At 28.2% G+C, this 57671-nt stretch carries 53 protein-coding genes, 1 tRNA gene, 1 other RNA gene, 3 riboswitches and 1 other annotated feature (2 of these 59 running past the window's edge); of the genes, 42 read left to right on the top strand and 13 right to left on the bottom strand.

Annotation, left to right across the window (positions count from 1 at the left end):
* Both ACQPUY_RS05210 and ppdK read left to right on the top strand, forming a co-directional pair.
* On the top strand, window positions 1–347 hold the 3' portion of the coding sequence (locus ACQPUY_RS05210; RefSeq protein WP_430839951.1) for a helix-turn-helix transcriptional regulator. The gene continues 292 nt to the left of window position 1, outside the view; only the last 347 of its 639 coding nucleotides appear in the window; its start codon lies off the left edge, out of view; it ends in the stop codon at window positions 345–347.
* Window positions 348–436: 89 nt separating this feature from the next.
* Window positions 437–3067 carry a pyruvate, phosphate dikinase gene (gene ppdK, locus ACQPUY_RS05215; protein ID WP_430839953.1) on the top strand — a complete coding sequence of 877 codons (2631 nt, stop codon included), beginning with the start codon at window positions 437–439 and terminating at the stop codon, window positions 3065–3067.
* Window positions 3068–3238: 171 nt separating this feature from the next.
* Here ppdK and ACQPUY_RS05220 read toward each other — a convergent pair whose 3' ends face one another.
* A complete protein-coding gene (locus ACQPUY_RS05220) occupies window positions 3239–4300 on the bottom strand; it encodes a CotS family spore coat protein (RefSeq protein WP_430839955.1) in 1062 nt (353 codons plus the stop codon).
* 144 nt (window positions 4301–4444) lie between these two features.
* Here ACQPUY_RS05220 and ACQPUY_RS05225 point away from each other — a divergent pair, with 144 nt between their 5' ends.
* The 24 genes from ACQPUY_RS05225 to ACQPUY_RS05340 all read left to right on the top strand — a co-directional run bounded on the left by ACQPUY_RS05225 (window position 4445) and on the right by ACQPUY_RS05340 (window position 27886).
* Window positions 4445–5476 (top strand): deoxyguanosinetriphosphate triphosphohydrolase, encoded by a 1032-nt coding sequence (locus tag ACQPUY_RS05225; RefSeq protein ID WP_430839956.1) that lies wholly within the window; start codon window positions 4445–4447, stop codon window positions 5474–5476.
* A 175-nt stretch (window positions 5477–5651) separates the two neighbouring features.
* On the top strand, window positions 5652–7409 hold the full coding sequence (gene dnaG, locus ACQPUY_RS05230; protein WP_430839958.1) for a DNA primase: 1758 nt from the start codon (window positions 5652–5654) through the stop codon (window positions 7407–7409).
* Window positions 7410–7454: 45 nt separating this feature from the next.
* Window positions 7455–8561 (top strand): RNA polymerase sigma factor RpoD, encoded by a 1107-nt coding sequence (gene rpoD / locus ACQPUY_RS05235; RefSeq protein ID WP_430839960.1) that lies wholly within the window; start codon window positions 7455–7457, stop codon window positions 8559–8561.
* Between the two features lie 43 nt (window positions 8562–8604).
* Window positions 8605–9297, top strand: coding sequence for a tRNA (adenine(22)-N(1))-methyltransferase (locus ACQPUY_RS05240; RefSeq protein WP_430839962.1), 693 nt, complete (start codon window positions 8605–8607; stop codon window positions 9295–9297).
* A 12-nt stretch (window positions 9298–9309) separates the two neighbouring features.
* Window positions 9310–10101: a Nif3-like dinuclear metal center hexameric protein gene (locus ACQPUY_RS05245; RefSeq protein WP_430839964.1), complete on the top strand. Its 792-nt coding sequence runs from the start codon at window positions 9310–9312 to the stop codon at window positions 10099–10101.
* 98 nt (window positions 10102–10199) lie between these two features.
* Window positions 10200–10451: a hypothetical protein gene (locus ACQPUY_RS05250; protein ID WP_430840264.1), complete on the top strand. Its 252-nt coding sequence runs from the start codon at window positions 10200–10202 to the stop codon at window positions 10449–10451.
* 54 nt (window positions 10452–10505) lie between these two features.
* An RNA gene (rnpB, locus tag ACQPUY_RS05255) (RNase P RNA component class A) lies at window positions 10506–10916 on the top strand.
* 400 nt (window positions 10917–11316) lie between these two features.
* Window positions 11317–11601, top strand: a complete 285-nt coding sequence (locus tag ACQPUY_RS05260) for a hypothetical protein (protein WP_430839966.1) — start codon at window positions 11317–11319, stop codon at window positions 11599–11601.
* A gap of 329 nt (window positions 11602–11930) precedes the next feature.
* Window positions 11931–12428: an RNA polymerase sigma factor gene (locus ACQPUY_RS05265; RefSeq protein WP_430839968.1), complete on the top strand. Its 498-nt coding sequence runs from the start codon at window positions 11931–11933 to the stop codon at window positions 12426–12428.
* Between the two features lie 18 nt (window positions 12429–12446).
* On the top strand, window positions 12447–13349 hold the full coding sequence (locus tag ACQPUY_RS05270; RefSeq protein WP_430839970.1) for an RsiV family protein: 903 nt from the start codon (window positions 12447–12449) through the stop codon (window positions 13347–13349).
* Between the two features lie 168 nt (window positions 13350–13517).
* The gene (locus ACQPUY_RS05275; protein ID WP_430839972.1) at window positions 13518–15353 is read left to right on the top strand and encodes an acyltransferase family protein; all 1836 of its coding nucleotides are present in this window, start codon (window positions 13518–13520) and stop codon (window positions 15351–15353) included.
* A gap of 147 nt (window positions 15354–15500) precedes the next feature.
* Window positions 15501–15632 (top strand): hypothetical protein, encoded by a 132-nt coding sequence (locus tag ACQPUY_RS05280; RefSeq protein ID WP_430839974.1) that lies wholly within the window; start codon window positions 15501–15503, stop codon window positions 15630–15632.
* A gap of 82 nt (window positions 15633–15714) precedes the next feature.
* Window positions 15715–15999: a hypothetical protein gene (locus ACQPUY_RS05285; protein WP_430839976.1), complete on the top strand. Its 285-nt coding sequence runs from the start codon at window positions 15715–15717 to the stop codon at window positions 15997–15999.
* Window positions 16000–16258: 259 nt separating this feature from the next.
* Window positions 16259–17293 carry an NADH:flavin oxidoreductase/NADH oxidase gene (locus ACQPUY_RS05290; protein WP_430839978.1) on the top strand — a complete coding sequence of 345 codons (1035 nt, stop codon included), beginning with the start codon at window positions 16259–16261 and terminating at the stop codon, window positions 17291–17293.
* A 27-nt stretch (window positions 17294–17320) separates the two neighbouring features.
* Window positions 17321–17656 (top strand): DUF1653 domain-containing protein, encoded by a 336-nt coding sequence (locus ACQPUY_RS05295; RefSeq protein ID WP_430839980.1) that lies wholly within the window; start codon window positions 17321–17323, stop codon window positions 17654–17656.
* 195 nt (window positions 17657–17851) lie between these two features.
* Window positions 17852–18895: an aldose epimerase family protein gene (locus ACQPUY_RS05300; RefSeq protein WP_430839982.1), complete on the top strand. Its 1044-nt coding sequence runs from the start codon at window positions 17852–17854 to the stop codon at window positions 18893–18895.
* A gap of 159 nt (window positions 18896–19054) precedes the next feature.
* Window positions 19055–19165: riboswitch (TPP riboswitch) on the top strand.
* Window positions 19166–19339: 174 nt separating this feature from the next.
* Complete coding sequence (gene cytX, locus ACQPUY_RS05305; RefSeq protein ID WP_430839984.1) at window positions 19340–20515, top strand: putative hydroxymethylpyrimidine transporter CytX; 1176 nt, start codon at window positions 19340–19342, stop codon at window positions 20513–20515.
* Window positions 20516–20525: 10 nt separating this feature from the next.
* A complete protein-coding gene (gene thiD / locus ACQPUY_RS05310) occupies window positions 20526–21305 on the top strand; it encodes a bifunctional hydroxymethylpyrimidine kinase/phosphomethylpyrimidine kinase (protein ID WP_430840256.1) in 780 nt (259 codons plus the stop codon).
* A 277-nt stretch (window positions 21306–21582) separates the two neighbouring features.
* A complete protein-coding gene (gene thiW / locus ACQPUY_RS05315; protein WP_430839985.1) occupies window positions 21583–22125 on the top strand; it encodes an energy coupling factor transporter S component ThiW in 543 nt (180 codons plus the stop codon).
* 4 nt (window positions 22126–22129) lie between these two features.
* Complete coding sequence (gene thiM / locus ACQPUY_RS05320; RefSeq protein WP_430840257.1) at window positions 22130–22930, top strand: hydroxyethylthiazole kinase; 801 nt, start codon at window positions 22130–22132, stop codon at window positions 22928–22930.
* A 1-nt stretch (window position 22931) separates the two neighbouring features.
* Window positions 22932–23558, top strand: a complete 627-nt coding sequence (thiE, locus tag ACQPUY_RS05325; RefSeq protein ID WP_430839987.1) for a thiamine phosphate synthase — start codon at window positions 22932–22934, stop codon at window positions 23556–23558.
* A 143-nt stretch (window positions 23559–23701) separates the two neighbouring features.
* Entirely contained in the window at window positions 23702–24484 is a 783-nt protein-coding gene (locus ACQPUY_RS05330) for a potassium channel family protein (protein WP_430839989.1), read from the top strand.
* A gap of 17 nt (window positions 24485–24501) precedes the next feature.
* Entirely contained in the window at window positions 24502–25632 is a 1131-nt protein-coding gene (locus tag ACQPUY_RS05335; protein WP_430839990.1) for a glycosyl hydrolase family 8, read from the top strand.
* Window positions 25633–25732: 100 nt separating this feature from the next.
* Window positions 25733–27886, top strand: a complete 2154-nt coding sequence (locus tag ACQPUY_RS05340; RefSeq protein ID WP_430839992.1) for a YhgE/Pip family protein — start codon at window positions 25733–25735, stop codon at window positions 27884–27886.
* A 257-nt stretch (window positions 27887–28143) separates the two neighbouring features.
* Here ACQPUY_RS05340 and treR read toward each other — a convergent pair whose 3' ends face one another.
* Entirely contained in the window at window positions 28144–28857 is a 714-nt protein-coding gene (treR, locus tag ACQPUY_RS05345; protein WP_430839994.1) for a trehalose operon repressor, read from the bottom strand.
* A gap of 177 nt (window positions 28858–29034) precedes the next feature.
* Between treR and treP the strand changes: the two genes are divergently transcribed.
* On the top strand, window positions 29035–30471 hold the full coding sequence (treP, locus tag ACQPUY_RS05350) for a PTS system trehalose-specific EIIBC component (protein ID WP_430839996.1): 1437 nt from the start codon (window positions 29035–29037) through the stop codon (window positions 30469–30471).
* Between the two features lie 50 nt (window positions 30472–30521).
* Entirely contained in the window at window positions 30522–32192 is a 1671-nt protein-coding gene (gene treC, locus ACQPUY_RS05355; protein WP_430839998.1) for an alpha,alpha-phosphotrehalase, read from the top strand.
* Between the two features lie 114 nt (window positions 32193–32306).
* Here the strand turns inward: treC and ACQPUY_RS05360 are convergent, their stop codons facing one another.
* Window positions 32307–32828, bottom strand: a complete 522-nt coding sequence (locus ACQPUY_RS05360) for a hypothetical protein (RefSeq protein ID WP_430840000.1) — start codon at window positions 32826–32828, stop codon at window positions 32307–32309.
* 116 nt (window positions 32829–32944) lie between these two features.
* Between ACQPUY_RS05360 and ACQPUY_RS05365 the strand changes: the two genes are divergently transcribed.
* Window positions 32945–33029: transfer RNA gene (locus tag ACQPUY_RS05365), tRNA-Leu, on the top strand.
* A gap of 112 nt (window positions 33030–33141) precedes the next feature.
* Here ACQPUY_RS05365 and ACQPUY_RS05370 read toward each other — a convergent pair.
* Complete coding sequence (locus tag ACQPUY_RS05370) at window positions 33142–34218, bottom strand: serine hydrolase domain-containing protein (protein ID WP_430840001.1); 1077 nt, start codon at window positions 34216–34218, stop codon at window positions 33142–33144.
* A 466-nt stretch (window positions 34219–34684) separates the two neighbouring features.
* Here ACQPUY_RS05370 and ACQPUY_RS05375 point away from each other — a divergent pair, with 466 nt between their 5' ends.
* From ACQPUY_RS05375 to leuA, 7 genes are all read left to right on the top strand, one after another.
* Window positions 34685–35170: a hypothetical protein gene (locus tag ACQPUY_RS05375; protein WP_430840003.1), complete on the top strand. Its 486-nt coding sequence runs from the start codon at window positions 34685–34687 to the stop codon at window positions 35168–35170.
* Between the two features lie 176 nt (window positions 35171–35346).
* A complete protein-coding gene (locus ACQPUY_RS05380) occupies window positions 35347–36243 on the top strand; it encodes a helix-turn-helix transcriptional regulator (protein ID WP_430840005.1) in 897 nt (298 codons plus the stop codon).
* A 152-nt stretch (window positions 36244–36395) separates the two neighbouring features.
* The gene (locus tag ACQPUY_RS05385; RefSeq protein WP_430840007.1) at window positions 36396–37049 is read left to right on the top strand and encodes a GyrI-like domain-containing protein; all 654 of its coding nucleotides are present in this window, start codon (window positions 36396–36398) and stop codon (window positions 37047–37049) included.
* Window positions 37050–37149: 100 nt separating this feature from the next.
* The gene (locus ACQPUY_RS05390; protein WP_430840009.1) at window positions 37150–38040 is read left to right on the top strand and encodes a radical SAM protein; all 891 of its coding nucleotides are present in this window, start codon (window positions 37150–37152) and stop codon (window positions 38038–38040) included.
* Window positions 38041–38169: 129 nt separating this feature from the next.
* Window positions 38170–38802 carry a pyrophosphatase PpaX gene (gene ppaX / locus ACQPUY_RS05395; protein ID WP_430840010.1) on the top strand — a complete coding sequence of 211 codons (633 nt, stop codon included), beginning with the start codon at window positions 38170–38172 and terminating at the stop codon, window positions 38800–38802.
* 19 nt (window positions 38803–38821) lie between these two features.
* The gene (locus tag ACQPUY_RS05400) at window positions 38822–39781 is read left to right on the top strand and encodes a D-2-hydroxyacid dehydrogenase (protein WP_430840012.1); all 960 of its coding nucleotides are present in this window, start codon (window positions 38822–38824) and stop codon (window positions 39779–39781) included.
* 73 nt (window positions 39782–39854) lie between these two features.
* Window positions 39855–40054: a binding site (T-box leader), on the top strand.
* A 70-nt stretch (window positions 40055–40124) separates the two neighbouring features.
* Window positions 40125–41792: a 2-isopropylmalate synthase gene (gene leuA / locus ACQPUY_RS05405; protein WP_430840014.1), complete on the top strand. Its 1668-nt coding sequence runs from the start codon at window positions 40125–40127 to the stop codon at window positions 41790–41792.
* 258 nt (window positions 41793–42050) lie between these two features.
* On the opposite strand, the gene aspD is transcribed toward leuA, so the two are convergent.
* On the bottom strand, window positions 42051–43709 hold the full coding sequence (gene aspD, locus ACQPUY_RS05410) for an aspartate 4-decarboxylase (protein WP_430840016.1): 1659 nt from the start codon (window positions 43707–43709) through the stop codon (window positions 42051–42053).
* 254 nt (window positions 43710–43963) lie between these two features.
* Window positions 43964–44040: riboswitch (glycine riboswitch) on the top strand.
* Window positions 44041–44042: 2 nt separating this feature from the next.
* Window positions 44043–44208, top strand: a riboswitch (glycine riboswitch).
* Between the two features lie 178 nt (window positions 44209–44386).
* On the opposite strand from aspD, the gene ACQPUY_RS05415 reads away from it, so the two are divergent.
* On the top strand, window positions 44387–45769 hold the full coding sequence (locus ACQPUY_RS05415; RefSeq protein WP_430840018.1) for an alanine/glycine:cation symporter family protein: 1383 nt from the start codon (window positions 44387–44389) through the stop codon (window positions 45767–45769).
* A gap of 278 nt (window positions 45770–46047) precedes the next feature.
* Window positions 46048–47010 carry a glycoside hydrolase family 73 protein gene (locus ACQPUY_RS05420; protein WP_430840020.1) on the top strand — a complete coding sequence of 321 codons (963 nt, stop codon included), beginning with the start codon at window positions 46048–46050 and terminating at the stop codon, window positions 47008–47010.
* A gap of 162 nt (window positions 47011–47172) precedes the next feature.
* Here ACQPUY_RS05420 and ACQPUY_RS05425 read toward each other — a convergent pair whose 3' ends face one another.
* The gene (locus ACQPUY_RS05425) at window positions 47173–47442 is read right to left on the bottom strand and encodes an acylphosphatase (RefSeq protein ID WP_430840022.1); all 270 of its coding nucleotides are present in this window, start codon (window positions 47440–47442) and stop codon (window positions 47173–47175) included.
* 141 nt (window positions 47443–47583) lie between these two features.
* On the opposite strand from ACQPUY_RS05425, the gene ndk reads away from it, so the two are divergent.
* Window positions 47584–47985, top strand: coding sequence for a nucleoside-diphosphate kinase (ndk, locus tag ACQPUY_RS05430; RefSeq protein WP_430840024.1), 402 nt, complete (start codon window positions 47584–47586; stop codon window positions 47983–47985).
* A 26-nt stretch (window positions 47986–48011) separates the two neighbouring features.
* Here ndk and ACQPUY_RS05435 read toward each other — a convergent pair whose 3' ends face one another.
* The 5 genes from ACQPUY_RS05435 to ACQPUY_RS05455 are packed head-to-tail and all read right to left on the bottom strand — an operon-like array spanning window position 48012 to window position 52322.
* A complete protein-coding gene (locus ACQPUY_RS05435; RefSeq protein WP_430840025.1) occupies window positions 48012–49073 on the bottom strand; it encodes an ABC transporter substrate-binding protein in 1062 nt (353 codons plus the stop codon).
* A complete protein-coding gene (locus ACQPUY_RS05440) occupies window positions 49060–49869 on the bottom strand; it encodes an ABC transporter permease (RefSeq protein WP_430840027.1) in 810 nt (269 codons plus the stop codon). Before ACQPUY_RS05440 ends, ACQPUY_RS05435 begins: the two co-directional genes overlap by 14 nt.
* Window positions 49863–50717: an ABC transporter permease gene (locus ACQPUY_RS05445; protein ID WP_430840029.1), complete on the bottom strand. Its 855-nt coding sequence runs from the start codon at window positions 50715–50717 to the stop codon at window positions 49863–49865. Before ACQPUY_RS05445 ends, ACQPUY_RS05440 begins: the two co-directional genes overlap by 7 nt.
* Window positions 50710–51759 (bottom strand): spermidine/putrescine ABC transporter ATP-binding protein, encoded by a 1050-nt coding sequence (potA, locus tag ACQPUY_RS05450; RefSeq protein ID WP_430840031.1) that lies wholly within the window; start codon window positions 51757–51759, stop codon window positions 50710–50712. Before potA ends, ACQPUY_RS05445 begins: the two co-directional genes overlap by 8 nt.
* A gap of 23 nt (window positions 51760–51782) precedes the next feature.
* Window positions 51783–52322: a helix-turn-helix domain-containing protein gene (locus ACQPUY_RS05455; protein WP_430840033.1), complete on the bottom strand. Its 540-nt coding sequence runs from the start codon at window positions 52320–52322 to the stop codon at window positions 51783–51785.
* A gap of 455 nt (window positions 52323–52777) precedes the next feature.
* On the opposite strand from ACQPUY_RS05455, the gene ACQPUY_RS05460 reads away from it, so the two are divergent.
* Together ACQPUY_RS05460 and pflA are read left to right on the top strand one after the other, a co-directional pair.
* Window positions 52778–53851, top strand: a complete 1074-nt coding sequence (locus ACQPUY_RS05460) for a GNAT family N-acetyltransferase (protein WP_430840035.1) — start codon at window positions 52778–52780, stop codon at window positions 53849–53851.
* 101 nt (window positions 53852–53952) lie between these two features.
* On the top strand, window positions 53953–54666 hold the full coding sequence (gene pflA / locus ACQPUY_RS05465; RefSeq protein ID WP_430840037.1) for a pyruvate formate-lyase-activating protein: 714 nt from the start codon (window positions 53953–53955) through the stop codon (window positions 54664–54666).
* A gap of 254 nt (window positions 54667–54920) precedes the next feature.
* On the opposite strand, the gene ACQPUY_RS05470 is transcribed toward pflA, so the two are convergent.
* Both ACQPUY_RS05470 and rocF read right to left on the bottom strand, forming a co-directional pair.
* On the bottom strand, window positions 54921–55550 hold the full coding sequence (locus tag ACQPUY_RS05470) for a 3'-5' exonuclease (protein WP_430840039.1): 630 nt from the start codon (window positions 55548–55550) through the stop codon (window positions 54921–54923).
* A gap of 206 nt (window positions 55551–55756) precedes the next feature.
* Entirely contained in the window at window positions 55757–56662 is a 906-nt protein-coding gene (gene rocF / locus ACQPUY_RS05475) for an arginase (RefSeq protein ID WP_430840041.1), read from the bottom strand.
* Window positions 56663–56964: 302 nt separating this feature from the next.
* Here rocF and ACQPUY_RS05480 point away from each other — a divergent pair, with 302 nt between their 5' ends.
* Window positions 56965–57671, top strand: the 5' portion of a protein-coding gene (locus ACQPUY_RS05480) for an alpha/beta family hydrolase (RefSeq protein WP_430840043.1). The gene runs 19 nt beyond the window's last position; only the first 707 of its 726 coding nucleotides appear in the window; its start codon is at window positions 56965–56967; its stop codon lies off the right edge, out of view.

Below are 57671 nucleotides of genomic sequence, written 5' to 3' on the forward strand. Positions count from 1 at the left end.
TATTCTTGTTTTTAAATGATGTGGGGACATTATTTATAGAAAACAATGGAGTTTTGGTTGGAGCTGTTTCAAGAAAAGATTTCTTGAAAAATGCCATTGGAGGAACTGATATACATAAGGTACCGGTGGGTGTTATTATGACAAGAATGCCAAATATAATTTGCGGATATGCAGAAGATAGTGCATATGATTTAGCAAAGAAAATAATTGAGCATGAAATAGACAGCATTCCAATAGTTGAAAAAGTAGAAACTGATCCAAAGGAAAAGCCTCAATTTAGAATTATTGGAAAGATATCAAAGACTAATATAACTAAACTTTTTGTTAAGTTAGGTGAGGGTAATTAAAAAACTATGGGTATCATTTTTTAGGGTAGCTACAGTATAAAAGTACTGTTAGTATATATATCAATTCTATTGAACGGAGGAGTATTGAGATGGAGAAAAAGAAGTATGTTTACCTTTTTAATGAAGGAAATGGGTCAATGAAAAACCTTCTAGGAGGTAAAGGGGCAAATTTATCAGAAATGATTCTACTAGGAATCCCTGTACCACAAGGATTCACAGTTACTACAGAAGCTTGTAATAAATATTATGAGGATGGAAAAGTAATTGCACCAGAAATTATTGAAGAAATTCATCAAAAAATAACTGAGTTAGAAAAGTTAACAGGTAAAGAGTTTGGCAGCTTAACTAAGCCACTTTTAGTGTCTGTAAGATCAGGTGCTAGAGTTTCAATGCCAGGTATGATGGATACAGTTCTAAATCTTGGTTTAAATGATGAATCAGTAGTTGCTATGGCAAACTTAACAAGTAATCCAAGATTTGCATATGATTCATATAGAAGATTTATTCAAATGTTCTCTGATGTTGTTATGGGTATTGAAAAGAGATTATTTGAAAATCTAATAGATGAAATTAAAGAAGAAAAAGGTGTTGAATTTGACACTGAATTAACTGCTGATGATTTAAAGGTGCTAGTTGGAAGATATAAGAACCTTTATAAGAAGGAAAGAGGAGAAGAGTTTCCACAAGACCCTAAGACTCAATTAATTGAAGCTATAACAGCTGTATTTAGATCATGGAATAATCCAAGAGCTATAGTTTATAGAAGATTAAATGATATTCCTGGAGAATGGGGAACAGCAGTTAACGTTCAAGAAATGGTATTTGGTAATAAGGGTGAAACTTCAGGAACAGGAGTTGTATTCTCAAGAGATCCTGCAACTGGAGAAAATAAAATATATGGTGAATATTTAATGAATGCTCAAGGTGAGGATGTTGTTGCTGGTATTAGAACACCACTTCCAATTTCAAAATTAGAAGAACAAAATCCTGAAATATATAAGCAATTTACTGATATAGTTCATACATTAGAAAATCACTATAAAGACATGCAAGATATGGAAATAACTATTGAAGAAGGAAAATTATACTTCTTACAAACAAGAAATGGTAAGAGAACTGCTCAAGCAGCATTAAAAATAGCTGTTGACTTAGTTGAAGAAAAAATGTTAACTAAGGAACAAGCAATATTAAAAGTTGAACCAAATCAATTAGATTCATTACTTCATCCAGCTTTCCATACTGAGTATTTAAAGAAAGCTGTGCCAATAGCGAAAGGACTTCCAGCATCTCCAGGAGCTGCTTGTGGTAAGATAGCATTTACTGCTGAAGAAGCTAAGGAAAGACATGAAAGAGGAGAAAGTGTAGTTTTAGTAAGACTTGAAACTTCACCAGAAGACATCGAAGGTATGATAGCAGCAGAAGGTATTTTAACTGTAAGAGGTGGTATGACATCTCACGCAGCAGTTGTTGCAAGAGGCATGGGAACTTGCTGTGTAGCAGGGTGTGGATCATTAAGAGTTGATGAAAATGCTAAAACAGTAGAAGTAAATGGAAAAGTTTATAATGCTGATGATTATATTTCTATAGATGGATCAACAGGTAATGTTTATGGGGAAGCTGTTAATACAGTAACACCAGAAATATCAGGATATTTTGCTACATTTATGGCATGGGCAGATGAAATAAGAAAATTAAAGGTTAGAACTAATGCTGATTCTCCAAGAGATACTAAGCAAGCAGTAGAATTTGGGGCAGAAGGTATTGGGTTATGTAGAACTGAGCATATGTTCTTCGCTGAAGATAGAATTATGGCAGTTAGAGAAATGATAGTTGCTAAGAGTGAAGAGCAAAGAAGAAAGGCTCTTGATAAATTACTACCAATGCAAAGAGAAGACTTTGTTGGAATTTATGAGGCCTTAGAAGGAATGCCAGCAACTATAAGATTCTTAGATCCACCACTACATGAGTTCTTACCACATAATGATGAGGATATTCATGCTTTAGCTAACGATTTAGATATAACTTTTGAAGAGTTAAAGGCTACTGTTAATGAATTACATGAATTCAATCCAATGATGGGTCACAGAGGTTGTAGATTAGCAGTTTCTTATCCAGAAATAGCTGAAATGCAAACTAGAGCAGTTATAGAAGCGGCTATAGAAGTTAAAAATAGTAAAGGCTATGATATAGTTCCAGAAATTATGATTCCACTTATTGGAGAAATAAAAGAATTAAAATATGTAAAAGATGTAGTAGTTAAGACTGCAGAAGCTGTAATGGAAGAAAAGGGAGTTAAGTTAGACTATAAGATAGGTACTATGATAGAAATTCCAAGAGCTGCATTAACAGCTGATGAAATTGCTAAGGAAGCAGATTTCTTCTCATTTGGTACAAATGATTTAACTCAAATGACATTTGGATTCTCAAGAGATGATGCTGCTAAGTTCTTAGGTAGCTACTATGATAAGAAGATATACGAACAAGATCCATTTGCTAAGATAGACCAAACAGGAGTTGGTGCTTTAGTTAAGATAGCAGTTGAAAAGGGAAGATCAGTTAAGGGTGATCTTAAACTTGGAATATGTGGAGAGCATGGTGGAGATCCATCATCAGTAGAATTCTTCCATAACATTGGATTAGACTACGTTTCATGCTCGCCATTTAGAGTTCCACTTGCTAGATTAGCAGCTGCACAAGCTCAAGTTAGAAATAAAAGATAAATAAAAAAAAGGCTGCTGAAAGGCAGCCTTTTTTTATGGAAAATGAAGAATTAAAAATGAAGAATTATTGATGCAATTTGTTCCAAATTACTAAAAATAATTTTATTTTAAAACTCCTAAGGGAGTTTTTACCTCAATTCTACATTCTTAATTTATTATACATTTTACATTCTAAATTTTTATATTGTAGTGCTTTCTAAAGGTATTTATGATTTCATAAGTGAATTCTAGTTGATTTTTACTTTTATTAAGCCCCTTTTCCATAAGAGAAATAAAAGAATTTTTATTACATTTACGTATGTTTTTATAGTAATCTCGCGATAGCTTCCAGAATTTTTGAGGAAAAGCAATATATGCTACTATATATCTTAAATCTGATTCGGTTAATTCGTTTTCTTCTATATAAGTATCTAATATATTTAAGGTTAGATTAATTTGCCAATTAGTATTCTCCCTTTTTAATAACCTTCTTAAAAAGTAAGAAATATCTCTTGAGCAAAAGTCCATGGCACATTTATCGAAATCTATTAATGATACTTTATTGTTAATAATTAAGATGTTTTTATTTACATAATCTCCATGGCAAAGAGATCTAGATAAATTATTTAAATCTATTGAAGAGGATACTTCAAAAGAGATTTTAGCTAGCTCTAAGTTTTCATCTATATTGTCTAAAAATAGCTTGGAAAATCTATCATTATATTTATGAGCATTGTTTATACTTAATAGTAGTTGATTAAAGTGCTTAGCTATAGATTCACTATAATTATCAAATCCTTCTCTGTTAGCACTGCCATCTATAGGTTTGAAGTTCTTAGAGGATTTATGTAATCTACCAAGGGTATTAGAAGATAATAATACGTGAGTTAAATTATCAAAATCACATTTTTCTCCATTGAGCCAAGGGGTAAGTATAAAAAGCATGTTTTTATACTTAACATACCTACTTCCAGTAATAGTAGGAAGGAGTTTTGGAACATCTATTTCATTTCTAAAGCACCATTCCATAGCAGAATAAACGTATAAAAGGTCTTCTTCATCATAATATACTTTCTTTAAGCAATAACTTCTTTTATTAAAGTCTATTCTATAAACTGCTCTTTGCTTTTCAGTATCCTTAAATTTTATATTAACAATAGAGGCATGTTCTAAATTATAATATCTTAAAATATTATGCTTTATTTCATCTATAGGAAGCAACTCATCTTTTTTATTTGATAATAAGTTTCCCATTATTCTCTCCTTTATAATTACTTATTATTAAGATATTAGTAAAAAAAAGAAAATATACTTGGTATTAAATATATTATTATAAAATATGTTTAAATAGAGGAAAATAGAGAAAAATATAGAATATGTAATATAGAGGTGAGATATATGAATGTAAGAGAAAAAATGGAAGGTTTTGAAAGGTTGACATTAGTTTCTCAAGCTAAATTTAGCAGCGAAACCTTAGGAAGAAAAAGAGAAGAAGAAAATGATTCAATGAGAACATGTTTTATGGTAGATAGGGATAGAATAATTCATAGTAAATCTTTTAGACGTTTAAAGCACAAAACGCAAGTTTATATAAAAACTTTTGGTGATCATTATAGAACAAGATTAACACATACATTGGAAGTATCTCAAATAGCAAGAACTATAGGACTAGGAATTGGTTTAAATGAACAATTAATAGAAGCAATAGCAGTAGGACATGACTTAGGGCATGCAGCCTTTGCACATAATGGTGAAGAGGTATTAAATAAATTTTTAGATGAAGGGTTTAGGCATAATGAGCAAAGTGTTAGAGTAGTTGAAAAGCTAGAAAAAAACGGTAAAGGTCTAAATTTAACTGAAGAGGTTATAGATGGAATTTTACATCATAGCGGATTAAGTAATAATAGCAATAATAAAGCAAAGACTTTAGAAGGAAGAGTGGTTAGAGTGAGTGATAAGATAGCTTATTTAAATCATGATATAGACGATTCTATAAGAGCTGGACTTTTAAGTGAAGATTTACTTCCAAAAGAAGTAATAAAAGTACTTGGAAAAACTCATTCACAAAGAATAGATACGTTAGTTAAAGATGTAGTTATTAATACTACTAAGACTTTAAACAATAATGAATTTGATATTGCCTTTAGTCAAGAGGTTTGGGAAGCTATGACAGAGCTTAGGAGATTTATGTTTAAAAATGTATATCTAGGGGATATTTTAAAGGTAGAAAGAAATAAGGCAAAATTTGTCTTAGAAAACTTGATAGAATACTACTATACTCATGAAGATGAGCTTCCTGGAATATATAAAGAAATAGCAAAAGAAGAAGGATTAAAAAGAGCTGTAGCAGACTATATATCAGGAATGAGCGATGATTATTGTTTAAATACTTTTAATTCTATATTTGTTCCGAAATTGGTAATATATTAATATTTTGGGTAAAATAAAATTTGAAGAAATGAAGGAATTTGAACCTTGATAAAGAATATAAATAAAGAAGAATTAATAAAAAAATATAAAAATTTTTATTTAAAGAAGGATTTTTATATAAAATGTCGAAATAAATATAAGTTGACGAAAATTTATAGTAAGGAGGTGAATCTCCTTGCAGATTTCTGAAGAGATTCTAGAAAAAATTAAAGAAGAAAATGACATAGTAGATATAATATCTGAGTCAGTAAGGCTTAAAAAGGCTGGAAGAAGCTTTTCAGGATTATGTCCATTTCACAATGAAAAATCTCCTTCATTTTCTGTTTCACAAGAAAAACAAATATATAAATGCTTTGGTTGTGGGGAATCAGGAAATGTAATTACTTTTGTTATGAAAAATAAAAATATGAATTTTGTAGATGCCGTTAAGTATTTAGCAGACAGAGCAAATATTTTATTAGAGGATGAAAATAGAGTAAATCCCACTGCAAAAAAGAAGGAATTACTTTATAAAGTAAATGTAGAAGCAGGTAGGTTTTTTTATTCAAATTTAAAATCTAATAAAATGGCGTTAGAATACTTTTTAAATAGAGGTATAAGACAAGATACTATAAAAAGATTTGGATTAGGATATGCAAAGGATAGTTGGAATAGTTTATTATTTCATTTAAGAAAGCTAGGTTTTAATGATAATACATTATTAGAAGCTGGTCTAGTTTTAACCTCAGAAAAAACAGGAAATAAATATGACAGATTTAGAAATAGAGTCATGTTTCCAGTTTTTGATTATAGGGGTAAGGTAATAGGTTTTGGTGGTAGAGTATTAGATGATTCTAAGCCAAAGTACTTAAACTCTCCAGAAACATTAGTATTTCAAAAGGGAACTAATTTGTATGGCTTAAACTTTGCAATTAAAAGTAATATGAAGGAAAGATACTTCATTATGGTGGAAGGATATATGGATTTAATATCTTTGCATCAATATGGAATTACAAATGTTGTAGCATCTTTAGGTACTGCACTTACAGTTAATCAAGCAAGACTCTTAAAAAGGTATGCAGATAAAGTAATAATATCATACGATGCAGACGTAGCAGGTCAAACAGCTACTATGAGAGGGTTAGAAATATTAAAAAATGCAGGCTTTGACGTTAGAGTTTTAAGTATTCCACAGGGAAAAGATCCTGATGAGTATGTAAGAAGCAACGGAAAAGAAGCTTTTATGAAGTTGATTAATGAAGCAGAAGGCTTAGTAGAATACAGAATAAAAAAAGCAGGGGAAAATATAAACTTTAAAGATAGCAATGATTTGGTTAAGTATGGTAAAAGGGTAACAGAAATTTTAGCAAATGTTAATCCAATAGAAAAAGATATTTATATAAAAAAGATATCTGAGAATACAGGTATAAGAGAACAAGCATTATATGATTTATTATCAAAAGAAATGACAAAAAATATTAAAAATCAAGAATTTATGAATAATAAGGAAGAAAATGGAACAAAATTATATAATGAGCCTGCTTTTATAAAGGCAGAAAGATCTTTATTAAAATTATGTTTAGAAGAAGAATACTTTGATTATATTTCTCAGCTAATAAGTCAAGATGAGTTAATTCTTCCAGAACATAAAGAGATATTTTCTATTATTAAAGAAGCTAAAAAGGGAAACATAAATAATATAGTAACTTTTTTAGAGTCAAAGAGTGAAAATGTAAAGACTATTGAAGAAATAGTTAAAATTAAAGAGCAACAAGTTCTTAATGGAAAAGATAATAAGAAATTAATTCAAGATTTAATAAAACAGATAGAGAATTATAAATTAAACCAAAGATTAAAAGAACTAAAGCAAAAACAAAAAGTATTGGAAGCACAAGGAAAGATTGAAGAATCTATACAGATTGCAATTGAATTAAAAAAATTAATGAGTAGCTAAAGAGAGGTGTAGGTGCGGTTGGCAATAACGGAAGGAGGTAAAAATATGTTAGATGAAAAAACAAAAGCTAAGCAGGTTAAAAAGGAAAATGATGATAGAAGTAATAAAATGAATATAGTTAGGAATCTGCTTGATAAAGGAAAGAAAAATGGAACTTTAACATATAAAGATATAATGGATGAAGTTGAACATATCGACTTAAGTCCAGAACAAATAGAAAAGATTTATGAAGTGTTAGAATCTATGGGAATAGAGGTAATTGGTGAACCAAGTGCTGAAGAAGAAATAGAAGAAGAATTAGATTTAACTATTCCAGAAGGTATTGCAATTGATGACCCTGTTAGAATGTACTTAAAAGAAATAGGTAAAGTTCCTCTATTATCATCAGAAGAAGAAATAGAGTTAGCAAATAGAATAGAACAAGGGGATCAAAGAGCTAAAAAGAAATTAGCAGAAGCGAATTTAAGACTTGTTGTAAGTATTGCTAAAAGATACGTTGGAAGAGGAATGCTATTTTTAGACCTTATTCAAGAAGGAAATTTAGGACTTATTAAGGCTGTCGAAAAGTTCGATTATAGAAAAGGCTTTAAATTCTCAACATATGCTACATGGTGGATAAGACAGGCGATTACAAGAGCTATTGCTGACCAAGCAAGAACTATTAGAATACCAGTTCACATGGTAGAAACTATAAATAAGTTAATAAGAGTTCAAAGACAATTATTACAAGAGCTTGGAAGAGATCCATTCCCAGAAGAAATCTCAAAGGTTATGGATTTACCAGTAGATAAGGTTAGAGAAATTCAAAAAATAGCTCAAGAACCTGTATCTCTAGAAACACCTATCGGTGAAGAAGAAGATTCACATTTAGGAGATTTTATACCAGATGATGATGCTTTAGCACCAGCAGAGGCAGCTGCATTTACAATGCTTAAAGAACAATTGATTAATGTTTTAGATACTTTAACTCCAAGAGAAGAAAAGGTATTAAGACTTAGATTTGGTTTAGATGATGGTAGAGCAAGAACTCTTGAAGAAGTTGGTAAAGAGTTTAATGTTACTAGAGAAAGAATAAGACAAATTGAAGCAAAGGCCCTTAGAAAATTAAGACACCCTTCAAGAAGTAAAAAATTAAAGGATTATTTAGATTAGCACCAAAAGGTGCTAATTTTAATTTAGCAAGGAGAAGAAATTTATGGAACTAAGCAAAAGATTAAATTTTATAATTGATAACATTGATAATACATCTGTTTTAGCAGATATAGGAACAGACCATGGTTATATTCCTTTATATGCTGTTCAAAATGGATTATGTAGTAAAGCTATTGCAATTGATGTAAATAAAGACCCATTAGATAAGGCTAGACTTAATGCAATCTTAGAAGGAGTGGGAGATGAATTAGAATTTAGATTAGGTAATGGACTTAAGCCTTTAGAAAAAGATGAGGTGGAAGTAGCAATTATTGCTGGTATGGGAGGAAACTTAATAAGAGATATACTTGAAGAAAGTATTGATAAAGTGAGTTCAATAGGTTATTTAATACTTGTACCTGCTCAAAACCCTGAAGTATTAAGAGAATATCTTTATAACAATGATTATGAAATAATATGTGAAGATCTTTGTGAAGAAGATGGAATATATTATGAATTATTTAAAGTAAGAAAAAAATCAGGGGAATCAATGAAACTAGATTCAATTTATTATGAGATTAGTCCTAAATTATTAATGCAAAAGCATCCGTTAATGAAGGATTTCTTAAATGCAAAAGTAGATAATTATAAAAAAATACTTAGTTTTATAACAGAAAGTACAATCACTGCTAAAGAAAGAAAAGCAACTATAGAAGAAAAAATAAATATAATTTCAAATATGATTAATTTTTTATAAGGAAGTATAATTATGAAAAAAGTTAAAGATATTATTGAAATAATTGAAGATTTTGCTCCATTAAATTTGAAAGAAGATTTTGATAATGTTGGATTAATGGTTGGAGATAGAGAAAAAGAAGTAAAGAAAATACTTTTATCTCTAGATTGTACATTAGAAGTAATTGAAGAAGCAAAGGAAAAAGGGGCTAATTTGATAATTACCCATCATCCACTACTATTTATAAAGCCAAGCAGTATAACAACAGATACATTAGTAGGTAAAAAAATAATAGAGCTTATAAAAAATGACATAAACCTTTATTCTAGCCATACTAATTTAGATTCTGCTAGTGGTGGATTAAATGAAACAATAGTAAATATATTAGGTTATGATTCAAAAGAACTTATAGAAGTGAACAAAAATGCTAGAAATTCAAATGAAGGTCTTGGAAGAATTATTAGATTAGACAAGGAAATAGCCTTGGAAGATTTAGTGAAAGAAGTTAAAGAAAAGCTTAATATAGATGGATTGAAAGTAGTAAAAGCTTCGGAAAAAGTTAAAAATATTGCTGTTATTAATGGCAGCGGAAGTGACTTTTTCGATATAGCATATAAAAAAGGTGCTGATTGTATAATAACAGGAGATACTACATATCATTTTGCAAGTGATTATAAGGAAATGGGAGTATCAATAATAGATACTGGACACTTCTTATCAGAATGGATAGTATTTATAGAAGTAATAAATAAATTGCAAGATAAACTGAAGGATGTGGAAATAATTATTTCAGAATATAGCAAGGATCCATATACATTTGCATAAAATTAAAATAGGCATCATTTTTTGATGCCTATTTATTTTAACTATTTATAAGTATATAGCATAAACTAAATATAGGATAATAATTTGGGAGATGTGCTATGGGTAAATCTTATTATAAAAAAAAGAAAGGATCCTGGACTAAAGTATTCCAAGAAGGAATTAAGGATATATTTGATGGTATAGGGAAAAAAATTGGTGATGGAGGACCTATATTTTTAAAAAATTGCATTAATCCTGGAGCAAGATTAGTTATATTCGTACTTATAGTATTAACTCTTTTGCTTTCTGGTATAGGATTTTATTCTTGGGTAATACTACTAATGTTAGTTTTAATACTTCAATTTGTTTAAAATGTAAAAATTTTCATTTGTGTTATTTATAAAGTTATGATAATATAAGTTTTGCGAGTAAGACATGCAATCGCTGCTAGACTTAGATCTAGGAGAGGAAAGTCGGAGCTCCATAGGGCAGGGTGCTGGATAACGTCCAGTCAAGGCGACTTGAAGGAAAGTGCAACAGAGAGATACCGCCTAAGTTAAGTGACACTCCAAATCTATGATTTGGTTAGTGAAACTTATACATTCTAATTTATTAGAATGTATTCCTTAGGTAAGGGTGGAAAGGCGAGGTAAGAGCTCACCAGCATCGTGGTGACATGATGGCTATGTAAACCCCACCTGGAGCAAGGTCGAATAGGGAAACATTTAGGGGTTGCCCGCCCCGTTTCCGGGTGTACCGCTTGAGCTTATTGGCAACAGTAAGCCTAGATAGATGATTGCTTAATACAGAACTCCGCTTACGGCTTATCTCGTACATGAAGAACACTAGGCTAACGTCTAGTGTTTTTCTTATAATATAAATTAAAAAAAGAATTTTTTTCTATTAATGAGGAATAATAATAGCATTCAAAAAAATAGAGGTGAAATAAATGCTAATTATTATTTTACTAGCATGGTTAATAGGAATAGCTTTAATGATAATATTCTTTAGAGGTGCTACTAAAAAAGAAAAAGAAATGGAAGAAAATAAGCTGATAGCAGATTAAATAAAACGTAATATTAAGTAGAAATTAAGAGCTCTAGAAATAGAGTTCTTTTTATTTTTATGAATATATTAGATACTAAAACAAAGGTTTATATAAAGAAAAGTTATAAGTGAATACTAAGATAAATATGATGTAATAAAGGAAATTAAAGAAAATGGGGAGAGGATATTGTGGAAAAATTATTTATCATATTTATTTTAGCATTAATATCTGAAAGTGTTTGGGAAACGTTGAAGATGACATGGCAACAAGGGAAAGTATCTATGGATAGGATAGGAGCTTTAATAGTTTCTTTAGTTATATGCATAGATGTTAGACTAGATATTTTAAGTTTACTTGAAATTAACACTACTATACCTTTTTTAGGTGTAATATTAACAGCTATTTTAATATCTAGAGGTTCTAATTTTGTACATGATTTAATAGTTAAATTAGGACAGGCTAAAAGTAATTGAATGAAAATCATAGAAATTCAACTAAATAAAATTAAAAAAGCATTTAGTATTAGGCTAAATGCTTTTTATTATTAATAGTGAACGTATAATGGGTTGTGATGACTTGAGCGTAGCGAGGTCATAAGCAAACTTATATGTGTCCACTTTTTTTATAGGTTTGAATAATCAATTTACATAAAGTTTATTATAAAGAATAGAAGAAATTTTATATAAATAATTTAAAATATGAAATTTATTTATTAAAAATAAAACTTTTTACTATTTATATACGTTTATATAGTATAAAGCAAGAAAGATATGTACTTAAAGCAAAGGAGAATTTAGCACTAATGCATAAAGAAAATTTAAAAAAGCAAATAGCAGAGTATATCATTAGTAATAAGGAAAAATACTATAGAGTAGCGTATAGTTATGTTAAAAATGCTGATGATGCTTTGGATATTATGCAAGAATCAATATATAAAGCAGTTTCACATGTTGATTCTCTTCAAGGTATCAGTTATATAAATACTTGGTTTTATAGGATTATAGTAAATACATCTATTGACTTTCTGCGAAAACAAAAGAAAGTAATTCCGGTTGATAATGAAGTTTTAGCAAGTTTTGTTTCAGAAATAGATGACAAGTATGAAAACTTTGATTTGCAAAGAGCAATGGGTAATTTACCAGAAAAATATAGGACTGTGGTAATATTGAGATATTTTGAAGACTTAAAAATAGAGGAGATTGCAGAAATTCTTAATGAGAATACCAATACAATAAAAACACGATTATATAAGTCACTTAAATTATTGCGGATAAAAATGAATGATTATGAGGAGATTTAAATTATTAGGAGGTTTAATATGGCAGATAAAAACTTACAGGAATTGAAGAAAGAATATAATGAAATACCTATTCCAGAGGAACTAGATTTGGTAGTAAAAAATGCTTTTAGGGATTCTGGGGTGTATAACACTAGAATAAAAACTATATATAAAAGATCAGGAGTTGCAGTTGCTTCTTTAGCTATATCTACAGGAATACTTACAGTGGGAGTAAATAGTAGTCCGGCATTTGCAGATAAATTATCTAAAATACCAGTAGTAAGCAGTATAGTAAAAGTAATAACTTTTAAAGAATATAATATAAATGAAGATAAATATAAAGCCAATATAGAAGTACCTTCTATAGAAGGTTTAGAAAATAAAGCTTTAGAAGATAGCTTAAATGAAAAATATATTTCTGAAAATAAAAAGCTATATGAAGATTTTATAACTGATATGGAAGGATTGAAGAAAATAGATGATGGACATCTAGGTATAGAAAGTGGATACGTAGTTAAAACAGATAATGAAAATATACTTTCCATAGGACGTTATGTAGTGAATACTGTAGGAACTTCATCTACAACATTTGAATATGATACCATAGATAAGAAAAATGAGATTTTAATTACTCTTCCTAGTTTATTTAAAGACAATAAATATATAGAAATAATAAGCGAAAATATTAAAGAACAGATGAGAGGGCAAATGAAGTCAGATTCAAAAAAGGTTTATTGGATTGATGATGAAAGTGGAAATGGTAATATGGATATATTTAAAGAAATATCTGAGAATCAGAATTTTTATATTAATGATCAATCACAGTTAGTAATTTCCTTTAATAAATATGAGGTAGCTCCTGGGTATATGGGAATTGTAGAATTTACAATTTCAACAGATATATTATCTGATGTATTGGTTAGTAATGAGTATATCAAATAAATTTTTTAATAAAGGATTTTAGTATTACAGCTAGAGTCCTCGTATATTAATATTTTAAGGGGAATATTTACAAAAAATTTTAGATAAAAAAGAAAATTTAATTAAAAAATTTTCATCTATTTAGCTCCTATTATATAGATAAAGGGATGTACGCAGGAGGAAATCGATATGTTGAAAAAGATAAATAATAATGGATATATAAATGGGTTAGATGGATTAAGAGCTGTTGCTGTATTAATAGTAATTGCCTATCATTTTAGCTTTAGCTGGGCTGGAGGAGGCTTTTTAGGGGTTGATATATTTTTTGTTATATCAGGTTATCTAATAACCTCTAAAGTTTTATCTGTACAAGAAAATAAACAAAGTTTTAAATTTAAGGAATTTTGGCGTAGTCGTATTAGGCGTTTATTTCCAGCAGCCTTCGTAATGATAATAACTACTTTTATTTTGGTAATTCTATTTAAGCCAAATTTGTTAATTAATATTCTAGGAGATGGAGTTTCATCTATTTTTTATGTAAGTAACTGGTGGTTTATTTTTCATAAGCTTTCTTATTTTGATAGTTTTGGGTCTCCATCACCTTTTAAGAATTTATGGTCTTTATCAATAGAGGTACAATTCTATATTTTATGGCCTAGTATACTTATAATAGGACATAAGATTTTTAAAAAAAGAGACAAGCTAGCTAAGATGATTTTTGTCTTAGCATTACTTTCAGCGATGTTAATGGGGATATTATATAAGCCAGGTATAGATCCGAGTCGTATATATTATGGTACTGATACTAGGGCATTTGAATTATTAATAGGAAGTTGGTTAGCTATTATTTGTCCAATGAAAACATTCATTGTTAGAAGATCTTTTTCAAGAAAAAATTCTAATAAGCAAAAAAAGATGCTAAATATAACAGGTAGAGTTAGTTTAACAATCTTCATACTTTGTGTAGTTTTTGTTAATGAGTATAATACATTTCTTTACAGAGGGGGATTATTTTTAATTAGTTTAAATGCAGCTATACTTATAGCTTGTGTTTGTAATCCTGATAGTTATTTACGACATATATTTTCATGGAAACCCCTGACTTGGATTGGAAAAAGATCTTATGGAATTTATCTTTGGCATTATCCTATTATTGTTTTAAGTACTCCTATTTATGAAATAGGAAATCCATCATATTTGCGTGTAGGGTTACAGCTTATAATTATATTTATTGTTGCAAATCTTTCATATAATTATATAGAAATACCTATACAAAAATATGGATTCCAAGAGTTTATTAAGAATATACGATTTAAAAATATTACTAACCGTAAAAAAAGATATTTAGTTAGAAGGGCTTCAGTTGCTGTAATTATTTTAATTACTATGATTATGACTATTAACATTAATAATGTGTTAAAAGTCAAAGAAAAAACAGAAATATCTGAAACTACTCAAACAGAAGTAGTTTTGACTAATAAAGAGAAAAGTTCTGTTACAGATAATAAAGAGGAAAGTTCTGTTACATATGATTTAGAAATAAATTCTTCAACTGAGAATAATTCTTACCAGGAAATATTAGCTATTGGGGATTCTATTATGCTAGATATTAGCTCAGCCTTAAGTGATAAATACGACAATATTACAATTGATGGAAAAGTTGGAAGGCAAATGAGTCAAGCTAATGAACTTGTAAATACTTATGCAGAATTTAATAACCCTAATAAAGCAGTAATTATTGAATTAGGATCAAATGGTTATTTTACTGATAAAGAAATTGATAATTTACTTGATTCTTTCTCTGCAGCACAGGTTTATTTAGTAAACGTCCGTGTACCGAGGTCATGGGAAGGTGATGTAAATAAAACATTGAGGAGAAAAGCAGAAGAAAGAGATAATGTAACATTAATAAATTGGTATTCTACTGCAATTGATCATTCAGAATTTTTTACAGAAGATGGTGTTCATTTAGAACCTGAAGGAATTGAAGCTTTAGTTTCTATTATAGATACTGCGATTAAATAAAATAGTAGTAAATAAGTAATCTAATATAAAATGATAATAAAAAGATGTCCAAGACTTTAATGTTTGAACATCTTTTTTATTATTAAAAATAGAATTTTTTTTGATTAATGGAGAATACTAATAGCATTTATAGGAGAGGTGAAATAAATGCTATTTTTTATTGCAACAATATGGCTAATAAGTATTACTTTAATATTAATATTCTTTAAGGGAGCAACTAGAAAAGAAAAGAATATGGAAATAAGAATGAGATTATTAGGTAATGAAGAAGATAAATAATAAAAAATTATAATGAATAAGTGTATACTAAGATAAATATGATTTAATAAAGGAATTTGAAGAAAATATGGGAGAGGATATTGTGGAAAAATTATTTATCATATTTATTTTAGCATTAATATCTGAAAGTGTTTGGGAAACGTTGAAGATGACATGGCAACAAGGAAAAGTATCTATGGATAGGATAGGAGCTTTAATAGTTTCTTTAGTTATATGCATAGATGTTAGAGTAGATATTTTAAGTTTACTTGAAATTAATACTACTATACCTTTTTTAGGTGTAATATTAACAGCTATTTTAATATCTAGAGGATCTAATTTTATGCATGATTTAATAGTCAAATTAGGACAGGCTAAAAGTAGATAATAGGAAGATATATAATAAGAGTTTTAATTATTAAGAATGCCAGATAGAAAAGCAGTATGTAATAAAATCTACCTGGCAAAATAATTAACTACTGAATATATAATAATTTAAAGACAAGTTTTATGTCAAATACATATTTTGGTTACTTTTATAGGTTTAAAATAATAATAATTCTTAAATAAAAATTAATGCTACTTGATTTATAAAAGTAGTATATTTATACTAAGATTAAGGAATAATATAGAAAGGTGGTTTTTTAATGGAAAATTTATTTACTCCCTATGAATTTAAGGGACTTAAATTAAAAAATAGAATAGTTTTACCACCAATGTGTCAATACTCAGTAGATAAGAAGGATGGAATAGCAAATGATTGGCATTTTGTTCACTACGTAAGTAGAGCAGTTGGCGGAACTGGCTTAATAATTATTGAGATGACAGATGTGGAGCCAGATGGACGCATTAGTGATTATGATTTAGGGTTATGGTGCGATGAGCAAATAGAACCATTAGAAAGAATAGTAAATGAATGTCATAAATATGGAGCAAAGGTAGCAATACAAATTGCTCATGCTGGTAGAAAGGCTGAGGATGCAAAGGTACCAGTAGCCCCTTCACCAATAGCTTTTGATGAAAACAGTAAAACTCCAAGAGAATTAACTACAGGTGAAGTTAAGGAAATAGTTGAAAAGTTTAGAATGGCAGTTAGACGTGCTGTTAAGGCTGGATTTGATGCCATAGAAATACATGGAGCTCATGGTTATTTAATACATCAATTTCATTCACCATTAACTAATAAAAGAGATGATGAATATGGAAAAGACTTAACTAAGTTTGGCTCAGAAGTTTTAAAAGTAGCTAAAAGTGAAATGCCAGAAGATATGCCACTAATTATGAGGCTTTCTGCTATTGAATATGTAGAAGGTGGATATGGAATTGAAACTGGTATAGAACTTGCAAAGGCATATAAGAAGGCTGGAGCTGATATATTCCACATTAGTGCTGGAGGAGAGGGACCGATTGCAGCAGCAGGTAGACCAGGAACTCATGCTGGATATCAAGTTCCATTTGCAAGAGCTATAAAAGAAAATGTAAATACTGATGTTATAGCTGTTGGAAGATTAGATGAACCTGATCTTGCAAATTCAGTTATAGGAAATGGAGATGCTGATTTAGTAGCCATAGGTAGGGCGATGTTTAGAAATCCTTATTGGGCTTTTGATGCTGCTACTAAGCTAGGTAAAAAGATAAAAGTACCTAAACAATATATAAATGGCTTTCCAAGAAATATATAAGAGGTAAGTAAAGGAATAGGTGATAAAATGAGAAGTATAAAGTATCCTGCTATTTATAAACATTTTAAAAATAAATATTATGCTGTAATGGCAGTAAGTAAGCCAAAGGAAGACAAATCTATTATAGATAATAGTACTAAGCTACAAGGATACCACACAGAATTAAATAAGTTTATAGATATTTATAAAAGAGGGGACTTATATTATCATGACATAGAAATGGAAGATGTTTTAGTTTTATATAAAGCACTTTATGACGACAAAGGAATATACGCTAGACCTATAAATATGTTTCTAAGTGATGTAGACAAAAATAAATATCCAGATGTAGAACAAAAATATAGATTTGAATTATTTAACTAATAAAAATAGAGCTGCTAATAATTTATTGGCAGCTTTTAATATTATGATAATAACTAGTTATTTTAATAAAATTTTAGTAAAATATTAAAAATTACATTGAAGTAATTGACTCTTTTACTATGAAAGTATATATTAGGAATATAATGATAACGGTTTATATTTTATAAATATAATAAGAGTTTTGGGAGTGCAACTATGGAGATATTAAAGTTTTTGGTTGGAGAATTTAATGGAAAAAAGGTTGAAAGCTACAACTTGAGAAATTCAAAAGGTTTCGGAATAAATGCTTTAAATTATGGAGGAATAATAACAGATGTATTAGTTCCAGATAAAGATGGAGTTATAGAAAACGTTGTTATGAAATATAAGGATATTAATTCTTATAAAGAAAACCCATCTTATTATGGCGCTCTAATAGGAAGAACTTCAGGAAGAATTGCTGAAGGAAAAGTTACAATAAATGATAATGTTTTGGAGCTTAATAAAAACTATGGAGTAAATCAAGGACATGGAGGAGCTATTGGCTTTAGTAAAAAGTTTTTAGATGTAATAACTAATGCTAATGAAGAAGAAGCCTATATTGAATTTAATTATTTAAGCCCTTGTGGGGAAGAAGGGTATCCAGGAAATCTAAATCTTAAAGTAAGATATACTATCACAGAAAATAACGAACTAAAATTATCATATAAGGCTACTTGTGATGAAAATACATTGGTAAATTTAACTAATCATAGTTATTTTAATTTAAGTGGAAATTGTAAAGAAAATATTTTAAGCCATTATTTATATCTTGATAGTGATTTTTTAGTAGAGCTTAACGAAAATGAAGTTCCTACTGGAGAAATTATAGAGATAGAAGGAACGCCATTTGATTTTACAAATCCTAAGACAATAGGTAGAGATATTGAAGAAGATGATTATCAATTAAAAATTGGACAAGGATATGATCATTGTTGGATCTTAAATGGTGGGAACGATGTTAAGATGAGACTTTATCATAAGGAATCAGGAAGAAAAATGGATGTATATACTAATCAAAATAGTGTTGTTTTATATTCTCTTAATTTCCCAGATGAGGAGATTTTAGAATGTAATAAGAAGCCGAGTAGAAGAGATGCTTTAGCAATAGAAACTCAGAGTCCACCAATAGGAAGAGATAATATATTTGCAAAGTATTCATTTCTAAAAAAAGGTGAGGAATATAATAAAGAAACTATATATAAATTTACAACAATATAGTTTTATATGACGATAGGATGTATTAGCATAGTTTTTTGATGCTTAATTATATTTGGAGAAAAATTATAATTTTATACTTGTAAAATTTAATCTTTAATAGACTAAGAATAAATATTTATTTTACAAAATATTCATCTTTTGATATAATAAAGTAAAAATAGATGTAATCAGGGGAGCTTGTGGTAGCAGGCTGAGAGGAAGTAATCAAACTTCGACCCTTACACCTGATTTGGGTAATGCCAACGTAGGAAGTGATATAGTTTGCTTATTATGAGGGAATACCGTAGGGTGTTTCCTTTTTTTATTTATATTTGAATGTTTTGGGATTAGTTAAATCTATCAGATAGTGAAGTAAATTTAAGCTAAAAATATAAATACATATTAATAAAAGTAAATTTATATCTACTCACCTTTTTGACATGATTATAAAAAGGAGATGTATTTATGAAAGAATCTAAAATATCAACATTTGGACAAGGATTAATTTGGTTTGGGGCAGCGGTGTCTCTTGCAGAAATTTTAACAGGAACTCTTATTGCTCCTCTTGGTTTTAAAAAGGGCTTATTAGCTATATTGCTTGGACATTTAATTGGTTGTACTCTTTTCTATTTTTCAGGATTTATAGGGGCTAAAACAAGGCTTAGTGCAATGGAGACAGTTAAGTTATCTTTTGGTAAAAAAGGAGCAATATTATTTTCAAGCCTTAATGCATTACAATTAGTGGGTTGGACAGCTGTAATGATAGTTAGTGGAGCAGTAGCAGCAAATTCTATTTATAGTTTTGGTGGAAATGCAATATGGGCAATAATAATATCAATTTTTATAATATTATGGGTATTAATTGATATTGATAAATTAAGTAAGCTAAATACATTAGCTATGATTATGCTTTTTATACTTACATTAATTTTAAGTTTTATTGTTTTTAAAGGAAATAATATAAGTTCCTTTACTGAATCTATAAGTTTTGGAGCGGCAGTAGAATTAAGTGTAGCAATGCCTCTTTCTTGGTTACCACTTGTATCAGATTATATTCGTAATGCTAAAAAGCCAAAGTCATCTATATTAGTTAGTACAATAGTATATTTTATAACTAGTTCATGGATGTATATTATAGGAATGGGAGCAGCAATTTACACAGGAGAATCTGATATAGCTAAAATTATGGTTACTGCAGGTCTTGGAATGGCAGGGCTTATAATAATAATTTTTTCAACAGTTACTACAACATTTTTAGATGTTTATTCAGCTGGAGTAAGTTTAAATAGCATTTCAAAAGCATTTAATGAAAAGTGGACAGCTATAGCAGTTTGTGTTATAGGAATGCTTCTTGCTATATTTACACCAATCACACAATATGAAAATTTCTTATATCTTATAGGATCAGTATTTGCACCTATGATAGCTATACAAATTGCAGATAATTTTATTTTAAAGAAAGATAGCACAAATAAAAATTTTGATATAGAAAATTTAATTTTATGGGCTGTAGGATTTGCTATATATCGTATGTTTATGAAAATTGATACACCTATAGGAAATACTATGCCAGTTATGATTATTACTATTTTACTTACAACTATTATTGGAAAGGTTAAGGGGACAAATAAAAATGAGTAACAGAGGTATAATGAAAAAAGTTTTAACTATAGCAGGATCGGATTGCAGTGGAGGAGCTGGAATACAAGCAGATATAAAAACAATAACTGTTCATAAAATGTATGCAATGAGTGTTATAACAGCTTTAACAGCTCAAAATACAACAGGAGTTTATGGAATAGAAGATGCTTCTAAAGAATTTGTTTGTAAACAAATAGATTGTGTATTTAAAGATATAGAGCCAGATGCAGTAAAAATAGGAATGGTTTCTAACTCAAAAATAATAGAAGCAATAGCAGAAAAGCTTTCCTATTATAATGCTAGAAATATAGTTTTAGATCCAGTTATGGTATCAACAAGTGGAAGCAAATTAATTTGTGATGAAGCTATAAATACACTTGTAAAAAAGCTTATGCCTTTAGCAAGAGTTATAACTCCAAATACAAGGGAAGCAGAAGTTTTATGTGGATTTAAAGTAGAAAATAAAGAAGATATGATAAAGGCAGCAAAGGAAATATCTAAAAATTTAAATGTTTCAGTGTTAGTAAAAGGTGGACATCTAAGTGATGATGCAATAGATATATTATATGAAAATGGGAAAATATCATATTTTACAAGTGAAAGAATAGATAATCCTAATACTCATGGGACAGGTTGTACATTATCTTCAGCAATTGCTTGCAACTTAGCAAGGGGTGAAAGTTTAGAGGATAGTATTAGAAATGCAAAAGAATATTTAACGGGAGCTATAAAAGCAAAGTTAGATATAGGAGAGGGAAGAGGTCCTCTTGAACACACTTATATTTTATAAAATAGCCTATAAAGTTTTCTTTAACAAACTGAAGGGGAGCGCCTTGAGTTTGGATAGGTAAGACAATTAAATAGCGAGGGAGCTCGTGTTTCGAGATGAGAGGTAGCTAATAAGTTACGACCGATTTTAAAAGGGGATTATGTCCTTTCTTTTACATGCTATTTAATTATTATTTATATTCTTTTAGCAATATCTATTTTAAGAAAGGACAAGCTTTATATTTAGTAGTTTTTAATTAAATTTTTAAAATAGATATTTGTTGAAAGGAAGATGAAAAATGGCAAATCAAAACAAAGTACTAAAAACTGTATTTTTATCTATTATGGTAGCAATAGGGGTAGTTATATCTCCCATACTACGTATTGAAGGGATGTGTCCTACAGCTCATTTAATAAATATTGTATGTGCTGTATTTATGGGGCCAGGCTATTCGCTTTTATGTGCAACACTTATAGGAATTATTAGAATGATGTTTATGGGAATACCACCACTTGCTTTAACAGGAGCAGTTTTTGGAGCCTTTTTATCAGGTGTGTTATATAAGCTATCACATGGAAAGATTATATTTGCAGTATTAGGTGAAATTTTTGGAACAGGAGTTATAGGAGCAATAGTTTCATATCCAGTAATGACTTTTTTAGTTGGAAAAGGGGGATTAACAGTCTTTTATTATGTTCCAATGTTTATAACTGCCACTATTATGGGTGGATGTGTAGCTTATATTTTCTTAATTTCACTAAAGAAAACAGGAATGCTTACTAAAATTCAAGATAGATTAGGATGTGAAGTATATGAAGGAAAAAGAAATTCTTCTAAATAACATAATAGAAATAAAAAATAAAGTAATGATAAATAATCCACTAATACATTGCATAACTAATCATATAACAATTAATGATTGCGCAAATGTTGTACTTTCAGCTTATGGTAAGCCTATTATGGCAGAACATTACAAAGAAGTTTCAGATATTACAGCTTCATCTAATGCCTTAGCTATTAATATTGGAAATATAACTGATGACAGGATGAAATCAATAATGATATCTGCTAAAACAGCTTATGAAAAGAAAATACCATCAATTATAGATATTGTAGGAGTTAGTTGTAGTGATTTAAGGTTAAACTTTGCTATAGATTTTATAGATAAATGTAAACCAAGAGTAATTAAAGGTAATATGTCAGAAATAAAAGCTATATTTGGACTTAATACAAAATCAAAAGGTATTGATGTAAATGAAGAAGATATTACTACTTATGATACTCTTAAGAATAATATTTATATAGTAAAAGAGCTTGCTTTAAAAACAAACTCTACTGTAGTTGCAACAGGAGCTATAGATATAATAAGTGATGGAAATAAGACATATACAATTGAAAATGGATGTGAAGAGCTTTCAAGAATAACAGGAACAGGTTGTATGTTAAATGTTTTAATAGCTACATATATAAGTAGTAAAGATATTATTAATAGTGCTATTTTAGGAACTGTAATAATGGGGATTTGTGGAGAATTATCTAGGGATGCTAAAGGTACAGCATCCTTTAAAATAGAATTATTAGATAATATATCAACTATTAAAGATGAAGATATATTAGAAAGAATAAAGATAAGGGTGGTGGAATAAAATGAAATTTGATTGTAGTTTATATTTAGTAACTGATAGTACAGGTCTAGAGGAAAAGGAATTTTTAAATAAAATAGAGGAAGCCTGCAAAGCTGGTGTTACTCTAGTACAGTTAAGAGAAAAAGATAAGTCAGGAAGAGAATATCTTAGCTTAGCTTTTAAGGTTAAAGAAATAACTGATAAATATAATATTCCATTGATTATTGATGATAGAATAGATATTGCAATGGTAGTAGATGCAGCAGGAGTGCATCTTGGCCAAAGTGATATAAACATAAAATATGCAAGAAAGATTTTAGGGAAGGATAAGATAATAGGAGCTACTACAAAGACTGTTAATCAAGCAAAGGAGGCAGTTGAAGAAGGGGCTGATTATCTAGGCGTTGGCGCAATTTATCCAACAACAACAAAAGTTAAAACTGTACTAACAGATATTAAAACCTTAAATGAAATATGCCATACAGTAGATATACCAGTTGTAGCTATTGGAGGATTAAATGAAGAAAACTGTAATATCCTAAATGGAAGTAAAATAAGTGGGATAGCTGTAGTATCAGCAATTATGAAGGCCAAGGATATTAAAAAAGCAGTAGAAAATTTAATAAGTTGGATTAGCTCAGAAAAATAAAGAGTTATTATAAAATTAAAGTTGGATGTCCTAAAAATATTAAAAATATTTTGAGATATTCAACTTTAATTTTATTTTTTATTATCATTTTTATTAAAGTTACTTTATAAAATATAAGTAGATGACTAATTGAGAGGTATTTTATGAAGGCTAAAATTCTATATGAATTATTTATTGGTTTACTATCTTTAATGGCTGCAATTATGATAATTTTAGATTTAATGTATGAGCTTCCATTAATGGTAGTAGAAAGCTTTTATTTTATTAATTTAATTATCTGTATAATTTTTTTTATAGATTATTTAATTAATTTTTTTATTTCAGGAAATAAGTTTTACTTTATAATTAATAATGTTGTAGATTTTCTTTCTATTTTTCCTCTTATATTAATTGGAAGAATGATATTTGATTTAAATTTAGGAAGTTTTATAGATATTAATGTAGAGTTTAAAATTTCTAAGGTAATAGTTTTAGTTATTTTGATAATAAAATTTAAAGATAAAATTAGAGAATCGGTTAAGTTAAATAAATTTAATTATTTGTTAATCGTAACAACCATTATAATAGTATTGGGAGCAGTTATAATTGCTTTATTAGAAGATATGTCTTTTGGAGATGCAATTTGGTGGAGCTTTGTTACCTTTACTACTGTTGGATATGGTGATATATTATTAACAACTAAGCTAGGTCGAATAGTTGCAATACTATTAATGATTTTTGGAATAGGATTTATAGGAGTTACAACTAGTACAATAGCTGCTTATATAATAAATAATGATATTAGAAAAAGAAGAAATAGAAATTTTAAAGATGAAACAATAGAATTTATTAAATATCGTATAGATGATTTAGAAAATGTTTCAGATGAAGAACTTGAAAATATATATAAGACTTTAAGGGTTTTAAAAGAAAATAAGAAAGAGTAAGAGAGGTAATAAACGTAATGAAGAAAAAGTTTAAAGCTTTAATAATTATTTTAGTTTTAATATTAATGGGTTCATACATAAGCTACATATATCTATATAAATATGTAAAGAAAGTTGAAATACCTTCAGTAATATCTAATGAAGAGGTTTTAAAAGAAGAAGAGCTATTAGAGAATTTTATTAATGAGGAATTAATGAACGAAAGTGGTGGAATATACACTAATTATAGTAATAATAAAAGTGAAGGAGACTTAACAAAAGGGCATGATATCTTATCTGAATCTCAAGGAATGATATTAAATTATTATTTATACAAGAATAATGAAGAAGCCTATAAAAATATATTTAATTATATTAAAGATAATATGATGTTAAATGATGGATTAATTAGCTGGAGAATAGAAAATAATATTCCTTCAGAGGTATCAGCTGCAATTGATGATTTAAGAATAGCAAGATCATTAATAATAGCAGGGGAAGAATTTAATGATTTAAAATATAGATATTATGGTTTGAAAATTGCAAATAGTATAAAGAAAAAATTAGTTATAGATAATAGATTAATAGATTTTAATGATGGGTACGGAAAAAGTAATGTTACTACATTATGCTACTTGGATTTATATGGAATGAAATTATTATCTTTATTTGATGACAGTTGGAATGATATTTATATTAAGTCTTTAGAAATAATAGATAATGGTTTTATTAGTAATGACTTACCTTTATATAAGAAATCTTATGATGGAAGTACTGTAAGTTACGATAGTGAAGAAAATGTGGATACATTACTATCAGTTTTAGTTATTTTAAATAAAGCTGAAGTAAAGGAGGATGTAAGTTTAAGTGTTAATTGGTTAAAAAATAGGTTAAAAGAGTATGGATATATTTCAACTACCTATGATATTAATACATTAGAAGAAAGTAAAGTAGAATCAACATCTATTTATGCTAATTTAGTTCAAATAGCAAAGGTAATTAATGATAAGGAGCTTTATGAAATGGCAATGAGAAAAATGAAGAATTTTCAAGTTCTAAATGAAAAAAGTAAAATTTACGGTTCCTTTGGATTTGAGGGAGCTAATGAAGTTTATTCTTATGATAATTTAAATGTATTATTAGCACTTAGAAGAAAATTTAATAATTAGAACCTCTATTGTAAGGCTATTTTAAAATCTTTTAATAATTTTATTATTTTTAGCAAAAAATAAAGTTATTACTAAAGATAAGCCTTAGATGGAGGATAGAATGAAAAATATATTTAAAATATTTATAAGGGATTTAAAAAGTATAGTAAAGAATTGGGTGGCATTAATAATTATAGTTGGACTTATGATATTACCCTCTTTATATGCATGGTTTAACATAAGAGCAAGTTGGGATCCTTATGGAAATACAGGAGGAATAAAGGTTGCTATTGTTAATAATGATAAGGGAGGTAACCTACAAGATAAGTTTATAAGCGTAGGTGATGAGCTTGTAAATAAGCTTAAAGATAATACTAATTTAGGGTGGGAGTTTGTTTCAGAGGAGGAAGGTAACACAGGAGTTGAGAGAGGAATATACTATGCAACTATAATAATTCCGGAGGGATTCACAGAGGAAACATTATCTATAATGAATAGACCTATTAAAAGGCCAACATTAATATATAAGGTGAATGAAAAAAGTAATGCTATTGCACCTAAAATAACAGATAAGGGTATTACAACAATAAAATCTCAAGTTGATACTAACATAATAGAAACTGTAGATGGATTAATATTTAAGGTATTAAATGAGATGGGTGTAAGTATTGAAGGATCAAAGGATAAAATATTAAAACTAATGAATGGAATTATTGAGTTAAACAATAAGGTTCCTGAAATAGAGAATATAATAAATGAAATATATAATGGAAGTTCCAAGGCAGAGGACTTAGTTGCTAAGGCTAAGGAGAATCTACCATTATTGCAGGATACATTAACTTCTAGTGATAATTTATTGGTTGATACTAAAAATGCATTAGAAAAATCAAAAGAAGCATTAGGTGAAATAACTCCAGTTGTTAAGTCAGATTTAGAGTTAATAAATACAGAACTTAGCAATTTAGATGGACTTATTGATACTGTTATAAATATAAATATAGATAAAAATTCAATTTTAAATGGTCTTGATAATATTAACGTTAAACTTGGTGATATAAATGATAAAATCAATGGAATAATAAAGGCTCTAGAACCTTTATCTAAGTTTAATGATAATTTAAAAGAAATAGTAAATGAATTAAATTTAGCAAGCTCTAAATTAAGTTCAGCTATGGCTGTGATAAATCAGGTAGGTGATGCAGTTAATAATGCAAAGCCTATAGATAAGAGTAAGCTTAAAGAGATTAAGGAATTAATAGCAGTTAATAGGAATATTATTTTAAATATTTTAAATAACTATGATTCTAAATATATTCCGGCAATAAATAATGCTATAAGCGAATTAACTAAGATATCAGATAATAGCATTAAGCTTTTAGAGGAAGCAAAATCAGCAATTCCAGATATAGATAGCTTGTTAGATACTTTAAATAATGCATTAAAGCTTGGTAAAGGAGATATAGAAAAATTAAATAGTGAAATGCCAACTATTAAAGCTAGTTTAAGTGAAATTGCTTCAAAATTATCCTCTATAAATAAAGAAGAGGAAGTAGATAAGTTATTATCTTTACTAAAAAATGATTGGGAAGCTGTAAGTAAATTTTTAGGAAGCCCTGTCGAAATTAAAGAAGAAATTTTATTTTCTATTCCTAATTATGGATCAGCAATGTCTCCATTTTATTCAACACTTGCTTTATGGGTAGGAGCATTAATTTTAGTTTCTTTATTAACTACAGAGCCACATGGATTTAAAGAAAAAATAAAATTTAAATCTTATGAAAAGTATTTTGGAAAGTTTTTAACCTTTGCTTCCATAGGAATATGTCAGGCTTTAATCTTAACCTTAGGAGATATATACTTATTGAAGTGCTATGTATTAAATAAATGGTTATTTATAGGAGTAAGCCTTCTAAGTAGCATAATATTTATTATAATAGTGTATACCTTAGTTTCTATATTTGGTAATGTGGGTAAGGCTATTTCTGTAATATTATTGGTTATACAAGTAGCAGGAGCTGGTGGAACCTTCCCTGTGGAAGTAATGCCAAGTTTCTTTAAAAAAGTAAATCCATTATTACCATTTACATATGCAATTTCAGCAATGAGAGAATCAGTAGCAGGTGTTATTAAAGCAAATTTAACTAGAGATATAACAATGCTTTTAAGTTATGGAATAATATTTATATTAATAGGATTATTCTTAAAAGGACCTATTAATAAAGTTAGTAAGAAATTTATAGAAAAGTTAAATGAAAGTGGACTTATAGGACACTAGATGGCAATGGATAATACGTAATGGATAATGCATAATTTAGGAGAAAACTCCTTTCGGAGTTTTTGAAAATTAAAGAATTAAAAAATGAAGGAATTAAAAAATTAAAGAATGAAAGAATTAAAGAATTAATGAGGAAGATGCTGTCGCACAATGTAAAATTAATATAGAAATTCCTTAAGGAGTTTCTATATTAAATATATTTTTAGTAATTTGTTTCAAATTACTTCAATAATTCTAAATTTTACATTATACATTTTTTATAGTCTTTTAGCATAGGTTGAAAATGTAAACTTATCAGGTCTGTGACGTGATTCAGTATATTCAAATAAAGTTCCATCTTCTAGGTAAACATAGTTTTTTATAATTGCAACTAGATTATATCCTTTAAGATTAAGGAGTTTTTTATCAAGATTAGTTGCTTCTTCAACTGAAACTATTTTTTGAGCACCAGCAATTTTTAAGGATAAATTATTTTCTAAATAATCATAAATTGAATTACTAGCAATATCTATATTTAAGTTTTTAATTACATCTTTTAAAAAGTAATTTATATCTAATATATTTTCTTCTCCATCTATAATTCTAGTCCTTTCTATATAGAAGACTTTTGAATCTAATGCAAAACCAGTTTTCTTTGAAAGTTTTTCATCTATTACTATTTCTTTAAAACAATGAACCTTAGTAGAGTACTTCATATTATTATTTAAGGAAGCTTCTTTAAAACTTTGTAGACCACCAACTAAAAATTTAAGTTGGTGTTTTTCTAAAACGAAAACACCTTTTCCGTGGACACTTGCAACTAATCCTTCAAAAGACAATTGATTTATTGCTCTTCGTACTGTATTTCTACTAACATCAAATAAAGAGGTTAATTCATGCTCAGAAGGTAATTTTTCTCCAGCCTTATATTCATCAGTTAATATTTTGTTTTTTATATATTCGTATATTTCTGTATATTTCACCATTTTCATTTAAGCTAAAATCTCCTTTGGACCTTGTTATATAGTATATTATAGCATTAAAGATAAAAATAAAATAGAAAAGAAAGATAAACTTGTTTAAACAACAATTGACACACTTGTTTAAACAAGTTATAATGAAATCGTAAACAAATATGTATTATAAATGGGTATTAAGGGGGAATAGAGATGGTAACTTATAAACAAGAAGCTTTAGACTTACTAGAACTTATAGGAGGAAAAGAAAATATTGCAAGTGCTAGTCATTGTGTAACAAGACTAAGATTTGTTTTAAAGGATGAAAAAGTTGCAAAGGCAAAAGCAAAGGAAATTGAAAATTTACCAAGTGTCAAAGGAACTTTTATTAATGCAGGTCAGTTCCAAGTTATAATTGGAAATAATGTACAAGCTTTTTATAACGATTTAGTTGAAGTGGCTGGATTAAAAGTAGCATCAAAGGAAGAAGTTAAAAAGGCAGCTCAAAAGAATATGTCTTTACTTCAAAGAACCATTGCAGGTCTTGCAGAAATATTTATTCCTATTTTACCAGCTATTATTACTGGAGGTCTTATTTTAGGTTTTAGAAATGTTATTGGTGACTTAGCTATATTTGGAGATGGAGCACAAACTTTAACTCAGTTACATCCAATATTAGCAGAAATTCATAGTTTTCTATGGATTTTAGGAGAAGCAATATTCCACTTCTTACCTGTAGCAGTAACATGGTCAACTGTTAAGAAATTTGGTGGTTCAGAAATACTTGGTATAGTTCTTGGAATTACATTAGTATCACCACAATTATTAAATGCTTATGGTTACGCAGAAGCATTACAAAATGGAGCTGTTCCTTTTTGGAATTTTGGATGGTTTACAATAGATAAAGTTGGATATCAAGCTCAAGTAATACCAGCAATATTATCTGGTATTGTATTGGCAAAAATTGAACTTAAACTAAAAAAATATATACCAGATGTTTTGAAGATGATTGTTATACCATTTACAACTCTTTTAATTACAGTTTTATTATCTTATATAATAATTGGACCAATTTCAAGAGAACTTGGTAATTATATTGCAACTATTTTTAACTATTTATTAACAGGACCTTTTAAGATAGTGGGAGCCATAATCTTTGGACTTGCTTATGCACCATTAGTTATTACAGGGTTACATCACACATTTATTGCTGTGGATTTACAATTAATTGCAAATGGTGGAACTATGATTTGGCCACTTATAGCTTTAAGTAATATTGCTCAAGGAGCTTCAGCAGTAGCCATGTTAATAATATATAAAAAGAATGCTAGAATAAAATCTATAGCAGCATCAGCAGGAATATCTGCATGGCTAGGTGTTACTGAGCCTGCTATGTTTGGTATTAACTTAAAATATAAATTCCCATTTGTAGCAGCTTTAATTGGATCAGCTTGTGCAGCAGTAATTTCAATACTTTCAGGAGTATTAGCTAATTCTATTGGTATAGGAGGATTACCTGGATTCTTAGCAATTCAGCCTCAATATTGGGTGCCATTTATAATTGCAATGGCAGTAGCAGTTGTAGTTCCTATAGTATTAACTTTTATATTCAATAAGAAGTTTGGGTCAAATGTTGAAGAGATAGAATAATCAGTTGGAGCTGTTGCGACAGCTCCACAATTAATTAAGAGGTTAATAAAATGAAAAATAATGATTGGTGGAAATCTTCAGTTGTTTATCAAATTTATCCTAAAAGCTTTAAGGATAGTAATGGAGATGGAGTTGGAGATTTAGTTGGAATAATAGAAAAATTAGATTACTTGAAAGACTTAGGGGTGAAGGTGATATGGCTTACACCTATATATGTTTCACCTCAAAATGATAATGGTTATGATATAGCAGATTATTACAATATAGATCCTATGTTTGGAAGTGTGGAAGACTTTAAAAAATTATTAGAAGAAACTCATAAAAGAGATATGAAGTTAATTTTAGATATGGTTGTAAATCATACATCTACTGAACATCATTGGTTTAAGGAAGCAATTAAAGACATTAATAGTCCATACCATGATTTTTATATATGGAGAGAAGAACCTAATAATTGGAGGTCTAAGTTTGGAGGTTCAGCTTGGGAATATGTTGAAAGTTTAGATGAATATTATCTTCATTTATTTGATAAGACTCAAGCAGATTTAAATTGGGAAAATCCTAAACTAAGAGAAGAAATATTTAAGATGATGAGGTATTGGCTAGATATGGGTGTTGATGGATTTAGGTTAGATGTTATTAATCTTTTATCTAAGGATACAAGATTTTTAGATGATGATTTTAAATCTGCTACTAGAGATGGTAGAAGATTTTATACGGATGGACCTAAGATACATCAGTATTTAAATCTACTGAATAAGGAAGTTTTCTCAAAATATAGTGGGATTATGACTGTGGGGGAAATGTCTTCTACTACAATAGATAATTGTATAAAATATACTAATACGGAAAATGAAGAGTTAGATATGACATTTAATTTCCATCACTTAAAAGTAGATTATCCCAAAGGAGAAAAATGGGAATTAGCACCTTTTGATTTTCATATATTAAAGAAGTTATTATTTGAATGGCAAATTGAAATGGAAAAGGGAAATGGTTGGAATGCTTTATTTTGGTGTAATCATGATCAACCAAGAATAGTGTCTAGATTTGGAAATGATAGTGTATATAGAGAAGAATCAGCAAAGATGTTAGCAACTGCGATACATTTAATGAGAGGGACACCATATGTATATCAAGGAGAGGAAATAGGTATGACTAATCCAAACTTTAATGATATTAATGATTATAGAGATGTTGAATCATTAAATGCTTATAATACCTTATTAGAAAAGGGAATAGAAAAAGAAGAGATTTTAAATATATTAAAAAATAGATCTAGAGATAATTCTAGAACACCTATGCAATGGAACAATATGAAAGAAGCTGGATTTACAAGTGGAACGCCTTGGATAAAGCTATCTAGTAACTATAATAAAATTAATGTTGAGCTAGAAAGAAATAAAAGTAATTCAATATTAAATTATTATATGGAATTAATAAAGATAAGAAAAAATAATAAAATAGTATCAGAAGGTAAATTTATTCCTTTATTAGAAGAGCATTCAAAAATTCTAGCTTATATTAGAGAGCTAAATGGAAGGGAAATATTAGTTGCCTGCAATTTTTATGGAGAAAAAACAATGGCATCTTTAAAGGATATTAAGGGGATGGACTTTGATACCTTATTAAGCAATTCTGATGAAAATAAATTACAAGAAGAAAATATTTTTTTAGAACCTTATGGAGCAATAGTATTAGAGTTAAGAATGAAGGAATAAAGAAATGAAAAAATGAAAAAATGAAAGAATGATGGAATTAAAGAACGAAGGAAAAAATTAATGAAGGAATTTGTTTAGAGGTTCCTTCATTAATTAAATTATTAGTTTTTAATTTTAAACTTGTAAAATATTTTTTATAATTAGGTCTATTTCAGGTATTTCTTTATCTGTATATGTAGAGATATTGTAATCGTAAGAGTAATCATCAAGAGCTCTTTCAGTTTTATGGTTATTTTGCTCATTAGTTAAATTGCTTTTATAGTCTACTCTAGTTATATGGATTGATATTGTTCTTCCTATATTTTTTAAACATTCTATTTCTCTTGGAAATCTTGCATCAGGGATAATAGCGATATCAAAATCTTCTTTTACTAAGTTTAATATTCTAAGCAATTCATTAATTAAGAACATTTCATCTTGTTCTCTCATTTTATCTCCTAATTTTTGAAGTATATCCCTACCAATCTCATCTTTAAGACCATTCCAATTATATACTTGAGTTGCTACCATTTTTAAATAATCAGCATAATGAATTATGAATACCCTTTTACCTTTACTTTCAAGTAGGCATTTCAATTTATTTGCAAGGGTATCTTTACCGTGTCCTGCACCACCAGAAATTGATACACATTTCATTAATAGCGCCTCCCTTTTCTTTTGAATTTAGTAACATTCCTAAAAGATTATAACACAATATAGTATTAATATATTGAAAAATATAATATAATAAATTAAAATTATAATATAAAGATGCAGATGTGGCGGAATGGCAGACGCATCATCTTGAGGGGGTGACGGGGAATCCTCGTGCGGGTTCAAGTCCCGCCATCTGCACCATAGACATGAATTTGTTAAAATTTTTTTCAACTTTGAGTTATAGAAATCAATTGGAAGATTGATTTCTTTCTATTTTCAGAGAAAAATCGTTGTTAGAAGGAGCGCTGCTTACTTAATTGTAATTTAGTTCCTTCATTATTTTTGAACCTATGGCAGTCATAGGTATTTTTTTATAAGGAGAAATATTAGAAAGAATAACTACTCCAATATTTTTTTCTTTATTAAATGCAATATAACTATTAAAATTACTCGTTCCTCCATTATGCCAAATAATATCATTTTTTGCGTCAATAATCCAAGCCATCCCTATTTTATCTAGCTTTATATTCATTTTTTCATACATAAAATTATTAGAATTTATTTCTTTTAATTCTTTGCTAGTATTATTTATATAATCTGTATTAGAATTCATATAGAACTCTAAATATTTTGACATATCGTCTATATTAGAGATAATTGCTCCTGCTGGAATATATCCATCATCTTGCTTCCAATTCCAATAATCTTTTAAATTTCCAGTGCAAGTAGCAACTTTTGTATTTTCAAGATTTAAATCTTTGACAATAAATTCATTCATTAGTGTAACAAAGTCTCTGTTATAAACTTTTTCTAAAACAAGTCCTATAACAGATATGCCAAAATTTGAATATTCAAATTTATAATCTTTATCCTCCAAATAAATATTTTTCACTGTGTTTAATATATTTTCTTTACTAATACCATAAAAATCATTATCTTCATTAAACTTATTATTTATCATTTGTTTATCAAAATAATAGGATTTATAACCAGAGGTATGAGTTATAAGTCTTTCTATTGTAGGATAATACTTATCTTCATCAAGTTCTAAATATTCACTAATAGAATCAGTAATGTTAATTTTGTTTTCACTTATAGCCTTTGAAAGCATTAGAGATACGAAAGTTTTACTGATTGAGCCAATCTCATAATCATATTTTGTGTATTTTTCTTCTTTTCCATCTGTACCATAAGTTTTATAATCTATTGTTCCATCATTTATTATAGCGATGGAAATTTTAGTATCATCATCATTTTTAGTTACGTATTTTATCATATCATTTGAACTGATTTTTTCTATCTGATTTAATTGATAGATTTTGTAGATAAATATTGTTATCCCAATCAAAACAACTATTCCTAATAATATTAAAATAACCTTTAAAATCATTTTTTTCACTCCTATACAACTCCAATTTAAATTACTATTTAGTACTTAGTCTTAATATAAGTATAGCACTAAATTTAAATATTTTTCCAAAGCAGATAAATATTACAATTTGATTAGTAATCGATATAGTTGTGAAAAGTTGTAGATTACTACGATACTTGTACGAGAGAAATAAAAATTTAGAAAAAATAAATCTTAGATAAGTATTAATTAAAGAATTAAATAAATATGTATGTATAAGCAATTATAATTTTATGGAAAATATATTATGATGTTTGTAGATGGGGTATATGCAAACAATTATGCTAATGAAGTTAGGTATAGTTTTAAGTTTTTGGAAGCTTAGTAGGATTGGCTCTATCCTTAGTAATTTTAGGAGCAATTGTGATATTGCTCAACTACAAGTTATTAAAATGTGCAAAATGATTATAATATGAGGTTGTATAAATTTTTTAAGGAGTTAAAGGTGAGGAATTTTGGATTTTCTTATATTGGCTTGATTTATTTATTAATGCTTTTTATTCCAAACATAATTTGGACAAAAAATATGCCGAAAGGGTATAACGAGATAGTGAAAGATGAAAATAGAATACTATTGCTATTTGAAAGAGTTGGTCAAGTTACTGTAACTTGTTTAGCAGTAATATTTACAGATTTTAATCTTAGAAATTTGTCTATATGGAGTATTTGGTTACTTACATCTTTTATTATTATGTTACTTTATGAAATTTGTTGGGTAAGATATTTTAAAAGTAATCATACTCTAGAAGATTTCTATGGAAGCTTTCTTGGAATTCCAGTTCCACTTGCTAGTTTACCTATAATAGGATTCTTACTTCTTGGTATATATGGAAAGGTAGTATGGATGGTTATAGCTGTATCAATGCTTGGAATTGGTCATATAGGTATACATTTGCAGCACCTTAATTATATTAAGGATAATAGTAGATGATTTTATCATCATATTTATATTATAATATTTAATATAGAAGGAATAAAAAGTTGTATTTTCTAGACTACATTTATAACAATCAATTATAGAGTGTGGTCTTTTTAATATATTAGAAAGGATAGAACTTTTATATGTCCACTTTTTTTATATAAATAAATTATGGTTTGGGTGATAATATGAAAGGAAATAGGCTATTTGAAATAATATATATTTTACTAGATAAGAAGAATGTTAAGGCAAAGGATTTAGCAGAGCATTTTGAAGTGTCACAAAGAACTATTTACAGAGATATAGAAGCTTTATCTGAGGCTGGAGTTCCTGTTTATATGACTAAGGGTAAGGGTGGGGGAATAAGCCTTTTAGCAGACTTTATATTAAATAAAGCAGTTTTATCACAAGAAGAAAAGAAAGAAATACTAGCAGCTATGCAAGGTCTTAATGCTGTTAACGAAAATGAGTTTAATGGTGCATTATCTAAGTTAAGTTCATTTTTAGGAGGAAATAATGAAAATTGGATAGAAGTTGATTTTTCAAATTGGGATAGAAATAATGAGTTAGGAGATAAATTTACTGATATAAAAAGTTCTATAATAAATAAAAATTTAATATCCTTTGAGTATTTTAACTCAGGTGGAGAGGTACTAGAGCGAATTGTTGAACCATTGAAATTAGTTTTTAAAAGCCAAGGATGGTACTTATATGCTTATTGTAAGAAAAGAGAAGATAATAGATTTTTTAAACTTACAAGAATGAAGAATATAAAAATTATTTCAGAAAAGTTTACTAGAACTGCTCCTAATAAGTTATTTTTAGAAGAAGATATAGGATATTCTAATAAATTAATACATCTTAAATTAAGGGTAAATAAGAAGTTAGGATTTAGGATATATGATGAGTTTCAAAAGTATTCTTTAGATGATAATGGGGATTTTATAGTTGATTTAGACTTCCAATTAGGTGATTGGTTATATGGGTACTTAATGTCTTTTGGAGAAAATATAGAAGTTCTTGAACCGTTATATATAAGAGAAGAAATAAAAAAAAGATTACTATGTGCTCTTAGTAAATATTAATATGACGTAATGATGTCATATTATGCTTTGTATAATATAACTATAGATGGGAAGTTAATATTAACTTTTAAGCTATAGAATATTTATATGGTATCCTGTAAAATTTAAAATTAATCATTTTTAGTTATAACAGGGATGTGAAAGGAGAATTTATGGATAAATTAGATTATAAAAAAGAGTTTAAGGATTTATATTTACCTAAAACACAACCTATGGAAATAATTGTTCCTAAGATGAACTTTATTATGGTAGATGGGAAGGGTAATCCTAATGATGAAGTTGGAGAGTATAAAAAAGCAGTTGAGTTATTATATTCATTATCGTATACAATTAAAATGAATAAGGAAATCAAGAAAAATTTAGAAGGGTATTTTGATTATGTAGTTCCTCCTCTTGAAGGTCTATGGTGGCTAGAAGATGATGATATGGATTTTAGTAAAAAGCATAAATATATTTGGAGTTCAATGATACGCCAACCTGAATTTGTAACTAAAGAGGTCTTTGAACTAGCATGTTATGAAGCTAAAAAGAAAAAGCCAGATATAGATATAAGTAAAGCAAGATTTGAAGTTTTTAATGAAGGCTTATGTGTTCAATGTATGCATATTGGTCCATTTGATGAAGAATACTTAACTACTGAAAAAATTGATAAATACATTAAGGAAAATAATTTAATTAATGATATTTGTGGAATTAACGAGGATGGTAAAATTAGAAGACATCATGAAATTTATTTATCAGACCCTAGAAAGGTTAAAATTGAAAGAATGAAAACTGTTATAAGACATCCAGTTAGGAGGAAGTAATGGAGGAAGCCATGGGGGAATTTATAACAAATGAAATATTATCAGAAAGTAAGTTTAATAAATTTATTAAGGAAAAAGGTCTTATTTAGGAGATATATATATGGATTTTATACCAGCAAAAAGTATTATATCTGGATATAGAGAAAATAATAATTGGTTTGGAACTAATTATAATATGAATATATATAAAGGCTGTTGTCATGGATGTATATATTGTGATAGTAGAAGTGAGTGTTATGGTATAGATAATTTTGATATAGTTAGAGCTAAAGAAAATTCTTTAGAAATGATAAGAAGAGAATTAAAATCTAAAAGGAAAAAGGGAGTTATTGGGACAGGTGCCATGAGTGATCCTTATAATCCTTTTGAAAAGAAGTTTTCTTTAACACGTAATGCACTAGAAAGTATTGATAATAGTGGATTTGGAGTAGCTATTGCAACGAAAAGTGATTTAATTACAAGAGATATTGATATTTTAAAAAGAATTAAAGAGCATTCACCAGTGCTTTGTAAAATTACAATTACGACAGCAGATGATGAGTTATGTAAGATAATTGAACCAAATGTAGTGGTTACATCTAAGAGATTTGAAGCAATAAAGAAATTATCTGATGAAGGAATCTATACAGGAATATTATTAATGCCGATTTTACCTTTTATAAATGATACAGAAGAAAATATAATTAGTATTGTAAGATTAGCAAAAGAAAATGGAGCAAGATTTATTTACCCTGCTTTTGGAGTTACTTTAAGATCTAATCAAAGAGATTACTTTGTTAAGATGTTAGATAAGTATTTCCCTGAAGTAAAAGATAAATATATTAAAATGTTTGGGAATGATTATATGTGTAGTAGTCCTAATGCAAGAAAATTATATAATATATTTAGTAACGAATGTAAAAGGCTAGGGATACTTTATAAAATGAATGATATAATAGTTGACTATAAAAAAGGATATTATAATGAACAAATAAGTTTATTTGATATGTAAGGGGTAGTTAGAGGACTATCCCTTTTTTGATTGCATAATAATAATATGTAAATTTTGCATAATTATAATTTAATATGTTATTATAAAATAAAGACTTTATAATTGAGCATGAGATAAACAGGAGGAAATATGATAAAAGCAGTATTATTTGATTTAGATGGAACATTATTAGATACAAACGAATTAATATATAATTCTTTTGTAAAAACATTTAAAGATAAATTAGAAATGGAATTAAAAAGAGAAGAAATATTAGACTTTTTTGGCAGACCATTAGGAGAGCCTTTTAAGAAATATGCTAAAAGAGATAATGTTGATGACTTAGTTGCATATTATAGAGAATATAATGAAGCTATACATGACACGATGTGTTTTGCTTTTGATGGGGTTAAGGATCTTTTAGATGGATTAAAGGAAAGAAACATAAAGATAGGAATAGTTACTTCAAAAAGAGCTGAACTTGCAATTAGAGGGATGAAAGTAGCAGGAATATATGATTATATGGATGTAATTATTACGCCAGAGTCTACAGAATTACATAAGCCTAATCCAGATCCAGCCTTAAAAGCTTGTAGTGATTTAGGAATAGAACCTAGTGAAGCTATGATGGTTGGAGACAGTATTTATGATATATATTGTGGTAAATCAGCAGGTTGTAAGACTTGTGGAGTAAATTATACATTTATAGGATTAGACACTTTAAAAACTTCAGAGCCAGATTATTTAATTGATAGACCAGAAGATATATTAAATTTAGTATAGTAATAAAGAGGTGTGCAATATGAAGAAAATAGTAATTTTAGATGGACAAACTTTAGGAGAGTTAGATTTTAATGCTCTAAAGGAATTTGGAGAAGTAGTTTATTTTGATACTACGAAACCAGAAGAAGTAGTTGAAAGAATAAAAGGCGCTAACATAGTATTAACTAATAAGGTAGTTTTAACTGAGGATAACTTAAAGGAGGCTAAAAGTTTAGAGCTTATATGTGAAACAGCAACAGGATTTAATAACATAGATATAGTTTATGCAAAAAATAATAATATTGCAGTAACTAATGTTGCTGGATATGCAACTAATACAGTAGCTCAACATACATTTGCAACAGTATTATCTTTATATGACAAGCTTCCATATTATGATAATTTTGTAAAGTCAGGAGAATATGCAAAGAGTGGATTATTCACAAATTTAGGTAAGCCTTTTTATGAACTTGAAGGTAAGACTTGGGGAATTATAGGATTAGGTGCTATAGGAAGAAGAGTTGCAAAAATTGCAGAGGCTTTCGGAATAAATGTTATATACTATTCTACTTCAGGAAAGAATTCAAATAGTGATTATAAGAGAGTTGATTTTGATGAATTATTAAAAAGTTCGGATATAATTTCTATACATGCTCCATTAAATAAGGACACGCAAGGATTAATAAACTATAATGCTTTAAATAAGATGAAAAAGACATCTATATTAGTTAATATGGGACGAGGTCCTATAGTAGTAGAAAAAGATTTGGCAAGAGCAATAGATGAAGAGCTTATAGCTGGAGCTGCTTTAGATGTATTTGAAGTAGAACCAATAGCTTCAGATAATCCTGTAGTTTTAGCTAAAAATAATGATAGATTAGTATTAACACCTCATATAGCTTGGGCTAGTGTTGAAGCAAGAAATAGACTATTTAAAGAGGTAGTCAATAATATTAAAGCTTTTTATAATGGAGAAATTAGAGGAAGAGTAGAATTATAATATTGTATAAAAATATACTAGAAATATTTGACAAAACATAAAATATATAGTATATTACTAATTAACTCAATAAAGAAAAGCTTGGAATGAGAGTAGTAGAAGGTATGATATATTAAAGAGAGTAGGGGTATGGTGAGAACCCGCATATAATCGCTTTTGAACTCGCTCAGGAGCTACAAGACTGAATGGGGAAAGTAGGTCTTGTCGGTATAGAAGATACCGTTAAAACAATTAAGTATAAGCTTGGATGGTACCGCGTAAATCGCTCCAAATATAGGAGGATTTATGCGTTTTTTTACTTTTTAGGAAATTATTTTATTAATAATAGTAAGGGGGCATTTAAATGAATTATAAAAAGTATAAGAAATTTCAAAGCATCAAATTAAAAGAAAGAACCTGGCCAGATAAGGAAATAGAAAAGGCACCTATATGGTGTAGTGTAGATTTAAGAGATGGTAATCAAGCATTGATTAATCCAATGAGTGTAGATGAAAAAATAAAAATGTTTAATCTTTTAGTGGAAATAGGATTTAAGGAAATAGAAGTAGGTTTTCCCTCAGCTTCACAAATAGAATTTGACTTTTTAAGAAGGTTAGTTGATTATAATTTGATTCCAGATGGTGTTAAGATACAAGTATTAACTCAAGTAAGACCACATTTAATAAAAAGAACTTTTGAGGCTTTAGAAGGTGTGAAGGAAGCTATTCTTCATATATATAATTCAACATCAATATTACAAAGAGATGTAGTCTTTAATATGAGTAAAGAAGAAATTAAAGATATTGCAGTAGAAGGAACTAAATTAGTTAAGGAGTATACTAAAAGCTTTAATGGAAAGGTATATTTAGAATATTCACCAGAAAGTTTTACAGGTACAGAGGTTGATTATGCTTTAGAGGTATGTGAAGCTGTTTTAGATACTTGGGGTGCAAGCGAAGATGAAAAAGTTATTATTAATCTTCCTTCTACAGTAGAAATGGATACACCAAATGTATTTGCAGATCAAATTGAATGGATGAGTAGTAATTTTACTAACAGGGAAAGAGTTATTTTAAGTGTTCATCCTCACAATGATAGAGGAACTGGAGTTGCAGCAGCTGAACTTTCAATGTTAGCAGGTGCAGATAGAGTAGAAGGAACTTTATTTGGAAATGGAGAAAGAACAGGAAATGTTGATGTTATTAATTTAGCTTGTAATATGTTTTCTCATGGAATAGATCCAAATCTTAAATTAGATAATATTAATAAAATTATAGATGTATATGAGAAGTGTTGTAAGATACCAGTTCATATAAGACATCCTTATGCAGGGGAATTAGTATTTACTGCCTTCTCTGGCTCTCATCAGGATGCAATTAATAAGGGTATGAAAAAATATATGGAAAGAAATAATCAGTATTGGGAAGTTCCATATTTACCTATAGATCCTAGTGACTTAGGAAGAGAGTATGAAGCTTTAGTAAGAATAAATAGCCAATCTGGAAAAGGCGGAGTTGCATTTGTATTAGAAAGTCATTATGGATACAAGATGCCTAAGACGATGCATAAGGAATTTGGAGATATAATTCAAGAGATAACAGAAAAGGTTGGAGAAATTTCACCAAAGGTTATTATGGACAAGTTTACTGAAGAATATTTAGAGGCAAATGAACCATTTAAGTTAATTAAATTTAAGGTAGAAGATAATGATAGTTTAGAGAATGATGGTGATAATACAACGATTAATGTTACATTTTCTTATAATGGAAAAGAGCAAAATGTTGTTGCACAAGGGAATGGACCAATAAACTCATTAAAGAATGCATTAGTTAAAAGTAAATTAGTAGAAACAATTATTTTAGACTATGCAGAACATTCTTTAGGCGTAGGTTCTGAAGCTAAGGCAGCTGCATATGTAGAGATGAAGAGACTTGATAATTCAAAAACTACTTTTGGAGTAGGGGTAGATAATAACATTACGATAGCATCTATTAAAGCCGTCTTTAGTGCAATAAATAGACTATATAGATAATTAATAATTAAGAATGAATAATGAAAAATTAAGGGTAAAACTCCTATAGGAGTTTTAAAAAAGAATAGAAATTTATACAATTTGTTTAGAAGTAGATAAAATTTATATGACGGCACTTGAAGCGTACGACTGAGCAAAAATTCATAATTCCGAGGAATGAGGAATTATTACCTTTAGTTTATAGAAGTAAATATGTTGTGTTAGGGCGACTTGGAGCTTGTGACGGAGCCACTAATATAACATATTTACTTCTTTTTTTTATTGTGCTTTTCTAGAAATATTTATTTGCTCTATTTTATTTGCTTCCCATTCTTTAAGTAGATCATTTAAAACTTTTCTTAGAACTTTACCAATAATATAGTAGCAATTATCATTTAAATTTGCTAATGATACTCTAAATGACCATTCTGAAGAAGCAAAACCATCTCCATTTAAAAGTACTACTGAGTAATTTTTAGCTAGACTATATAATATATCTAAAGGAGTATAGTTTTTAGATATATAATTTGAAAAGTCTTCACTATATTTATTTTTAGCCCAATCTAAAATATTAATCTCAGTGTAATAAGAAGCATCTAGAGGGTTCTCATCAATCTCTAATTCTAAACCTTCAAATAAATTTGATTTACGTTTTTTACATATTTCAATAGTTAAGTTTTTATAATTACTATTAATATCTACTAGTGCAGATCCACAGAATAATGACATCTGTACTTGTTGTGGAGTAGATAGACCAGCTGTATGATTTAAGGCAACTTGTCTACTATCTGCTACTAACCTATCTATAAAAGGTATTTCCTCAGGATTTAATTTCATATGTTTATATCTATCATTTAAAACATCTTTATCTTCTTTTGGAAGATTACTAATTAATTCATTAAATATATTATTTTTATTCAATAATATAGTTCCTAATCTCCATCCGGTAACACCAAAATATTTAGATAATGAGTACACTCCTACAGTATTGTATGGTAAGTATGAAATTACTGATTTAAAATTATTTATAAATGTACAATAAACATCATCAGTTATTATCATTAGATTAGGGTTATAGTTATTAACAACATTTATTAAGTTATCCATACATTTCTCACTTAGTGCAATTGAAGCTGGATTATTTGGATTAACTATAAATAAGGCTTTTATATCTTTGTTTTTAAGCTTACTTAACTCCTCTAAAGGATATTGATAAGTCGGATTATTATTTTCATCAACCTCGTTTGCATGAATTCTTATAACGTTAAAATTATAATTAGGTAAATGAGGTATCTCTAAATAAGGTGTAAAAATTGGAGTCATTAAAGCTATAGTATCACCTTTATTCAATAATTTATTTGCAACTAAAGATTCAAAAATATAACACATTGCAGCTGTTCCACCTTCTACAGCAAAAACATCATAGTCATTATTATATTTTTCTTGTCCACATAATTCTTTTAATAAATATTTATTTACGATTTTTTCAATATGTAAAAGCATTCTATCAGGGAATGGATAATTATCTCCTATAATTCCATCTGATAATTCAAATAGAAAATCATCTTTATTAAAATCAAATTCATTAATGCAAAAATCTATTATTTCCTTTAAAAGCTTAATTCCAGGTAGATTTATATTTTCATTATAGTAATTTATAAATCTATTATAAATACCATCTTTTTTAATGGTTCCTGATAAATTTTCAAGGCACAATGTTCTTTCACATTCTAGAACTGAAAATTGTCCTAATGTAAAAAAAGCTTGTCTAGGCGTAGAAGATGTCCAATTTGGATTTCCCCTACCAGCATCTAAAACAGTTCCGTTAAATTTTTCCTTATTAAGATTAGCTAAGCTTATCAACTTGTCTTTAAACTCGAAAGGACTTATTCTACCATAAAGTTTTTTTAAGTAGTCCTTATTTAATGTTTCGTACATTATGGATCTCCTTCTCAATTTTGTTAATTATCTATTAATAGTATATAACTATGAAATAAAAAATCAAGGATTTCTTGCAAAATATAATAGAAAATGAAATAAATTCTTCAAAAAATAATAAATTTTAAATTTATAGTAGTCAAATACATTTAATATTATTAAACTCATAATATAAGTATATAAATTTGGAAAAATAATTCTTGAATTAATTATAGTGTGTGTATATAATTACAATATAATTTAATAATGTTCGGATGAAGATAGTGGGAGAGCGATTTTATAAATCCACCGAAGAAGTAAATCTTTCAGGTATTAGGACCGCTATTGGACGAACCTCTGGAGAGACTCGAAAAGAGCACCGAAGGAGCAAAATGATGCTGTCGTAGAATGAAGAATGAATAATTTAGAACAAACTATATAAATAATTGTTTATTTTTAATTTTAAATTGATCTGTTTTAAAGGCAGCCACATTGAAACTCTCAGGTAAAAGGACAGGGGATAAGATAGAAGGCTATGGAAAATTTTAAGCTTAAAATGAAAATTTAAAGCTGAATCTATTTTTAGTGATTTGGAATAAATTACATAAATGATTATTCATTGGTAATTGTTCATTGTTAATTTGTCTATGTCTCTTATCTATTCTCCTCCGTAAATATATTTTTAGGGGGATTTTTTTATGTTAAACAAAATTCAATCATTTCTTAATGCTGTAGATAGCATCATATGGGGACCACCATTATTAATACTATTAGTTGGAACAGGTATTTACCTAACTTGGAAGCTTAAATTACTTCAAATTTTTAGATTACCACTAGCAGTTAAATATATTTTTTCCAAGGAAGAAGAGAGTGATGAAAATGCTGTAGGTGATGTATCTAGTTATGCAGCTTTATGTACTGCATTATCTGCAACTATAGGAACTGGTAATATTGTTGGAGTTGCAACTGCAATTAAAGCAGGAGGACCAGGAGCTCTTTTTTGGATGTGGGTTGCAGCTTTTTTTGGTATGGCAACAAAATATGCTGAAGGAGTATTAGCAATAAAATATAGAGAAGTAGATGAAAATGGTCAAATGTCAGGGGGACCGATGTATTACATAAAAAATGGTTTAGGCTTAAATTGGTTAGCTAAATTATTTGCTATATTTGGAGTTGGTGTTGCTTTACTAGGTATAGGAACATTTGGACAAGTTAAGTCAATTGCTGATGCAGCACAAATAGGATTTAATATACCAATAGTAGTAACAGCGGTAGTAGTAACAATACTTGTAGCTTTGGTTACTTTAGGAGGAATTGAAAGAATATCAAAGGTTTCAGAAAAAGTAGTGCCATTTATGGCAATCTTATATATAGTTGGAGTTTTACTAGTTTTAATATTTAATTTAAATAAGGTACCATCAGCAGTATTATTAATAATTGAAAGTGCTTTTAATCCAAAGGCAGCCTTAGGGGGAGCTGTTGGTATAACAGTATCTATAGCAATGCAAAGAGGAATAGGGCGAGGAGTTTTTTCTAATGAAGCAGGCCTTGGAAGTGCTCCAATTGCAGCAGCTGCTGCAAAAACAAATTCTCCTGTTAGACAAGGTTTAATTTCTATGACAGGAACATTTATAGATACTATAATTATTTGTACTATGACAGGAATAGTAATAGTAGTTACAGGTAGTTTTAATGGTAACTTAGAAGGAGCAGCATTGACAACAGTAGCTTTTGAAGCAGGTTTACCAATAGCTTCACTAGGTAAATATATTGTTAATATAGGATTAATATTCTTTGCATTTACAACTATTTTAGGATGGAATTATTATGGAGAAAGATGTATAGAATATTTAGTTGGAGTTAAAGGAATTAAGCCTTATAAGCTTATATTTATATCTTTAGTTGGCCTTGGTTCATTCTTACCATTAGAAATGATTTTTATTATAGCAGATATAGTAAATGGTCTTATGGCATTTCCAAACCTAGTAGGATTAATAGGATTACGAAAGGTAGTTATAGAAGAGACAGAAGAGTACTTTGAAACTTTAAAAGAAACTGAAAAGAAAGTATTATCTGCATAATAATCTTTTATATTAGATTATCATATAGCTGAATGTAGAAACTCAACAACTAAAGCTTTGAGTTTCTAAATAAGAGTGTAGCGACGGAATAAAAATTCATAATTCCGAGGAATGAGGAATTATTACCTTGAGTCTGTAGAAGTAAATATGTTATGCTCTGGCGACTTGGAGCTTGCGACGGAGTAACTAATATAACATATTTACTTCTTTTTTATAATAAGATTTATAAATGCGTAATAGTAGTATAATATATTATTAAGTAAATGGGAGGTGAAGCTTTGCAATATAAGGGAACTTATAAAGGCATAAATGATTTTGGTAAATCAGCTATAAATAATAAATTTAGAAAGTTAGTTTTATCCTTAATATTTATAATAACTTTAATTACAACTGTAATAATAGCTACCTCTAAACTTATTAATAACTCTAGTAATAATATTATTTTATCTAAGGAAGAAATTCAAAATTATATAGATGTATCTGATGAATTAAGTAAAGTTGGTTATCAATTTAATTGGCAAGAAGTTGCAGCACTCAATTATGTTATTAATAATGAAAGTTTTGAAATTAATAATGATAATATAGATAGAATTAGGAATGCCTTGTTAAATGAAGATAGTGAAGAAAATATATTAGGTATTAATAGTTTTAAATCTGCAATTAATAATTTAGGATTAAATAGTGATCAAGAAGAGCTAGCTATAGAAAACTTGAAAGCTTTAAGGAACAATTATATTAATGAAAGTTTATCTAATGATAATAACAAGATAGAATTTATAGAAAGTGTATCAGAAGTTGCATACGAGAACTATGAAACTTATGGTATCCTACCATCTATTACTATTTCTCAAGCTATTTTGGAGTCAGGGTGGGGAGAATCAACATTATCGTCTGAATATAATAATCTTTTTGGAATAAAGGCTGATAGCAGATGGAATGGTGAAAGTGTTAATCTTAAGACAAAAGAAAATTATAATGATGTAATAGTTGGTGCATTTAGATCATATGATAGTTTTAAAGATTCAATTAAGGATCATGGTAAGTTCTTATCAGAAAATGAAAGATATGCAAATAATGGGCTTTTTGAAGGAAGAACATATAAAGAACAAGCTCAAGCTTTAGAAAATGCAGGATACAGTACTGCCAAGGATGAGGATGGTAATTTAATATATGCAGATAAATTAATAAGAGTTATTCAAGAAAATAACTTAATGTTTTATGATACAATAGCAGAAAGATAATAAAGAATATCATATATTTGTGACTTGGCGATTACGGCAAAACAAAAATTCATAATTCTGAGGAATGATGAATTTTTAACTTGAGTTTATAGAAGTAAATATGTTATAGCTACTTGCAGATTGCAACGGAGGGACTAATATAACATATTTACTTCTTTTTTGCTAAATAATTTTAAATTTAGTTTCATTAGGAAGTACATTAATTACTTTTTTGGATAGGGAAGTAACTCTAATGAAATAATTACCCTTATTTATAATACTTATAAATTTAAAAAGAACTTTTTCATCTCCTTGTACCTCCATTTCAACCATGCCGTTATCCATGTTACGAACCCATCCAGTTAAATTAAGGGTTAAAGCATTCATTTGGCAATAGTATCTAAATCCAACTCCTTGAACTCTACCATCAACAACAATATAGTATCTAGTCATAATATCACCCCATAAATAAATTAATATAAGAAATTATATCATAAATAGATGAAAAATATTAATATTTTGAATTTTAGGTTAATAAAATATGTAAATAGATGGTATAATTTAGATGAGAATTGTTTTGTGGGAGGAAGTATTATGGAAAAATCATTAGTATTGATAAAACCAGATGCAGTTAGAAAGGGTTTAATTGGTAAAGTAATAAGTAAGTATGAAGATAATGGTCTAAAAATAATAGCTTTAAAAATGGAAAGGATTTCTGAGGATTTTGCTAGTAGGCATTATGAAGAGCATATAGGGAAGACTTTTTATGAACCGTTAATAAGATTTATTACTAGTGGACCTTTATGTGCATTAATATTAGAAGGTGATAATGCTATTGAGAGGATTAGAAATATAAATGGAAGTACTAATCCTGAAGTAGCAAAAGAGGGTACAATTAGAAGAATGTATGCAGAGAATAAAACTGAAAATTGTGTTCATGCTTCTGATAGTAAAGAAAGTGCAAAGAGAGAAATAAATTTATGGTTTGGAAACTAAAATAGGGTTACTTGTGTAACCCTATTTTAGTTGATTTTAACTTTTAACCAAGCATCATCATATAATTTAATGTCATTTCCTAAATCTCTATATATGGCACAATTATCTAGAACTTCATCAGGAGGATAAACTGTTTCATCTTCTTGAGTTTCTTTATCTAAAAGTTCATAAGCACCAGTGTTGGGTGTTGCATAACCTATATATTCAACATTTTCTTTAGCATTTTCAGGCTCAGACAAGAAGTTTATAAATTCTTCAGCTTCAGTTTTATGTTTAGCTCCTTTAGGAATAACCATAACATCAAACCATTTATTGGAGCCCTCTTTAGGAACTACATATTGAAGATTTAAGTCTGGAGCTTCTTCTTGAATAAATATAGCATCACCAGAGTAAACAGTAGCAAAAATAGCTTCTCCATTCACCATCTTATCTTTAACTTCATCCATTACATAAGATTGAACTAAAGGTTTTTGTTTTATTAATTCATCAGCTGCCTCATCTAATTCGGATTTATTAATAGAGTTAATTGAATATCCAAGTCTAGCTAAAGATATAGCTAATGTATCTCTTATAGAATCAAACATAAAGATTTCACCTTTATATTTAGAATTCCATAATATGTCCCAACTATCTACAACATCATCAACTCTATCAGCATCATAAATTATTCCAACAGTACCCCACATATACGGAACTGAATATTCGTTAGTAGGATCGTACTGTAGATTTTTATAATCTTCTCCAATGTATTGATAGTTAGGTATGTTGCTAAAATCGATTTTTTCTAACAAGTCTTCTTTAATCATTTTTTCAACCATATAGTCAGAAGGAAAAACTAAATCATAAGTTCCGGGACTGTTTTTAACTTTTTGATACATTATTTCATTTGATTCATAAGTATCATAGATTACATCTATACCTGTTTCTTCTTCAAATTTTTTTATTAAATCTTCATTTATATAATCACCATAGTTAAATACATTTAAAGTTCTTTTTCCATTTGCATCATTTTTATTACATCCAACAAATGATGAAGAAATTAATATTAAAGAACATATAACAGAAATAAATTTCTTAAGCTTTTTCAACTTTATCACCTCTTGTAAATTCCTTTCTATTAGCTATTAATAGAAGTGTTAATACTGTTACAAACATTAGTGTAGAAAGAGCATTTATTTCAGGTTTAATACCTCTTCTTGCCATAGAATATATTTCAATTGATAGGTTTGTAACTCCTGGGCCTGCTGTAAAGAAGCTTATAACAAAGTCATCAACAGACATTGTAAATGCCATAAGCATACCAGCCCAAATACCAGGTTTAATTTGAGGTAATATAATTTTTCTTAAAGTATAAGCTGGAGTAGCACCTAAATCTAAAGCAGCTTCCTCTATATTTGCAGGCAACTGTCTAAGCTTAGGTAAAACTGCTAATATTACATATGGAATATTAAATGTAATATGGGCAAGTAACATTGTAGTAAATCCAAAATCTAATTTAATAATTGGTCTTAAAAATATAAATAAACTCATTAATGCAATACCAGTTACTATATCTGGATTTAATACAGGTAGGTAATTTATATTTAATAGTAAGGCTTTCTTAGGGCCTTTCATTTTATTAATTCCTATAGCAGCTAAAGTTCCAATTATTGTAGCAATAATAGATGAAATTATTGCAATAACAATTGTAAAAAATAAAGCTTTTAATATGTTTTCATTATTGAATAATTCAACATACCATCTTAAAGTAAAGCCTGACCATTTTCCCATAGTCTTGGAATCGTTGAAGGAGAATATTATTAATGCAGCAATAGGCATATATAAAAATATGAAAATTATTAACAAATAAAACTTTTTAATAAAGTTTTCAAATCCTTTTACCATAATTGTCCGCCTCCTTCTTTAGCCACTGAACTGTCAAATAAGCTCATTACAGCCATACAAATTAAAATAATTACCATCATAAATATTGATATTGATGAACCGAAGTTCCAATCACCCATAGTAGTGAATTGTTGTTCTATTAAGTTACCTAAAAGTGTGTATTGTCCGCCACCTAATAATCTAGAAATTACGAAAGTAGAAACTGCAGGCATAAATACCATAGTAATACCTGAGATTACACCAGGCATACTTAAAGGTAATATTACTTTTCTAAATATTTGACTTCTGCTAGCACCTAAGTCAGCAGCAGCATTTAATAAATCATTATCTATTTTAGTTAATACTGTGTAAATTGGTAGTACCATAAATGGTAAGAAGTTATAAATCATACCTAAGATTACAGCACCATCATTATATAAGAAGTTAAAAGGTCCAAGTCCTATATAACCAAGTAAATTATTTATAAATCCGTTTTTACCTAAGATAGGTAACCAAGCATAAGTTCTAAGTAAGAAATTCATCCACATTGGAACTATAAATAGCATAATTAAAATATTGCCTTTTGAAGGCTTCATTTTAGATATTATATATGCTACTGGATAACCTAAAATTAAGCACCAAAATGTAGATAAAAATGCAAGCCATAAGCTTCTTTCAAAAACTTTAATATATTGTGGTTGAACTAATCTTAAAAAGTTTTCTACAGAAAAAGTATATCCTCCATCAGGAGTTGATACAGTAAAGCCAAAAAATAATACTATTAGTAAAGGGATTATTATAAATAGAGCACTCCAAAATATAAATGGATATGCAGCAAGGTTCTTTCTAGAAACCTTAGACTTACTCATTATGAGATACCTTTCTCATTATATGAATATCTTCAGGATAAATATCTAAACCTATAACTGAATTAACCTCTGCAAACTTAGTATTGTGTAATATCCATTTATGATTTTCATCTTCAACTTCTATTTCGTAATGTACTCCCTTAAATATTATTGATTTTACTCTTCCCTTTAACATTCCCTTATCAGCTGCTACTATCTTGATGTCTTCTGGTCTTATAACAACATCTATTGATTCATTTTTATTGAATCCTTTATCTACGCAATCAAATACTTTATTACAAAACTCAACTTTGTAATCCTCAAGCATTGTTCCGTCTAGTATATTACTTTCACCTATAAAATCAGCTACAAAAGCATTAGCTGGTTCATTATAGATATCTTCAGGAGATCCCATTTGCTGGATTTTTCCTTTATTCATAACTATTATTGTATCAGACATAGTTAATGCTTCTTCTTGATCATGAGTTACAAAGATAAAAGTTATACCTAATCTTTGTTGTATTCTTTTAAGCTCAATTTGCATTTCTTTTCTAAGCTTTAAATCTAGAGCTCCAAGTGGTTCATCTAGAAGAAGAACTTCAGGTTCATTTATTAATGCTCTAGCAATTGCAACTCTTTGTTGTTGCCCACCACTTAAAGATTCAATTTTTCTATTTTCAAAACCTTCTAGAGAAACTAATTTTAGCATTTCTTTAACTTTTGAATCTATTTTATCTTTAGGAGTTTTTTTTATTTTTAATCCAAATGCTATATTTTGGTATACATTCATATGAGGAAATAAAGCATACTTTTGGAATACGGTGTTTACTTGCCTTTTATATGGAGGTAAAGATGATATATCAGTTCCATTAAATAAAACCTCACCTTTATCAGCTTCTTCAAAACCAGCAATAATTTTTAATGTAGTTGTTTTACCACATCCGCTAGGACCAAGTAATGTTAAAAATTCATTCTTTTTAATGTTTAATGAAAGGTTGTCTAAAACGCAGTTATTTTCAAAAGTCTTAGAAACTCCTTTTATTTCTATTATATTTTGTTCCAAAATAAACACCTCTTTCTACAGATTTAAAATGATGGTGGAGTACTTACCCAAATTACCTTAGCTTGTGTTTTTCCAGCATTTGAAATATAGTGATTAGATTTAGGCTTAAAATAAAAGCTTTCACCCTTTTTAACTTTAAATTTCTTTTTACCTAAATGTAATATTATTGTTCCAGATAAAACAAAACCAAACTCCTCGCCTTGATGAGGTTCTTCTTCTATATATTGCCCTTCAGGTTCTAAAGTTATCATAATTGGTTCCATTTCATTTTTTTGAGCATTAGGTATAAGCCACATTAATTTATATTTTAAGTCTTCATTTTCAGTTTCAAACATATCTTCATATGTAAAAGTAACCTTTTCTTCAGTAGCATCACTAAAAAATTCCGTTAGATTTGTTCCTAGAATTTCTAATATATCTATTAGTGTGGCTATTGAAGGAGAAGTTAAATCATTTTCTACTTGAGATATAAAGCCTTTAGATAATTCACATCTATTGGCCAATTCTTCTTGAGTTAATTGTTTTTCAATACGTAATCTACGTATTTTTTCACCGATTTCCACAAATACACCTTCCACCTATAAATTTTCTAATACTAAACCTTATGTTTAAAATTACTAAACAAACAATAGTAATTATATATATTTCTTCCGTAGAAATCAATATTTTTTTATAAAAAATTAAGAAAAATTTTCTTTGAGAATCATTGATTTTATTAACTTAGAATAAGATTATAAAAATAATAGTTTAATAAAACAACACTTAAAGTTTAGAAATACTAAATAAAATTTAGACATAAAAAATTGATAGAAAATTCATATTTCTTTTTAATGTAGATGAAATCTGATTTTACTAATTTCATACCTTTTACTAGGCAATTAGTATTATTAATAAAATATTAAAAATAAATGACATAATTTCTTTATATAGCCTATATTCCTTGATAAAAAAATTAATTTATGAGATAGTTATTTATATATTGACTTTAATAGAAAAGGAAATATTTGTAGGTGATATTATGAATAATAAAATGGGATTGTATAGAAGGAATGGTAAATTAGTTTATATAAAAATGCCTGAGTTTAATGAATTATCTTTCGTAAAGGAGTTATGGGGGGATAAGAAAAATATGGGTGACTTTGGAGAAGTTTATTCTTTTCCAAAGGAGAAGTGGGAAATGTTTTATAAAAAAATGGTTAATCCAACAGATGGAAAGAATTTTTATTGCTTAGTTTATGATACTATGGATAGACCAGTTGGGGAAGTTAGTTTTCATGGATATAATTCAGCTACTAAAGTTGCTAGAATAAATATAAAAATTCATTATGAACATAGAGGTAAAGGATATGCTGAAGAAGCTTTAATATTACTTTTAGAGTATTATTTTTTAGAGTTTGGTGGAGAAGCTATAATAGATTCGGTAATAACTAATGCAGGAAAGTCTTTACTAGGAAAAATAGGATTTGAGGAGTTAAATAATTTTAGAAATCAAGGAACATATAAATTAACTAAGAAAAAGTTTTTGAGTTGTAAAATTAAGAGTAAGAAATCAATTGCTATTTTATCTTATGATGACTTTTACCTATCAGAGTATTCTTTAATTTTTAATATTTTCAATAAAGTAAATGAAATTTTAAAAGAAGAGTATTTTCATGTTTATTCTATATCTAATAAAGAAAATATTACTGCTAAAGGTGTATCTATTAAAATAAATGAAGATTTGAGTGAAAATAGAATATGTCCAGATATATTAATTATTCCAGGAGGAAGTGGAATAGAACAAATTTTAGAGGATAATTATTTAGTAGATAGTATTAATAAAATTTATAAAAATTGTGATTATATTGCTACGTTTTCAAATGGAGTATATTTTTTAAAGCAGGTTAATGGAGTAAATGGTATTTATATGCCGGATTCAAAATGGAAAATTGAAGGAACTATCAAAGTAAATAGATCTTTTGTAGATAATGGGAAAATAATGATATCCTCAAATTTAATTGGAAATATTGAACTTTGCATTAGTATAGTAAAAAAGCTTGCTGGTGATGATATTGCTATGAAACTAGCTAAAGAAATTGGGTATTTGTACTAGTATTAATACTTTTTGTATTGGACAATTTATAATATACAAATTATAATAATTAGGACAACTTAAGATGAATTTTAATTGTGCAGGATAGAGGAGAAGATTATATGATAAAAGGTAGAATTCATTCGATTGAAACAATGGGACTTGTAGATGGACCAGGAATAAGAGTGGTAGTATTTTTTCAAGGATGTAAGTTAAGATGTCTTTATTGTCATAATCCTGATACTTGGAGTGAAAAAGAAGGGGAAGAGTATACAGTAGAAGATTTAGTTGGCAAAATTAAAAGATTTAAAAGCTATTTTTCTACATCTGGTGGTGGAGTTACTTTTTCAGGAGGAGATCCTCTTAGACAACCAGAATTTCTTTTAGAAGTTTTAAAGCGTTGCAAGGAAGAAGGAATACACACATGTTTAGATACTTCAGGTGTAGGTTTTGGTGAGTATGAAGAAATCTTAAAATATACTGATTTAGTTTTGTATGATGTTAAGCATTTAACTGAAGATGGCTATTTAGATATGACAGGATATAAAATAGATGAAACAAATAAGTTTATAGAAGCTTCTCAAAAAGTGGGAACTAAGCTATGGATAAGACAAGTAGTTGTACCAGGGAAAACAGATAGTGCAAAATATATGGAATCTTTAAGAAAATTTGTAGATTCATTAAAGAATGTTGAAAAGGTAGAATTACTACCATACCATTTATTGGGTGTGAATAAGTATGAAAATTTAAAATTGAAATATAGATTAGATGGAGTTCCAGCAATGGACAAGGAAATCTGTAAGAGTCTTAAGAATAAATATTTTAGTGAATATTAAAAATTTAAGAATAATAAAGAGCATAGTTTAGATACTTATATTTTAAGTAAGTAGGTTAACTATGCTCTTTCAATTTCCTTCCTTCTGCTTTGAAGTGCATCTATTAATTTAGCGATGACTTGGAGCTTGCGGTGGAATAATAATTCATAATTCCTCGGAATTATGAATTATTACCTTTAGTTTTGAAGTATTAAAATATCATAGAAGGGTGACTTGGAGCTTGCGACGGAACACTGATATGATATTTTAATACTTTATTTATTAAGTAATTTTGAAAAGTATCCGGCAGGAATTAATCCTTTTTTCATACCTTGAATTACTGTTAGGTAAGTTGCAGCAGTATCAAATCTAGCATCGTGATAGTTCCCGCTTCCTTCAAATAATTCATTTGCTTTATCAGCGATTTGTTCCTCTGTAATTTGAAGATAATCTATCACTTCAGCTAATTTTGGATTTTTAACAGTTCCAGATGGATTTAATATATTACATACTGGTTTATAATATGCCATAGTACAAAAAGTATTTTTAGGCTCCCAAGTAGTATCTATAAGACCTGCTTCCCATAATTGTTGTAATTCATGTTTTAAAAACTTTATATCAAATTGAACATTATGTCCTATAATAAAGTCTGCTTCAAAGAAGTCAGGCATAAATTCATGAACAAACTCTAAAAATTCTCTTCCATCTGAAAGTTCATAAAGTTTTTCTAAAGAAAATCCATGAATAGCTTGAGCTCCTTCATCCATACTATCTACTGTAAAGAAAAAGTTTTTACCTGTAGTTTTTTGTGGTTTAGTTGAAGCATCTATTACTATATAACTTAATTGACATATGTTTCCAGGTTTTATACTGGTAGTTTCTGTATCAAAAAATAATAGCTTCATTATATCCTCCTAAGATTATTTTGCTTATTATATAATAACATAAAAATCATAAAAATCGAAATAAGGAATTTAAATAATAATAAAGATAGCTATTGTATAATGTAAAATTTAGCGTATAGAAATATAAATTAAAGAAAAAAACTCCCTAAGGAGTTTCTTTAAATTATTTTTAATTGAGCTATTTTATGACAGCTCCAAATTACATCTTATTTTCCTTCAAAAGATTTAGAAATAGCTTTTAATAACTCAAGACAAGTTTCTAAAGTTTTTTTATTATTATCTAAATCTGGATTAAATTCTACAAAATCCATAGATCTAACTAAAGAAGTATTAATAATACTTTCAATAACTTCTTTTCCTTCTGAGAAGGATAATCCATCTTCTACTGGAGTTCCTGTTCCTGGTACATATGAAGGATCTAGGCTGTCGATATCAAAGCTAAAATGAATGTTATTAACATTATTCTTTTTAATAGCTTCTAACAACTCTGTTAAAACAGATTTTATGCCCTTTGTTTTAATATCTTTCATGGTCCATACATTTAGATTATATTCCTTGATTAATTCAATTTCACCTAAATCTAAGTCTCTGCAACCTAATAAAAATACATTTTCAGGTTTGACCTTTTGGCTTGGGAAATAAAGGTTAGTCAACTGCTCATGTCCAATTCCCATAGAACTTGCTAAAGGCATTCCGTGAATGTTTCCTGATGGGGAAGTCTCTAGTGTATTCATATCACCATGAGCATCCACCCAAACTACTGCAAGATCTCCCTCGAAAAATTTACTAGCACCAGCAATACTTCCAATTGCTAGGGCGTGATCACCGCCTATTGTTAATGGTAGACGAGAATTTTTTAAGGATTCGTAAACTTTATCAGCTAGTCCAATATTTGATCTCACAACTTCATCTAAATACTTCATTTTTGCGTTTGCTGCGTATTTATCATTTGAAGAAACATTTTTTACATGAACTTCGCCCATATCACAGACTTCATGGCTTTTATTAAAGATATCTAGAAGGTTGTTCTCTCTTAAAATCCTTGGGCCTTTTTCTACTCCAGGATTATCACATCCGTAGAATAGAGGCATATCAATAATACTAATATTCATAAAACAAACCTCCAAAATGAATAATAATTTATAGGGCAATAAATATATATTAATAGTTTAAGGCTAATATGTAAATAAAAATAATAAAATTTTATTAAAATTTGTTAAATTAATTTTTATCTAAGAAATACTAAAAATATCATTATATTTGCAGATGAAATTTGTCTAAAAAGTGAAAACTTTTTTATAATATATTATAGTTTATTTATACCCTTATTAAATTTTGTTATTCTAGTTATGTACTATTTATTATTAAAGGAATATAATAGTGATATTAAATTAAGTGTATAAAGAGGAATGTAATGATTAAAAAGAGAAAAAATATAATATTTTCAAGTTTTATTATTTTAGCTATATTATTATCTGGATTTGTTATTTGGGCAAAAGATTCATATAATCCAACAGAAGAGGCTCAGCAAGTCTTTAAAAATATAGATGTTGTTGATATTACAGAAGATGAGTTTATAACATTTACTCCTAAAGGTAATACTCCTAATAAAGGATTTATTTTTTATCCTGGAGGAAAAGTTAATCCAGAGGCTTATTCTATTTTAGCAAAAGGAATAGCAGAGGAAGGGTACTTAGTAGTTATAGTACCAATGCCCCTAAATCTTGCGGTATTATCACCAAATAAGGCTAATGAAGCTATTGAAAAATACAGTTATATAGATACCTGGGCTATTGGTGGACATTCTTTAGGTGGAGTAATGGCTAGTAAGTTTGCAAGTGAAAATGATAATATTAAGGGACTAGCTTTATATGCATCTTATCCAAGTGGAGATGAGTTAAAAAGTTCTAACATAGAAGTTATAAGTATATATGGAAGTGAAGATGGAGTAGCTGATTTAGAAAAAATTAAAAGCGCTAAGTTATCAGAAAATAGTACATTTTTTGAAATTAAAGGTGGAAATCATGCACAGTTTGGTAATTATGGTCCACAAAATGGAGATAATAATGCAAGTATAAGTTCATCAGAACAAATTAATGAGGCTATTAAATATACAGTTAA

The organism is Clostridium nigeriense, from assembly GCF_050585245.1.
In the GTDB taxonomy this organism is placed as follows: Bacteria; Bacillota; Clostridia; order Clostridiales; family Clostridiaceae; genus Clostridium; species Clostridium nigeriense_A.

Coding starts and splice junctions, on each gene's coding strand:
- ACQPUY_RS05415 (WP_430840018.1), top strand. CDS start 44,387: ATGTTAAACAAAATTCAATCATTTCTTAATGCTGTAGATAGCATCATA.
- aspD (WP_430840016.1), bottom strand. CDS start 43,709: ATGTACGAAACATTAAATAAGGACTACTTAAAAAAACTTTATGGTAGA.
- ACQPUY_RS05245 (WP_430839964.1), top strand. CDS start 9,310: ATGAAAAAAGTTAAAGATATTATTGAAATAATTGAAGATTTTGCTCCA.
- ACQPUY_RS05385 (WP_430840007.1), top strand. CDS start 36,396: ATGGATAAATTAGATTATAAAAAAGAGTTTAAGGATTTATATTTACCT.
- ACQPUY_RS05270 (WP_430839970.1), top strand. CDS start 12,447: ATGGCAGATAAAAACTTACAGGAATTGAAGAAAGAATATAATGAAATA.
- ACQPUY_RS05460 (WP_430840035.1), top strand. CDS start 52,778: ATGAATAATAAAATGGGATTGTATAGAAGGAATGGTAAATTAGTTTAT.
- ACQPUY_RS05340 (WP_430839992.1), top strand. CDS start 25,733: ATGAAAAATATATTTAAAATATTTATAAGGGATTTAAAAAGTATAGTA.
- ndk (WP_430840024.1), top strand. CDS start 47,584: ATGGAAAAATCATTAGTATTGATAAAACCAGATGCAGTTAGAAAGGGT.
- ACQPUY_RS05470 (WP_430840039.1), bottom strand. CDS start 55,550: ATGAAGCTATTATTTTTTGATACAGAAACTACCAGTATAAAACCTGGA.
- treC (WP_430839998.1), top strand. CDS start 30,522: ATGAAAAATAATGATTGGTGGAAATCTTCAGTTGTTTATCAAATTTAT.
- thiD (WP_430840256.1), top strand. CDS start 20,526: ATGAAAAAAGTTTTAACTATAGCAGGATCGGATTGCAGTGGAGGAGCT.
- ACQPUY_RS05335 (WP_430839990.1), top strand. CDS start 24,502: ATGAAGAAAAAGTTTAAAGCTTTAATAATTATTTTAGTTTTAATATTA.
- ACQPUY_RS05360 (WP_430840000.1), bottom strand. CDS start 32,828: ATGAAATGTGTATCAATTTCTGGTGGTGCAGGACACGGTAAAGATACC.
- ACQPUY_RS05265 (WP_430839968.1), top strand. CDS start 11,931: ATGCATAAAGAAAATTTAAAAAAGCAAATAGCAGAGTATATCATTAGT.
- ACQPUY_RS05290 (WP_430839978.1), top strand. CDS start 16,259: ATGGAAAATTTATTTACTCCCTATGAATTTAAGGGACTTAAATTAAAA.
- pflA (WP_430840037.1), top strand. CDS start 53,953: ATGATAAAAGGTAGAATTCATTCGATTGAAACAATGGGACTTGTAGAT.
- ACQPUY_RS05225 (WP_430839956.1), top strand. CDS start 4,445: ATGAATGTAAGAGAAAAAATGGAAGGTTTTGAAAGGTTGACATTAGTT.
- ACQPUY_RS05220 (WP_430839955.1), bottom strand. CDS start 4,300: ATGGGAAACTTATTATCAAATAAAAAAGATGAGTTGCTTCCTATAGAT.
- ACQPUY_RS05250 (WP_430840264.1), top strand. CDS start 10,200: ATGGGTAAATCTTATTATAAAAAAAAGAAAGGATCCTGGACTAAAGTA.
- thiW (WP_430839985.1), top strand. CDS start 21,583: ATGGCAAATCAAAACAAAGTACTAAAAACTGTATTTTTATCTATTATG.
- leuA (WP_430840014.1), top strand. CDS start 40,125: ATGAATTATAAAAAGTATAAGAAATTTCAAAGCATCAAATTAAAAGAA.
- ACQPUY_RS05425 (WP_430840022.1), bottom strand. CDS start 47,442: ATGACTAGATACTATATTGTTGTTGATGGTAGAGTTCAAGGAGTTGGA.
- rpoD (WP_430839960.1), top strand. CDS start 7,455: ATGTTAGATGAAAAAACAAAAGCTAAGCAGGTTAAAAAGGAAAATGAT.
- ACQPUY_RS05380 (WP_430840005.1), top strand. CDS start 35,347: ATGAAAGGAAATAGGCTATTTGAAATAATATATATTTTACTAGATAAG.
- ACQPUY_RS05295 (WP_430839980.1), top strand. CDS start 17,321: ATGAGAAGTATAAAGTATCCTGCTATTTATAAACATTTTAAAAATAAA.
- treR (WP_430839994.1), bottom strand. CDS start 28,857: ATGAAAATGGTGAAATATACAGAAATATACGAATATATAAAAAACAAA.
- thiE (WP_430839987.1), top strand. CDS start 22,932: ATGAAATTTGATTGTAGTTTATATTTAGTAACTGATAGTACAGGTCTA.
- ACQPUY_RS05300 (WP_430839982.1), top strand. CDS start 17,852: ATGGAGATATTAAAGTTTTTGGTTGGAGAATTTAATGGAAAAAAGGTT.
- ppdK (WP_430839953.1), top strand. CDS start 437: ATGGAGAAAAAGAAGTATGTTTACCTTTTTAATGAAGGAAATGGGTCA.
- cytX (WP_430839984.1), top strand. CDS start 19,340: ATGAAAGAATCTAAAATATCAACATTTGGACAAGGATTAATTTGGTTT.
- ACQPUY_RS05400 (WP_430840012.1), top strand. CDS start 38,822: ATGAAGAAAATAGTAATTTTAGATGGACAAACTTTAGGAGAGTTAGAT.
- ACQPUY_RS05280 (WP_430839974.1), top strand. CDS start 15,501: ATGCTATTTTTTATTGCAACAATATGGCTAATAAGTATTACTTTAATA.
- treP (WP_430839996.1), top strand. CDS start 29,035: ATGGTAACTTATAAACAAGAAGCTTTAGACTTACTAGAACTTATAGGA.
- ppaX (WP_430840010.1), top strand. CDS start 38,170: ATGATAAAAGCAGTATTATTTGATTTAGATGGAACATTATTAGATACA.
- ACQPUY_RS05440 (WP_430840027.1), bottom strand. CDS start 49,869: ATGGTAAAAGGATTTGAAAACTTTATTAAAAAGTTTTATTTGTTAATA.
- rocF (WP_430840041.1), bottom strand. CDS start 56,662: ATGAATATTAGTATTATTGATATGCCTCTATTCTACGGATGTGATAAT.
- ACQPUY_RS05330 (WP_430839989.1), top strand. CDS start 23,702: ATGAAGGCTAAAATTCTATATGAATTATTTATTGGTTTACTATCTTTA.
- ACQPUY_RS05390 (WP_430840009.1), top strand. CDS start 37,150: ATGGATTTTATACCAGCAAAAAGTATTATATCTGGATATAGAGAAAAT.
- ACQPUY_RS05240 (WP_430839962.1), top strand. CDS start 8,605: ATGGAACTAAGCAAAAGATTAAATTTTATAATTGATAACATTGATAAT.
- ACQPUY_RS05370 (WP_430840001.1), bottom strand. CDS start 34,218: ATGATTTTAAAGGTTATTTTAATATTATTAGGAATAGTTGTTTTGATT.
- ACQPUY_RS05445 (WP_430840029.1), bottom strand. CDS start 50,717: ATGAGTAAGTCTAAGGTTTCTAGAAAGAACCTTGCTGCATATCCATTT.
- ACQPUY_RS05275 (WP_430839972.1), top strand. CDS start 13,518: ATGTTGAAAAAGATAAATAATAATGGATATATAAATGGGTTAGATGGA.